Origin of the sequence: Mesorhizobium sp. B2-5-13 (genome assembly GCF_006440535.1) — a bacterium.
GTDB lineage: Bacteria > Pseudomonadota > Alphaproteobacteria > Rhizobiales > Rhizobiaceae > Mesorhizobium > Mesorhizobium salmacidum.
In genome coordinates this window covers 1-57671 of record NZ_VFUI01000003.1, presented here as the reverse complement: position 1 = coordinate 57671, position 57671 = coordinate 1, and the positions used below count along the sequence as shown (strand labels likewise).

The window sequence follows — 57671 nt, the reverse complement described above, 5'->3', positions numbered from 1 at the left end:
CGACAGCGCCCAGGATTTCGTCGACAAGGCTGCCGTCGGCGGCAAGTTCGAGGTCGACTCGAGCCAGATTGCCCTGGACAAGGTTCAGGACCAACGCATCAAGGATTTTGCCCAGATGATGATCCGGGACCACGGCGCCGCCAACGCCAAGCTGGAAGCGATCGCGGGCGAACAGAAACTGAAAGTACCGCCGGCGCTCGATGCCCAGCACCAGGGCGATCTGGACAAGCTCAAGAATGCGCAGGGGCCGATCGATCCGGCTTACGTTGACCTGCAGCGCAACGCGCATGACGACGCCGTCAAGCTGTTTGAAAATTATGCCAGCGGCGGTGACAACGCCGCACTCAAGACTTTTGCCCAGCAAACGGTCGGTACGTTGAAGATGCACCAGCAGACGATCGAGAAGATCGCCGCCAGGCAAGACGCCATCACGGGAGCGACAACGCCGGCGGTGAAGACCGACAATATTCCCAACGCCGCCGCTCTCGTCCCCGGCGCAAACAGCTTCACCGAAGCCCAGGCCAAGAGCCGGATCGAGAATGCGGGATATTCGAACGTATCGAAGCTTACCAAGGACGACCAGGGCATCTGGCGCGGCCAGGCGGCCAAAGGAGGCGAAAACCTCAACGTAGGGGTCGACTACCAGGGCAACGTCGTTGCCTCGAGCAAGTGAGCATGGATCAGGAGAAATCACATGAAGACGGTAACCGGACTGTTCGACAATTATGACGACGCGGCCGATGCGGTCGGCGAGCTCGAGGCGACGGGCGTCCCACATTCCAATATCAGCATCGTCGCCAACAACTCGGATGACTGGTATGAGGCAAACCGTTCCGAGGCCGCCGAAGACGCTGGCAGCGGCGCGGGAATCGGAGCTGTGATCGGCGGTGCCGGGGGCCTGCTCACGGGGCTGGGCGTCATGGCCATCCCGGGTGTCGGCCCTGTGGTCGCCGCCGGATGGCTCGCCGCCACCGCCGCGGGGGCGGTTGCCGGCGCCGTGGCTGGTGGAGCGGCCGGCGGCATTATCGGTGCTCTGACAGAGTCGGGCGTGCCCGAGCGCGATGCGCACATCTATGCGGAAGGTGTACGCCGCGGCGGCACCTTGGTGACGGCCAAGGTGGACGACGAACTCGTGCCGAATGCCGAGGAGATTTTGGGTCAGTCTCGATCGGTCGACCTGGCTGAACGCCGTAGGATGTACGAGGCAGACGGCTGGACCGGCTTCGACGTCAATGCAGGCGAATACGCACCCAAGGACGTCGATCGCGACGGCGGCCGCGCAATCAATCGACCCTGAAAGCGGATCCCGGCCCTGGCTGCGACCAGGCCAATGGGCGCAGTGCGGCCGGGTGGAACCATTTCTTCTCGATATGCCTCTAAGGGTGTAGCGGCGCGGCTCGCGCCTGGTCGTCAACGACAAACACGGCGCTCGCTTCACTGACGATGGACACGTGTTCCATGGCGGCCTTGCCCGCAGCTGGGCCATCGCCACGCAGGATCGCGGTGACGATGGCGTCGTGCTCCTGCCAGGATTTCGCCAGGCGTCCGGCCAGCCTGAACTGGGCCCGGCGAAAGGGGGCCAGCCGGCTGCGCGTCATCGCGGTCAACTCGTAGATGTGCGTGCTGTGGGCACCGCGATAGAGCCGGCGGTGGAACTCGGTGTTGAAGTACTCATAGTCTTCCTCGGCACCCAGCCGTACCAGCCGCGCCGAGGCCTGATGCTCGGTCTCGAGCGCGCGGCGCTCGCTGTCGGCCATGCGCTCGGCGCAGAAGCGCGCGCATATGCCTTCCAGCTCGGCCATGCTCTCGAACATCGAGGCGAGGCGCTCCTGAAGTTCTTCGGCGACGCCCCGATGCAGGCCGGCTTCGAGGCAGCACTTGGCCTTCTGGAAACGCTTGGCTGCCGGCTGGTCGAAATTCCGTTCAGCGATTTCTACGCCACCGCCAATCTTCTCTACGAGGGCGCCTGGGTCGCCGAGCGCTACGCGGCGATCAGCGACTTCATGGACGCCAACGAGGCCGCCATGCATCCGGTGACGCGCAAGATCATCGGCGGCGCCAGAAGCCTTTCGGCGGCCGACGCCTTTCGCGGCCTCTTGGCCTTGCAGGCCTACAAGGCGAAGCTCGCCCCGGTCGTCGCCTCGGTCGACCTGTTCTGCGTGCCGACCGCGCCTACGCATTACACCACAGCCGCGGTGCTTGCCGATCCGGTCGCCACCAACAGCCGGCTTGGCACCTACACCAACTTCGTCAACTTGCTCGATATGTGCGGCGTCGCCGTGCCGACAGGCAAACGCGGCGACGGCCTGCCGATGAACGTCACCTTGCTGGCGCCGGCCGGCCGCGATGCGCTGACGGCGATGCTCGCCCGCGACCTGCATGCGCAGAGCGGCCTGCCGCTCGGCGCAACGGGTTGGCCGCAGCCCGGCCCGCGGCCGGCCGCCGTGCCGCCATGCGACGGCATGATCGACCTGGTGGTGGTCGGCGCGCATCTGTCGGGCATGCCGCTCAACGGCCAGCTCAACCAGCTCGGCGCGCACTTCCTGCGCGCGACCAGGACGGCCGCCGCTTACAAGCTCTATGCGTTGGTCGGCCAGTCCGTGCCCAAGCCCGGTCTGATCCGCGTTGCCGATGGCGGCATGCGGATCGACGTCGAGGTCTGGCGGCTTGGGCCTGAGGCTTTCGGCCGTTTCGTCGCCGCTATTCCGGCTCCGCTCGGCATCGGCACGGTCGAACTCGACGACGGCACCCCCGCCAAGGGTTTTCTGGTCGAAGGCGCGGGCTTGGACGGTGCCTCCGACATCTCCTCATTCGGCGGCTGGCGCCGCTTTATCGCACGTGGCAATAGTTGAATGGATTTTGGTAGCGGGAGAGCGCTAACGCCTTTCCCCCACTCTGAAACCCTGCGATATTTTCTACGGTGTTGAGCGTGATGGACGTGTGGCGGTGCGGCAAAGATTGGGCGGGGAGCGGAAAGTCTGACCCGAAGTCGACGTACGTTGTCCACGACGCGAACGGCGGCTTCGCGCCTCATGTCAGCCGTTCCAACGAGCAGTTGGTTATCCCAAAAAGCAGCCGTCAATGCAGCGGTTGATTCGGACACAATGACAGGGCAACTCACGAAGCAGTCCGCCGTGTCTCCAAGGAATATCTGATTGATGTAGTGCCCGGTCGCCTCGGCATGCGAACGCGCCAGCCGGAGCAGATCCGTCACCGCGCGCTCGACTTCCTCGAGCCGGTGGGGTTCTCCGATTCCGGAGGATCGATCCGGACGACGTCCTGCTTGTAGGCCTATCCAAGGGCGTTGTGAGGCTGTGCCTTCGCCGCTGCATGAAAAATCATCGGCGCCTTGCGCAGTCCCCTGCAGACCCAGCGCAGGAGCCCTGCATTTCGGGCGCCTTGGTCGAGTCCAAGACCTTGGTCTCCGTGCCGACGGACAAAACGCGGATGTTCTCCCATCGATGGGTGGAGGCGACACCGGCGATCGGCTGAACTTAGCCGAGACGTTGCTCGCCGACATCGCCTTGACGATCGCGGGGTTGCTCATCAGTGCGGCTTCTCGAGCCAAAGCCACTCAATGTGCGTGCCTGACAGCGTGAAGTCACCGAGCGCATTCCGAGGCTGCTTTCGTGCCTATTATACAAGTTGTCGCTAATGCAATGAAGGGATTAACTACCGCTTAGGTCTTCCTCGTTGTTTTTGTAACGGCGCCGCATTTTCCTGAAATACTAAATGTGGGAATCATGGCTTCTTGAGGCGATTGAAAGCTTGAGGGGTTTCATGCTACCAGCGCATTGGTGGGCGCGATCATCGCACTTGTGCTTGAGCCGAAGGTGCCGCGGAGAATGGGGGACCTTGCCTCATACCGAGGATCGCCGAACGGCAGCCGCGCGGACAAGGCGCCGCTGTCTAGCACACCCGTCCATTTCCGAATTGAAATTGCATGCGCGCGCCAGATCGCGACCGGTGGTCGGGAGACCCGTCAGGCTGGCGCCAAGGGGAAAGAATGAGCGGAACCCAGGACAATTCAGCTGAAACCCTAGAGCGCGGGACGCGCTTGGCTGAAGCCGGGTCTCGGGCCTTTGGCTCATGGCCGATGCGCGGGGGCCGGATGACCAAACGGAAGGGTCACGTGGCAAGCTTTGCGCCACATTTGGCCCAATTGGCGACCGCCACGACAAAAGCGTCGGCCCTGACGTTGCTTCTATCGGCCACGGCACTTACATCGGCAGGCGCGCAGACCCTGAGTTTCGGCCCGACCGGCGCCGGCGGCTCTGGCACTTGGGACACCAGCACCAGCAATTGGTTCGATGGCTCGACTGCGGTGCCGTGGGCGGGTGGAGACACCGCCATATTTGGCGGGACCGCAGGCACCGTGACCGTGAGTGGTACGGTTTCGACGGCAGGCGCGACCTTCAACACCACCGGCTATACGGTCACCGGCGGTACGCTGGCCCTAAGCGGGGCCACGCCCACGATCACGACGGATGCCGGGGTGTCGGCGGCGATCAGTTCGGCGATCTCCGGCTCCGCCACCTTGGTGAAATCGGGGGTGGGGACGCTCACTTTTTCCGGCACCCAGACTTACACGGGGGCGACCATCGTTGATGCCGGAAAGTTAGTTCTGAGCAACGTAACCGGCTTTGTTTCCGCGACCACGGTCAATTCCGCTGCTACACTGACTTTCACCGGCACCACATCCGTAACAGCCGTCGCCCCCGTCACCCTCAACGATGGCGCGATGTTGGAAAACATCAATCCATCGGGCACCGTCGTGTTGAGCGGAGCCGTGACCACCACCGGCAACACGTCGATCAACGTCAATACTCCCGGCACGGGCCGGGGGCTTTACCTGGACGGCGGCTTGAAGGGCAGCGGGACGGTCACCATCAACGCGGCCAATGCGGGCAACTCCGTGGCACTGCGCAACAACAACAGCACCTTCAGCGGCACGCTGGTCATCAACGGCATCGCGAATGGCGCCGCCGGCGCCGGCAGCGGTCTGGCCCTTGGGGGACCAGCCACCAGCAATGCCCTGATCAATACGAGTGTCGTGCTCAATGGCACCATCGAATTGGCCGATCAGGGCATAGGTTCGGGATTTCTCACGAGCGCCTTCAATTTGGGCGCGCTGTCCGGAAGCGGCATCATTGTCGCTAATCGCCAGCCCAGCGGCAATTTTGGCTCGACCATCATACTGGGAAATACCAACGCCGACGGACTGTTCAGCGGCCGCATCATCCGCGGCAGCGGCAAGACCAACGTGGTCGGTGTCACCAAGGTGGGCACCGGCACCCAAATCCTTTCCGGCGCCAGCACTTATGTCGGCGCGACCAGAATCTCCCGCGGTGTTCTGAGCACCCCGCTGCTTGCCAACGGCGGCGCCGCCAGCGGCATCGGAGCCTCCGCCAGCGCCGCCGCCAATCTGATTCTGGACGGCGGCACGCTGCAATATACGGGGAGCGGCGTGAGCACGAACCGTCAATTCACCCTGACGACGAATGGCGGCGCCATCGACGCGTCCGGCAGCGGAGCCTTGACCTTCAGCGACACCGGTTCAGTCGCTCTCAGCGGCGCGGGCGCACGTACCCTGACCCTGACCGGTAGCAACACAGGCGCAAATGCGCTGTCTTCCGTTCTTGGCGACACCGGCGGTCCGACAACCCTAGTCAAGTCGGGTCTCGGCACGTGGGTCCTGACCGGCAGCAACAGCTACACCGGAAGCACCCTCGTCACTGCCGGCACGCTGCTTGTCGACGGCGATCAGTCCGGTGCGACCGGAACCACCACCGTCGGCTCGAACGCGACACTCGGCGGCACCGGCACCGTCGGCGGCAACGTCACGATTGCGAACGGCGGCACGCTCAGCCCCGGCGAGGACGGCAACGCACCAGGCACGCTCACCATCAATGGCGGGCTGACCCTCAACAACACCTCGGCTGTCAATTTCAATTTCGGCCAGGCGAACGTGCCGGGCGGGCCGCTGAACGATCTCGTCAACATCGGCGGCAACCTGACCCTCGACGGCACGCTCAATGTCACGCAGACGACGGGCGGGATCTTCGGCCCCGGCGTCTATCGCGTCTTCAACTATGGCGGCTCGCTAACCGACAACGGGCTCGATGTCACGTCGCCCGACTATTTCGTGCAGACCTCGGTCGCCAACCAAGTCAACCTCGTCAATTCGGCGGGGCTGCAGCTCAGCTACTGGGACGGCGACGCCGGTCCGCACTCCAACGGCATCGTCAACGGCGGCAACGGCACCTGGCGGGCCGCCGGCGACCAGAACTGGACCGATGCCAGCGGCACCTTCGCCGCGCCCTTCGCCAACGCCAGCTTCGCCATTTTCCAGGGTGCGGCGGGAACCGTCACTGTCGACAACACCAACGGCCAGGTGCAGGCGACGGGCATGCAGTTCGCCAGCGATGGCTATCTGGTCCAGGGCGCAGATATCGAGCTGGTGAGCGGCTCGAGCATCATCCGCGTCGGCGACGGCAGTGCGGCCAGCGCCGGCTTTACAACCACCATCGGCGCCAACCTCATCGGCGCCAGCCAGTTGGTGAAGACCGATCTCGGCACGCTGGTGCTGTCCGGCACCAACAGCTACAGCGGCGGCACGGCGATCAACAGCGGCACGCTGCAGATCGCGTCGGACGCCAATCTCGGCAATGCGGCGGGCGGCCTGGCCTTCGGCGGCGGCACGCTCCACACCACCGCCGATATCACCAGCGCGCGTGCGGTCGCGCTCGCCGGCGCCGGCACCTTCCTGACCGATGGCGGCACCACCACCACATTGACCGGCAGCGTTACCGGCGCGGGTGCGCTGACCAAGGAGGGCGTCGGCACACTGGTGCTGGCGAGCGATGCCACCCATAGCGGCGGCACGACCATTGCCGCGGGCACGCTGCAGGTCGGCAATGGCGGCACCTCCGGCGGCCTCGCCGGCAATGTCACCAACAACGGCACGCTGGCCTTCGACCGCTCCGATAGCTTGTTGTTCGGCGGCGTTATCTCCGGCATGGGTAACCTGAACCAGATCGGCACCGGCACCACGATCCTGACCGCCGCCAGCACCTACAGCGGTGGCACGACGATCTCCGCCGGCACGCTGCAGCTCGGCAATGGCGCCGCCTCGGGCTCGATCCTTGGCGACGTCGTCGATAACGCCACCCTGGCCTTCGACCGATCGGACGATATCACTTTCGGCGGCACCATCAGCGGCAGCGGCGGCATCAGGCAGTTCGGCAGCGGCTCGACGACGCTCACCGCCAACAACAGCTATGCGGGCCCGACGGTCGTCGATGGCGGCACGCTCTTCGTCAACGGCGACCAGTCGGCGGCCGTCGGCCCGACCTCGGTCAGTGTCGGCGGCACGCTCGGCGGCACCGGCACGATCGGCGGCGACGTCAGCGTGGCCGATGGTGGGTCGATGAACCCCGGCGTTGCCGGTGCGGCCGGCACGCTCACCATCAACGGCGCGCTTGGGCTGAGTGGCGGATCGAGCCTCAATTACGATTTCGGCCAAGCTAATGTCGCCGGTGGCGCGTTCAACGACCTGACGGCGGTCGCAGGCAACCTGACGCTCGACGGCACGATCAATGTTGCCGTCGCGCCCGGCGACACCTTCAGCCCCGGCATCTACCGGGTGATCAGCTATGGCGGCACGCTGACCGACAACGGCCTCGACGTCGGCACGATCCCGTCGCCGGACTTCTTTGTCCAAACTTCGATCGCCAGCCAGGTCAATCTGGTCAACACCGCCGGCCTGCTGCTCAACTTCTGGGACGGCGACGCCGGTCCGAAGAACAACAGCGCCGTCAACGGCGGCAATGGCATCTGGCAGAACTCGAACGGCAACGACAACTGGACGGAAGGCACAGGTGCGATCAACGCGCCTTATGCAGATGGCGCCTTCGCCATCTTCGCCGGCACGGCCGGCACCGTCACCGTCGACAATTTGCCGGGACAGGTCAGCGCTGCAGGCATGCAGTTCGCCACCGACGGCTACCTGATCCAGGGCGGCGACATCACCTTGGTCGGACCGCAGTCGACCATCCGCGTGGGCGATGGCACCGCGGCCAGCGCCACGTATGTGGCGACCATTGCCTCCAACCTCACCGGCAACACCCAGCTGGTCAAGGATGACCTCGGCACGCTGGTGCTGTCCGGCACCAACAGCTACACCGGCGGCACCGCGATCAACGGCGGCACGCTGCAGATCGCGTCGGACGCCAATCTCGATGACGCGGCGGGCGGCTTGTCCTTCAACGGCGGCACGCTCAACACCACCGCCGACATCACGACCGGCCGCGCGGTCACGCTCGCCGGCGCCGGCACCTTCCTGACCGATGCAGCCACGACGACGACATTGACCGGCGGCATCGCCGGCGCCGGCGCGCTGACCAAGGACGGCACCGGCACGCTGGTGCTGGCAAGCGATGCCACGCACACGGGCGGCACGACCATTGCGGCAGGCATTCTGCAGGTCGGCAATGGCGGCGCTCTCGGCAGCCTCGCCGGCAATGTCGTTGACAACGGCACGCTGGCCTTCGATCGTTCGAACGCCATCACCTTCGGCGGCGTCATCTCCGGTGCGGGCGGCCTGAACCAGATCGGCGCGGGCACCACGATCCTGACCGCCGCCAACACCTATGGCGGGCCGACCAACGTCAACAGCGGCACCTTGCTCGTCAACGGCAACCAGTCCGGCGCCATTGGCCTGACCTCGGTGGCAGGCGGGGCGACGCTCGGCGGCACCGGCATCATTGGCGGCGATGTCACCATGGCGGATGGCAGCACGCTCAGCCCCGGCGGCAGCGGCAACGCCGCCGGCGCGCTGACGATCAACGGCAACCTTATACTCAGCGGCGGCACCAGTCTTGCGTATAATTTCGGGCAGGCCAACGCGCCCGGCGGCGCGCTGAACGACGTCGTCAATGTCGGCGGCAATCTGACGCTCGACGGCACCCTCAACATCACGCCGACTGCCGGCGGCAGCTTCGGCCCAGGCGTCTATCGCGTGTTCAACTACAACGGCTCGCTGACAGACAATGGGCTCGCCCTGACGTCGCCCGACTACTCGGTCCAGACATCGATCGCCAACCAGGTCAACCTTATCAACACGGCCGGGCAGCTGCTGACCTTCTGGGACGGCGATGCCGGCCCCAAGAACAACAGCGTGGTCAATGGCGGCAACGGCACCTGGCAGGTCGCCGGCACAGGCGACAACTGGACGACCCCCGGCGGCGAGGTCAACGCGCCGTGGAGCAACGGCCAGTTCGCCGTATTCCAGGGCACGCCCGGAACCGTGGCCGTCGACAACGGCAACGGGCCGGTCACCGTCAACGGCATGCAGTTCGCCGCCGACCGCTACCGCATCCAGGGCGACGCCATCACCCTGACCGGCGGACCGGCGATCATCAATGTCGGCGACGGCACCAGCGGCAGCGCCAGCTACAAGGCGACCATCGCGTCCGACCTTGTTGGCAACTCCGGGCTGACCAAGGTCGACTTCGGCACTCTGATCCTCGCCGGCAACAGCACCTATGTCGGGCCGACGACTGTGCAGGACGGAACCCTGGCGGCGGGCAAGGTCGGCGCCTTCAACGCGACGTCCGCCTTCATCGTCGCCTCCGGCGGCACGCTTGACCTTGCCGGCTTCGACCAGACGGTCGCCTCGCTCAACAACAGCGGCGCCGTGCGGCTTGGTGCTGCGGCACCCGGTACGGTGCTCACGGTGAGCGGGGACTATGTCGGCAATGGCGGCACGGTCCTCATCAATGCCGCGCTCGGCGGCGATGCGTCTGCGACCGACAAGCTGGTCGTGCATGGCAACACCTCCGGCTCCGGCATCCTTGCGGTCACCAATGTCAGCGGCGGGAGCGCGCAAACCAGCGAAGGCATCAAGATCGTCGATATCGACGGCAGCTCGGCCGGCACCTTCACGCTTGCCGGCGACTACGTCTTCGAAGGAGACCAGGCGGTGGTCGGCGGTGCTTACGCCTATAGGCTCTACAGGAACGGCGTCAGCACGCCGGCTGACGGTGACTGGTACCTGCGCTCCAGCCTAGTCAACCAGACCGGACCGCTCTATGCGCCAAGCACGCCGCTCTACGAGGCCTATGCCGGCGTGCTGCAGAGCTTCAACGAACTGGGTACGCTGCAGCAGCGCATCGGCAACCGGACATGGGGCGAGGGCGCGACGCCGCAAGGCGCCGACCTGCCGGGCCAGGGTCCGGTCGACGGCAACGCCATCTGGGCCCGCATCGATGCCGCGCATGGCAAGTTCGAGCCCAAGACCTCGACCACCGGCACCGACTATGACGTGACGACCTGGAAGCTCAACGCCGGCGTCGACGGCCAGCTGCATGAGAGCGAGGCCGGCATCCTTTTGGGCGGCATCACGGTCCATTACGGCACCGTCTCGTCGGACGTGTCGTCGACCTTCGGCACGGGCTCGATCTCGGCTACCGGCTACGGCGTTGGCGGCACGCTGACCTGGTTCGGCAACAGCGGCGTCTATGTCGACACCCAGGCCCAGGCGACCTGGTATGACAGCGACATCAACTCGGCCGTATTGGGCAAGCTTGCCGACGGCAATAACGGCTTCGGCTATGCGCTCAGCATCGAGAGCGGACAGAAGATTGCGCTGCACAACAACTGGTCGCTGACCCCGCAGGCGCAGCTTTCCTACTCGGCGGTCGACTTCGACAAGTTCACCGATCCGTTCGGCGCGATCGTGTCGCCCGGCAGCGGCGACAACCTGATCGGCCGCCTCGGCATCTCCGCCGATTATGAGAACCAGTGGGCCGACAGTGCAGGTCAGGTAAGCCGCGCGCATGTCTACGGCATCGCCAATCTCTACTACGACTTCCTCGACGGGACTGACGTCGACGTCTCTGGCGTGAAGCTTTCCAGCCAGAACCAGACGTTCTGGGGCGGCGTCGGCCTCGGCGGCTCGCTCGACTTTGGCGACGGCAAGTACTCGGTCTACGGCGAAGCGCTCGCCAAGACCAGCCTGGCAAGCTTCGGCGACAGCAATGTCATAAGCGGCAAGCTCGGCTTCAGCGTGCACTGGTAGCAGCGCCGACGAGGCATCTGGCACAGCCCGGTCGAGCAATCAGAATGCGCGCGCAGATGTGCGCATTCTCTGCCGTTCGCATCCTGGGCGGACCGAATTTTTGATAGATGGAAACAAGATGAAACGAAACAGACGAGTTGGATATGCCACGCTGATCGCCGCGAGCCTGCTCTCCCTTGCGGCCTCATTCGCTCAAGACACGGCAGTCCTCCCTGGCGGGGCGACCTCGCTCAGGGAAGGGCATGGCGACTGGACCGTCTCCTGCAATCTCGCCACCCAGAACAACGCCAGCGTCAAGGTCTGCGCTCTGTCGCAGGAGCAGACGGATAGTCAGTCGCGCCAACGCGTTCTGGCGATGGAACTGCGCCCGGCAGGCGAGACGGTCCAGGGAACGCTGGTGCTGCCGTTCGGCCTGGCGCTGGAAAAGGGCGTGACGCTGCAGATCGATGACGGTCTCGTGCTGCCGCCGCTCCGCTTCCGCACCTGCCTTCCGGGCGGCTGCATCGTGGATTTGGCTTTTGATGCCGAGACGTTGGCAACCCTGCGCAACGGCAAAAGCCTCAAGGTCAAGGTGGTCGCGGACGGCGGCAAGGAGACCAACCTTGCGCTCTCGCTGAACGGCTTCCCCAGCGCCGTCGACAGAACGGTGGCACTGCTGAAGTGATATCACTGACCGGTTCATGATGAGCCGGTTTGCCGAGATACTCATGGGCTCAAATTAGGCCGAGTGTCTCAATCAACACCTCGCTTCCGGCCGCCGAATGCAAGGTCCGCTTTTTGCCCAATTATCCCGAGAGTCGACGTTCCGCCTTCGGCCCCAAAGGCGACATCAGAACATCTGCTCTGCAAAGACCGCTTCGGGCGCATTTGCGACGTTCGTTGGCACCACAAGGTAGCAAGGCTCGGCCCTGAAATCATTGAAGATTTTTCGGACAGGGCGCTACCAAACTCATGTTTTTATTGTGATTTCAATAGCTTATAAGTAGGTTGGTAGCGGGAGACCGCTACATCGCCAGACCCACTATTGAGGGGGCGTATTTTTCCTATCGCAGACATGCCGCGTGATTGTCGGCAGCAGCGTCGAGTTCGCCTGGGTTCCTGATAGTTTTCGAACGTTTGGGTCGTTTCTCAGTCCGACTACGCGCGCTTGCTTTAGGTAATTTTGACAACCCATCGCGGCTGGAATTGTCGGCATCGGCCAAGAAGGTCCACGTGCGAATTCCTGACGTGGACTTAAACGGTGATATGAGGTCTGTCCGATTGGCTGGTGGGACGTTATCCGCACAATAGAATTCTGCACATGGTTTCCGTACGTGAAACTATCCTCGGATCGCTATCCGGGCACCACTTACGGCGATGTACGGAAATCGGTCGTTTTCTGGACACGCGACCGTCGCATCCTGCTTTGCAGGGTGCCCCAACCTCCGAGCTCCCAGGCATGAACGTCGCGGGGGCGGAGACGGTTTGGCCTAGGGAGGGAGGTCCAGAAGTCTCCCGGGTCGGCTCAAAATACCTGTTTCTAGGCCTTTTTTATCGTGAAACCGGCCGTCCGTCGAGAAAATGGTGCGCTGTGCCGGGCTTATGTAGCGCCCTTCGGCCTTTCAGCTTGGCGTGCCTGCCATGTCGAGACGAGGAATGTGGCCATGGTTCCCGAAAGATTCACCGCCAGCTCGGCATGACGGGGCAGGGGGCGTGACCGCTTTGGCCCCGGACTATGAGCGTCACCCAACTTGCTGCGCAGCGAGCCCAGCAGCTCCACGATCTGCTGACAGCTGCCGAGCAGCTGCCGGAATGTCTGCTCGGTATAGTCGTCGGGCGCAAGCTTCAGCGTCTTGGCAAGTTTGCGGTAGAGAACCGGCAGGTCGTCCTTATCCAGATAGGTTTCGCCGGCCTCATCGATAATCCATTTGCAGACATCCTCGAGGAGCGTCCGGGCCAGGGTAATCGCCCCTTGCGGGTCGTCCTGGCGGCGATCGACGGCGGCTGTCCAGCGAGCATGTACATCGTCGGGATTGAACGCGACCAGGGCGGCAGAGATGCCTTCGTCGCCCGGGCTGCCGAGCCGGGCCTTCTGTACTGCATACACGGGGGTCCCCGACACCTTTCCGGTTACTGCAAGCCGATAACCGTCATGCCGCAAGACCCCATTTAGTGCGGCCGCGAGCTCTGCCTGGACGTCCGGCGCCTGTGAAACGGGACCCATGACCTCCGTAAGGAATTTGAACAGGCGACCCTTCGAACAGGTCAGGAGTCCCAGAGCCGTAAGCAGTTCGGCTGTATCCCAGTCGTTGTTGCGGACCGTGTGCTGGAAGATGTCGTCTTCCAGGGGACCCTCAGAGGGGTCATATATCGAGTCCATTTCGGCGATCGGCCAGACCCGTTGAATGAATTCGATCTCGGGAAGTTGGGTGGTCAACGGCCTTGCCTGGAATAGGGCCAACAGCCTGCGGCGGGTTATTTCCGTGATAGGGGGTTCATCGCGCTCATCAATCTTGGCAACGAGTTCGGTGAGCGCAAAGTTTGCATCTTCTTCCAAGATCGCTCGAGCGACCTCGAGCACTCGACTGACCCCTAGCGTATCAAGTCGCCGCTCGGCGTACTTATATTTGCTTTTCATCGCTTCGTCGCTTTCGCCGGGCGCTAAGCCTAAGCGTTGGCAATAGCGGGTCACCTGATAGGCTGAAACATTGGAAATCAGCATACAGACACGATGCCGAAGTTCTTTAACAGTGGCTGGCGGAATGGCTGTCGGCATGGCGCAATTAGAGTCCGATCCGTTTCATCATCGGACTTTCACGCAATAGCCTCCAACCCGTGGAGCAAAGCCAAATAGCTATCCGGCAGCCGATGGTGCCTGGCGCCGTCGCGAAGATGCTGCAGGTAGGCCGCACTCGGCAAGAATTTTCCGGATTGCGGTTCGGCAAAGTATGTCTGCATCTCAGTTGCCACGCCGTTCATCGTAACCGTCACCGGGAGACGTGTGTAGCTGTTGAGATGCCGATCTCGGCCGGACTGATAACCTTCGTTCCGGTCGAGTAGAGCCAGGTCGGCGGCCGTCAAACGATATACCACGCCCCAGACTTCCCCTCCAGCAAAGGGCTCCACCGATGACACTGCGCATTTGCGTTTCATCGACATTCTGGGAAAGCACAGTGCATAGCCCGGCAGATGACCTGAACCAACGATTTCGGCGTCCGGGCAGCGCTCCTTCATTTTGCTGAATGTCCATGTTTGAGCCGTAGGCGAAATAGAGGAATGTTTCGTGCGCTGGCACACCTGTCGCCCCAGCCGCTTGAAATCGGACACGGCCAGTGCGCCACGTTCGTTGCGGGAGATGGAGCCTGGCTCCGCCAAACGCGCGACCACTGCGGGGAAGGGGGCCTCCCAGATCTCGACAGGGTCCAAGGTGGCGTTATGCAGCAACACCAGCATCACGGTATCGCAGGGGCCTGACGGTTTAATCTGGCCTATGCGCTGGCTGCGGTTCCCGGCCGGGTCATAGGCGCGGCCTTTGATCTGGATTCGCTCCGGCCCGGCTGGCGTATGCCGGACCGCGTCATATCCGGTTGTGCGGGGAGGGGCCAGTTCAAGTCCCATGACGGTCGATGCCACGTATTCGGTTACCTCACCGGTCACGCCAAGCGGCTTGCCCGCCACCTGATAATATTCGGCAGCCAGCGGCTTCACGGCTGCAAGAATGCCCTTGATCCGCTCTGCCAGTGTGGCGCTCGCACCGATCGCGGACATCATATCCGGTCCACGTCCAGGCCCGCGTCGATGAGCCTGCCAGCGATCTTTCGCATCTTGGCAAACTCAGTTCCAAACGCAGGTGTCAGTCCGACCGCCTCGCAGAACTCCCTGCCTGTCACACCCTCCAGGACATTGGCGTACTTGATCACCTGGACATGAAGCTCGGCGATATAACCGTTCCGCGGCGATGTTTCGATCGCAACCTTGATCTTCTTCAGGGCTTCGGCAGGCGTCATGATCAGATCCTCTATCGTAGGCTCCGAGGTTACTCATATATCAGTTTAAAGCTAATAGCAATAAGCTAAAAGCTTAATGCTATTACGCCGTGACGTTTAAACTTATTGAGGCCCTAAGAACGAGGGCTGCGCGCAGCCACCGGCGCGTCAATCCCCCCAAACCCACGAGACGTAGGGCGTTGCGCGTCGTTGTAGTCAAGGAGACATTGCCATGCGTCGTGGCGACCTGGACAAGATCAAAGTGCCGCGCGGCATAGAACAAACTGACGACGGGATCGATCCCGGGATCGAAGTCGATCAGCAGTGGGGTCGCCATCGTCATTCTCCGCAAAATGTCCCGCTCGATCGGCCATTTGGGCCAGAACTGAAATAGGTGTGTCAACACGGGGGGGCAGGGCGCTGCAGAGAGGTATCGCCTTCTGATCTTCTACATATGTTTTTGGCCCTGTCGCGATCGCGCTGCAGGGCCGGGAGTTGCAGCGATAATCAATGCTGCTTAGGCGGAGGCGGCGGGGCTGCGGTCGAAGGGACGCCGGGGTAGCCGCCGGACACCGGATTCAGTCCCGGTTTGCCGCCAAGCGTGTCAACTTGCACGGTGTTGCAGCTGTTGCTGTCCTGGCAGGGCGAAATGTAGGGCCCATTTGTCGGCGGATTGTCGGTGTAGTTCTGCGCCATGACGGGAATGACGGGGAACCCCACGATGAGGCCGACGGCGAGCATGAAAGTGCGCATTTGTGTTCTCCTGAGCGTTAAAAGAGGATCGGATTGCTACTGGCTCGCGCTAACCGCGAGCCAGTAGCGTGCCCTTACAGGTGGCTAAAGAAGTGATGGACAGCGTTGCCAACCTGTTTGGCGACGGATTTGTCGCTCCGGCCGATTGGATATTTGAGGACATTGGGGTCGACCGGGATCGTGACGCCGGCGGAGCCCTTGTCGTCGTGGCAAATCTTGACACCCCCATTGTCAGTCATCGTGTCAACGGGGCAGGTCACCTTCGGGGGCGGCGACTGTTCTTCGGCGGAACTCGCGTGGCTGACCATGACCAGGCCGGCCACAGCGAGGGCGAATACGAGAGGAAGTTTGAACATGGCGAAACCCTAAGGCTCCCTTGATCACGGCCTTGACCGAGCCGGGCGGTGTGCTCTTATGAGCTGCCCGGATCATCGCCGCTGCCAACGGCTCTGCCCATTCTCACGGCTGTCAGGGAAATGTCAGAGTGTGTCAGATGGCCGGAAGGGAACGAACGACCATGCTTGCGGAAATGGCTACAGAAGAAGAGAGAAAAGAAGCCAGGCAGCAGGTAAAAGCTCTAATCGATGAATTTTCAAAAGAGCATCGAGGTGAGATTGAATCAATCCTCGGGAATGCTGGCCTTCCATATAGGACTTGGCGGCGCGCTGGCCAAGGCCTCTCCATTTCCGATGTGGAGTTCAATAAAATTGTGAGGTTCCTTTCAAAAAACTCATTAGTTTATTCAAAAAGGGAGACAGGGACTTACTCAAAGAAAGTGTTCGACGGCCACTACGGGTTCTATAATATGTATCGACCAAATTCTGTCGACTCTAACCGGATAGAGATCTTCAGAGCTGGCTTTGAGTGGGACGACTCACTTAAAGTGGCCAAAGTAGTCATGCAAAACTATGGCCGAAATAGAGTTCAGTTTATCGTGTACAAACCGGAGGGGAAATTCCTTTTCCTGCGAGGCGCGGTCGACGGATGGAGCAGCCTCTATGCCCTGGATGAGTTGGGGCGGTGTCGGATTCGGGGCAAAGAAACAAAAATCATGACCGGCGTTTGTGTGGCGATGGATTACACCGATAGTTATGAACGATCGCTCTACCCTGTTCTGTTCCCAGTCGTTTTGGAGAAAATGCATGACGTAGGCTTTGCCGACTACAAAGAGGAGGTCGCACCGAGCGTAGAATATGAGAGGCTCCGAGAGTTGCTAGAGATTGCCGTTCGTGGTAACAAATCTGCCGTTGACGTTTGGTTGAGGTTTGCGATGCCTGGCAATGCAAATGGTGGCCCATTGAATCCCTGACCGGGGCAATCAGGCCGGTCTCTGAGCTGCACCGACCCAAAGGCGCGGTGGGCGAGTGCGAGGCTGTGCACCCAGGCTTAAGTTCCATAATCTTGATTTGGTAGCGACGACGCAATTCCAGTGTGTTGGCGGCATCAAAAGCTGCCCAGTCGTAAGAGCTGTGACTCTTCCGCCGTCCGCATGCGCGTGACCCGCGCTCGGGGCAACAGCACAGGGAACCAGGTCCACGCAAGAGGACATCAGACAGTCGCCCTGCGATGCAGGGATCGCGACTGGATAAGGCGCGGGACCTGTAGCGCCTTACCGGTCCCGCGATCCGCCTGCAGGCCTGGAAGGAAGGAGACACGCGGGTGTGTGTTGGTGGCTCGTGCTTACCTGCGAAGCTCGAATTGATTGCCAATTGGGGGACGGCACACCATCTTGGCGGACATTTTCGGGTCGATCGGAGAACTTCGATCTTGGAGCACGATGCGGGGTCTACCCATCAGGTGGGGCTGCCGGCAGGTTATAGTGCCCCCAGCAAGGCCGGCATGGGAAGTCCCATCCCCGACTCTCCGGGACATCGTCATTTAACATAATGAATATTGTGAGAAGTTAAGTAATTGATATTAATATACAAAAGACAGTTCCATAACAAAACTTCTGCCGTTTTCAGCGTATCGACTGGGGTTAGCTTTTCGAACTTTCTGCGTTGAGCCTGCAGCTGAATTTTGCGCGCTGATGAAAAATTGGCGGTCTGGATCCGCAGTATTCTACTTTGATCGAAGCTCGTATCTGGGCGCACCTTCTGCTATCGGCGACGCTCTGCGTAGCGCGCAACGTCGCCGAAGATTGCTCGAAATTAGGTGGCATAGCCCACGGTCTCGATAGGCTAACTGCCCCTCAAGGCGTGCCCGAGGTTTGAAACAGCGACAGCCAGCCTTTACTAAGCCCTAGGCTTTCGTTTGGCAGGCACCTTTCGGGTCGGGGTAGGTTGCGGTTTGCGTCCGAGCCCTGCCGCCTTCGCGAGCGTAGATCTTTGGGCCGCGTAGTTCGGCGCAACCATCGGGTAGTCTGGCTTCAATTCCCACTTTTCGCGGTATTCGTTTGGCGTGAGCCCGTAGTGAACCGCGAGATGACGTTTCAGCGATTTGAATTTCTTCCCATCTTCCAGGCAGATGATGTAGTCCGGCGTTACCGACTTTTTCGGATTGACGGCTGGTTCCTGTTGAGACTGCTCGTCCACATTCGGCTGACCAAGGCCTGTAAGCGACGAATGGATCGACGCGATGAGGTCTGGCAACCCTGCAACGGGCAGGGGATTTTGGCTGACATAGGCAGAGACAATGTCGGCTGTCAGTTCGACCAAATCGGCCGTCACGACTTCGTTTTGATCGCTCAAGTATCCGCTCCTGGTATAGCTCAAAGCCCGCTTTGCCCTTCTGTCGTATATCGTAATTTTGAACGATTCCGAGTTAAATCTCGGCCATTTCATTCCCCATCAGGCCAAAGCACAACTCAATGCTCGTTAGAGCGTGGCTTTCGTAGAGCGTCCAAGTTCGCCGTCAAACTGAGCTTAGGCGGTCACCGCCTTCGCACTGCGCTTGCCGGTTCAGCGTGTTTGCAATCCGGAAACTGATTGCACCCACGAAACATCGACCCGTCTTTGTTACGCCGCTCCACCATTTGGCCGACCAGGCAAGCTGGGCATTGGCTCAATTCAGCTCCCTCGATCGTCTCGAAGCGGACTTCCTCAACGGCGATCTGGCAAAGCTCATGGATATAGCGAGACGGCTGACGACGATTGGTGATCATGTAGACGCCTCGGCTAGCACGAGTGAGCGCCACGTAGAACAGGCGTCGTTCTTCGGCGTAGGCGAAGGTCTCGGGGCGGGGAATGACCAAGTTTAGCAGCTCATCGTCTTCGATGCGGCTTGGTACGCCATAATTGCCCTCGCTGACATCGAGCAGGATCGTGTAGTCGGCTTCAAGGCCTTTGGCGCGGTGAAAAGAAAGCCCGGTCACCTCGATGTTGTCAAAGGACGGTGACCGCCCTTCGAATGGATCAAGGACGTTATAGCGCCACAAAACCAGAACCTTGAGCTTGTCCCTGTTTTCGTCGCGCCACCGGTCGGCGATGCCACCCAGAGCGGCATCAAGCCGTTCGAGCAGGCGCTTACAGGCCGCTGCGAAGTCCGGCTTGTCGCGTTTATCGTCGATGGGAATGACGCGGATCGATCGCGAGATGGCCGGCAGGGTCGAGCGGACGGACTTCTTGATCTGTTCAGGATTGCGCTGGACGAACTTAGCGGCCGTTTCGGCAATGAGCTGGTTACAGCGATACGTCTGCTCCAGGCGCCCCTGCCAACTGGTCCCGAAATTCGCTTCGAACCGTGTAAAGATCGTGATGTCCGATCCGGCAAAGCGATAGATCGACTGCCAGTCGTCTCCGACCGCGAACACCTTGCTGAACGCTTTTTGTTGTTTGAGCGCCTTGATGAGGTTGGCGCGAGGTTCGGAAATGTCCTGAAACTCGTCCACGAGAATGAGGGAATAGAGGCTTCGATATCGGCCAGTCTCGACCAGTTGGACCGCATCCGCGATCATCGAATCGAAGTCGATCCGCCTGGTTTCCTCGAGCTTTCGGGAATACCCTTGAGTGATCAGCCAGACCACGCGCGCGAATAGCTTCGCGCGCTCCTTGTCGTGCAAGGTCCTGGCACGTTCGAGCAGCATTTCGAGTGTGAGGTGGCTGGCGCGTATATGCCTCAAGCAGGTGGATATCAGTTGGTGATAGTGCTTGATAATCACCGGATCGAGCGCCTTGGTGATTTCGGCGTAGCCCTTGCGCTCGAAAGGTATGGAGCGGCGCGCCAGTTCGGACTCGAGGGTGCCAAGCAGCGTCTCGTTGCTGGCCTGAGCCGAAGTCGTCTCGAAGAAATCGATCTCGTTCCGGCTATATGCCAGCCGTTTGTTCTCGGCGTGCTGGGCATAGTCCGCAAAGGGTGAGCTTCCGTCCGCATTGAGTGCGAAATGCTCGTGCACGGTTGCGGTCTGCGGATAGTAGAAATCAGGATGCAGATGGCGGACCGCGTCACCATCTTCCGCTACTGCGATCTGCCGTTCGTATTCGAAGGTGACGGAATGCAACCAAAGCCAATTAGCGATCTTCTGTTCCTGCAACGACTTTACGATCACGCCGGACAGGGAACCGATCGTGGCGCTACCCTTTCGAAGGCTGTCCGACACGTAGCGCCGATAGTCGGCCTGCCCGTCAAACACCTCGATCGGGATGTCGGCCTTGGGATGCACAACGAGAAGCTCGGCCCACATCCGGGCGAATTCCGGGTCGCTCTCGCCAAGGCTCTGGATGATCGCCTCGATGACCTTGGTTTCGCCAGCGGGATGATCCACCCAGTTGGCGAGCTGGGGCGGTCGGCCCTCGACCTCCTCGATGATTCCGCGCCCAAGCGCATGAAATGTCGTGACGCGACACTCTAAGGCGTCCTCCGCGACCTGCAGCTGGGCGGCGATCCTCGTCCTGAGTTCATCGGCTGCGTTTCTGTTGAAGGCCAGGAGCAGGATCTCTTCAGGCCGATAGAGCTGTTTTGCCAGAACGTAAGCGACTTTGCCGACCATCGTCGCGGATTTGCCAGACCCTGCCGAGGCGACGAGCAGGTTGTTGTCCTCCAGGCGGATGCAGGCCTCGCGCTGCTGGTCGGAAAACGAACGCCGGTCGAGATCGTCGAAGAACGACTGGAACTTGATCAATTCCGAGCTGACGAAAGCCTCGTTGTAGGCATGGCGGACGCCCGGGTCCGTTATCATGGAGAACGAGGCCGGGAGGGAGGCCTTGAGCGCTCGCGGCATCAGGTCTGGGTCCAGAAGCGGGTGAGAGAGGGCAGCCGCCGCAGCGCCAGAGACGCCGGCAACGGCCCTGCCCAGATCGGCCTGTGCAAGATACTGCCTGTTGCCTTCGGTAATCTCGCGAAGCCTTTGGTCGACATCGAGCAGGCGATCCTTCTCGGTGGCGATCAGCCCAAAGAGGTGCGTGTTAATGAAGGCATGAAGGTCCGCGGCCAGCTGTGTGGCCGCGTCACCCGACAGCGCTGACAGCAAAACTGTTCTGCCACGAGCGCGGATCTCCACAGTGTGCCACAAGAGGGCCTTGCTGGTCGAAATCGACACGACATCAAGGCAGCTAAGCTCGACTTCGTTATCTTGAGCTAGCCGGAAATGTCCCGACAATTTGGGGTCCAGGGTCAGCTTCCATTTTCCCGCCGGAAACAAGCGCGCAAAGAAGCCAGGGCGGTAGGTGCGGGAGCGGCCAGATAGCAATTTAGTCAAAGCCACGTCTCGTGCGCCCAGTAAGCAAATGGTGCCGAGGAGCCGACTATCATGAACAGATTGAGATGTTCCAAATTATCCCGGCACTCATGCTGAATAGTGCCTGGGTATTTCTCAGCGGTCGCTGAAGCGTGACCCGTTGCTACGAGCGCGCATTTGTCATGTCCGTCGGATTCGGCGCTTACAAGCATGTTATCGAGTTGGCGATGGATTCGGATAGGGGGCTGCTGGATTCTGGCCTTGAAGCTCGTCGGTAGCCGGGTGTGATTGCTTCGGCTTTCTCGGCGCAAGCGTGGTCAATGCAGTGACCTTTGTCGCTACCTCATCAAGGGTAGCTGTGAGACGGTTTATCTGCGAGGCCGTTGCTGCGAGTTCCGGTCCGTAGCGGGTGACGAGATATTCTCGGTTCTGGCTGAGGGACTGGAGGTGCTTTGCCGTTTTGACGCGAAGGCTCAGCCCGGCCGCTAAGGCGTGTTCCGTCCTCGCTGAAAGGTCGTGCTGCATCTTGCGGATCTGATTGGGATTGAGCCCAAAGTCGAGCAGAAGCGCAGTCAGATAGAGTTCGATCGCATGGATTGCCGCCATTCTGAACGGTGCTCGGGTAAGCGGCTTACCGGGTCGGCCGAGCTGAAGAAGAAGGCTTGCTGCTCTGCGGTATTCCTCGGCTAGGGCGTGAATCTGCTGTGGGGATGCAAGCTCACCAGGATATTTGCGGTTATCGAGCGTCATTAGCGCAATGTAAGGGCACTATGGGGAAGATTTCGTAAATAGAAGAGTGTTGTTCGGCGCGCTCGCAATTGCCGGGCTGTCGCTAAGTCGCATAGACTTTGTTGATGCTGAGAATCGGCCCCGACCTACAGTTGAGCGCCTCCGACCTGGTCGGGTATTTGAATTGCGGCCATCTGACGGCGCTTGACCTTCAGGTTGCGGACGGCGCGCTCGAAAAGCCGAAGATCTGGGACCCACTGCTTGAAATCCTGCAGCAGCGCGGCGCCACGCACGAGGCTGCCTATGTCGATCACCTGCGCGCGTCCGGCTTTACGGTCGCGGTCATCGACGGCAAGGGCATCGATGATCGCTCAGTGGCCGCCACGATTAAGGCGATGCGCGCCGGCGCGCAGATCATTGTGCAGGCCGCGCTACGCGCGCCGCCCTTCACGGGCCGGGCCGACATCCTCCGGCGCGTCGAGACGCCAAGCGATCTTGGCGCCTGGTCCTATGAAGTCGTCGACACCAAGCTCGCCCGCGAAACCAAGGGCGGGACGGTGCTGCAGCTCTGCCTCTATTCTGACCTCGTCGGGCAGGTGCAGGGCCTGGTGCCAGAATACGCCTACGTTGTCGCGCCGCTTACCGGCTTCGAGCCGGAGGCGTTTAGGGTCAGCGATTATGCCGCCTACTACCGCAATGTCCGCGAACGCTTCGTCGCGTCCTTGAACGGAAACGGCGGCACCTATCCGGAGCCGGTCGCTCATTGCGATATCTGCCGCTGGCGTGGCCGATGCGACGACCAGCGCCACCAGGACGATCACCTCTCCCTTGTGGCCGGGATCACGGCCGTGCAGCGCGGCGAGCTCGCCGGCCACGACGTCGCCACCATGACCGCGCTGGCCGAGCTCACCCTGCCGCTGCCGTGGAAGCCGGAGCGCGGCGCCGTTTCGTCCTACAATCGCATCCGGGAGCAGGCCCGGATACAGGTCGCGGGGCGCGCGGCCGGGCAGTTGCTCCATGAAGCGCTGCCTATTGAACCGGGCTTTGGTCTGTGCCGTCTACCGGAGCCAGATGACGGCGACATCTTCTTCGATCTCGAAGGCGACCCCTTCGTTGGCGATGGCGGCCTCGAATATCTCTTCGGCTATGCCTTCAAGGACGCAGAAGGCGTGCTCACCTACGTCGCCGACTGGTGTCTCACGCCGGCCGATGAAAAGGCAGCCTTTGAGCGCTTCGTCGATTTCGTGATCGAGCGGCGAGCGCACCATCCCGGCATGCACATTTATCATTACGCGGCCTATGAGGTGGGCGCGCTCAAACGCCTAATGGGGCGCTACGCCACGCGCGAGGAAGAGATCGACACCCTGCTGCGCGGGCAGGTCCTGGTCGATCTCTATGCGGTGGTCCGCCACGCCATCCGCGCCAGCGTCGAGAGCTATTCCATCAAGAGGCTGGAGCCGCTCTACGAATTCGTACGCGCGGTGTCGCTGCCCGATGCCAATTATGCCTTGAGCAAGGTCCAGGCCCGCCTGGAGCTCGAGGATGCAGGCGGCATCAATGCGGAAGATCGGGCCGTCGTGACAGGCTACAACCAAGATGACTGTGTCTCGACGGAGCGGCTTCGGGACTGGCTGGAGCGTCTGCGGACTGACGCGGTCGCCTCAGGCGTGAAGATTCCCCGGCCGGCTCCGCCTGGAGAGGGCGCTCCGCCGGATATTACGGCCTGGCAGGCGCGGATCCATGCAGTCGTTGCCAAGTTGACCGATGGCATTCCGGTGGACCCCGCGGGGCGTAGCGGCGAGCAGCAGGCGCTCTACGTGCTGGCGAACGTGCTCGACTGGCATCGCCGGGAGGAGAAGGCGATCTGGTGGGAATATTTCCGGCTGGCGGCACTGTCTGCGGACGAGTTGGAGGACGAGCGGGCAGGCATTTCGGGTCTCGAATACGTGGATGCGGTGGGCGGAACCGTCAAGGCCCCTATCCACCGCTATCGATTTCCCCAGCAGGACGCCGAGTTTCGGGGCGGGGAGGATTTGCGCAGTGTCGGCGGCGAGCGATTTGGCAAAGTCGAGGCCGTCGACCTGGAACATCGCTTCATCGATGTCAAGAAGAGGGGCGACACTGCCGGTTTTCATCCCGAAGCGGTCTTTGCCCATACTTACATTGACACAAGCGTTCTGGCCGAGTCCCTGGTGCAGATCGGCGAGTACGTGGCCGATCATGGCATCGGCGGTCTCGGCGCCTACAAGGCGGCGCGCGATCTGCTGCTGCGCCTTCCACCCGATGCCGGCTGCGCGGTGCTGCGCCAGCCGGGCGAGAGCGCGGTCGATGCGGCCTGTCGCCTCGTTCCGGCCTTGCAGGGGGTGCTCGCCATCCAAGGACCGCCTGGCACGGGCAAGACCCATACCGGCGCCTACGCGATCCTTGCGCTGGTCAGGGCCGGCCTTCGCGTCGGGGTGACCGCCAACAGCCACAAGGTCATTCGCAATCTGCTCGCGAAGGCCGCCGAAGAAGCAGCCAAGGAAGACTTCGACCTGCAGTGCCTGCACAAGGTCACGGATGTGGAAGACAATGTCCCGCACCTCACATTCACCGCGAAGAACCCCGAGGCCCTCGGCGCCTTTGCAAGCGGCTACCACGTCCTCGGCGGCACGGGGTTCCTGTGGGCCAGGCCCGATGCGGCTGGCCTCGTCGACGTGCTGTTCGTGGATGAGGCCGCGCAGATGTCGCTCGCCAACGTGCTTGCCCTATCGCCGGCCGCAGCCAGCCTTGTTCTGCTCGGCGATCCGCAGCAGCTTGAGCAGCCGATGCAGGGCTCGCACCCCGAGGGTACGGAGGTCTCGGCCCTCGACCACCTTCTCGGCGGACGGCAAACCATCGCCGAGGACGAGGGCCTGTTCCTCGACCAGACCTGGCGCCTCCACCCCGACATCTGCCAGTTCACCTCCGAGTTGTTCTACGAAAGCCGCCTCCTTCCCCGTCCCGGTCTTGAGAACCAGGCCATCCTGATGGACGGCCTGCTTGGCGGGAGTGGCCTGCGCTACATCGAGATGCAGCACAGGGGGAACCAGAATTCCAGCCCGGAGGAGGCCGATCGCATTCGCGATGTTGTCAGCGGGATCCTCGCTTCGGGCGCACGCTGGCGCGACCGTGAGGGCAACGAGGCGTCGCTGACCCTGAACGACATTCTGGTCATCGCGCCCTACAACGCGCAGGTCTTTGAAATCCAGGCGCGCCTCCCCGGCGCGAAAGTCGGGACGGTTGACAAGTTCCAGGGACAAGAAGCGCCAATCGTGATCTATTCCGTCACAACCTCCAGTCATGCCGACGCGCCACGTGGCATGGAGTTCCTCTACAGCGCGAACCGGCTCAATGTGGCCACCTCTCGCGCCAAGGCCTTGTGTATTCTCGTGGCCAATCCGGACGTGTTCGAGCCGGAATGCCGGACGCCGCGCCAGATGCAGCTCGCCAATGGCTTCTGCCGGTATCTCGAAATGGCCGATGCGATCGACCCATAGGTCCGCAGCGTGGCCCATCCGATAGCATGCGTGGGAGGATCAGCTCTGATGGATGGGACGATACTTAAGTAAGATCAGATAGTTACGCGATGTCATGGGTTCGCATGGGACACTAACTACTCGCCAGTTTTAACCGATAGAGCGTTGCCCTCCGAAGGCAGAGGTCACAAGTTCGAATCTTGTCGGGTTCGCCAATTTAATCGTAAATATCAGATAGTTAGGCGAAGCCGATTTTGGCAAGTGTCCTCGCTATTTTTGCGCGGAATCACTACGGAAGCACAAGAGACCGTACCAATTTCGCTAACCCTCCTGTGGAAAATGCCATCGAAGTCTGCTCGATGATGACGCGTTGACCGAAGGCCGCCTATTTCGGGGGGATAGCATGCATCGGCTCGTGTGGTTGATTATGGTAGCGCTAGAGCGCTACCGCCTTTCCCCCCCACTCAACAACTTGCCATTTCAGAATTCGTTGCTGCGGTTGAGCGGAGCCCATCTGCGGGTAATCAATCGCGGGTCGGCAGTCGAATCCCTTCGCGCGCACCAGACGTCTAAACCAATCGAAATCCAGCGCCTTGGCCTAGTGTTGAAAGGCAGCTTTGCGCCGCATCCGCGACATTTGAAGTCCCGGATGACGATCCCGTAAGCTGCCGTTCGCTTCGCATGCCTTCCATATCGGTCGAGATACTGCGGATACACTGCTTGTGGAGTGCCCGCCATCCGACAGGTAGAGGAGGAAAAATGACTCGTGGTCAAGCTTCAGGCGGATTTCGGAGCATGCGAGACGCCGGCAGTCCACGACGGGATCAACGGCTCCGCCAGGTCATTTCGAAAATCCGAGTGGCACGTTTTCCACGGCACGTCGTCGTGACCCATCTCATAGCCTTTTGCAAATAGCGCCCGCATGAAGTTGTTCTCAACGGGGTTTTTGGTTCCTCACTGAAGCCGACCGGAACGTCAATGAAGTTGAAGGGATGCCGTCGCGCTTGGAGACGGCGTATCTGAAAGGTCGCCGATCCCTTGCGTCTTGATAAGGGAGGACACTGCCTTTTCTGCGATGTCTGGCAGTGTGGCGTCGACGGTCCCCGCACCCGCGTCGTCCGGCCATTGCGGATGATATAAAGGCGTGCTTTGAGCCGCGCGTGGAATGTCCGAGCAAGCTCAAGCCCGCGGGCCTTAGAAAGACCTGGTCCTGGTGCCGCCGTCGACGTGCATTTCGTGGTAGGCTTTGCCGGAGGCGAGCACTTTCGGTTCGACCGGCCGGAATATCGTGGGAACGGCGGTGGAGGCGAGGATAACTTGCTTGAAGAGCTTCAGCCGGTCCGGCCGATGGCTCGCCGCAATGGCGTCCATGTCCCAGATCACAGGCCGATCCCCATTAAAATTGGTCGTGCCAATTTCCAGGCGTCATCTCAGCCGGGCAAGTTCTGCACGGCACGAGTCTGCGAACATGCGCAGTATGTCGTGCGCCGCGAGTTGACTGCGCGCCTGCGGAGCGGGGGAGGGCGATTCATAGGTCTCCACGATCCCTTCCAGAACCGCCTCTGCCGCGGCGATCGTACCCGGTGTTGCGAACAGGCGAAGCTTGTTGACGGTCGCATACATTGGGACAAGCTTGGCCGGATCATCCAAGCCTTCCCGAAAAACGCCGTCCGCGTAGGTTTTCGAGGCCTGATCAATGAATTCGCCAAAGAGCCGCTCGCGATGCGCGCCTTCCTGTTTCACCCGTTCCAAACGATCTTCGTGGTTTTGCGTGAGCCAAGTCGTACCCACAGATGCGAGGGCACCGATGAAAGAGCCGGCTTTCTTTGCCTAATCCCCGGAATCACCGGCAGCGAAACCAGCTGCTGCTGGCAAAGCCGCGCAGCACCGGGGCGCGCCTTTGATCGCTGCGAGCATATTTTTTAAAAATGGGCGACGTCCGACGATTTAGGAGAAATCCGCCATCCAACCATGCGGCTCTGCCCTCGGACAAACCGCTCAATATTCGTTCGTTGTTAGCCACTCGACGTAGCGGGCGAGGCCGTCCTCGAGGGTGTGTTGCGGGGCGTAGCCGAGTTCGCGGATCGCGGCGGACTGGTGCCAAGGGCCTTGCTGGTCAAGATGGCAATAGCCTGGGCCGATCGAAATCGCGGCGTTTGGCAGGAGCTTTCGCAGCAGATCCGCCGACTGCGCAAGTGTCCAGGCTCGGTCACCGAAGATGTTGAACACCGAGCCCCTTTCATGGTCTCGGCCGTCGCGGCCAGGATTGCGGCACGCGCGACATCCTCGATGTGGATGAAGTGGAACAGGTGATCGGAGCCATTCTCCATGAACAACCGTTCGCCGCGTAGCACCGTCTTGACGATATCGCGCAGGATCTGCGGCATGCGGTTGCCCGGCCCGTAGACCTCGGTGAAGCGCAGTGACACCGTCTGCAAGCCATAGATCTCGTTGTAGACGCGTCCAAAATGATCGATGGCCAGCTTAGTGACGCAATGGCCTGCAAGCGTTCGATGCCGTTGATGTGGTCGGAATGGAGGTGGGATACGAACAGACTGTCTGTGCGTCCGTTACTGCTTAGTCGGTGCGCGTTTAATTGGCTTTTTAACGCCTCGCTCTGCTCGGAGCCGCAATCATAAACATAGCGGAAGCGTTCAATCTCTGTTTCGGCCGCCGCTTCGGCTCCTGTTCTGGGCGGCTCGAAGATTTGAATGTGGCCCGTGTGAAATCCACCGGGCCCACGTCATGTTGCAAACGACTGACGCAAGCCCCCAGCACGATTTCGCTCCCCCTAAGAATGATTCCTCCCGTCAACCTATATCAGGATCGGTCGTCTTTTCGTGCTGCGTTTCGCAAAGCTTGGCTAGACTATAACGAAGCTTGACGCACAAGTTATAGAGTCATAAACGCGCAGCCACAGCCGCGCCCTCAATTTTTGGCCAGCAACCGACCTCGAGCTGAGCGTCACTTTAGCCTGCGGGACCCCTGAGATCTAACCTGGTATAGCGCTACAATTAAAACACGTGCTTCGCTACAACTTTCTCGACAAGGCTGCCAAAGCAGAAAAGCGGGCTGGAACGCCGGGAACCGCTGGCAAAAGGAACGCCTTTTAAATATAATATTTGAAGCTGCTAATTTGCCGCATAACCGCATCGGGCTTAGGGGTTTTGGGCGTCTTTCCGATGATCGATTCAGATGTATTCGATTTTGTCGAGCGCTGCCGGAGGCACACGGAAACCGGCGCACTTTTAAGCGACCTCCTTTCCACTGTAAAAAATCTCGGATTCGAGCACCTTATCCTGAGCGGCGTCCCTCTCGGGGGCCAGAAGCTGGCGCCGATGGTTGAACTGAATGGCTGGCCCAAGGGCTGGTTCGAACGTTACGTCGAAGCGGAGCATGCCGCGGTGGACGGCGTGTGCATTTACTCGGCAAAAACTCTGAAGCCATTCCTCTGGGCCGAAGTGCCGGCAAAATGGTCAGACACAGAGGCTTCACGGCGCGTGGCAGGTGAGGCGACGGAGTTTGGCATCTGTAGCGGCTTCGCCGTGCCGATGCTTAGCGTGCATCATTGGCAGTCTGTCCTGTCCTTCGCCTCCTCGCAAAAGGCCTGCGTTCTGTCCCCACGGCAGCAAGTACAGTTGGTGACGATGGCGGTCTATGCTGGCATGTCAATCCAAGCTTTGTCGGACGTCGCGGACGACGCTGACAGTGTCCTGACAGATCGCGAAAAAGAGGTGCTGCTTTGGGCGGCCGCCGGCAAAACTTCGTCTGAGACATCCCAGATCCTCGGCCTGACCGAACGCACGGTCAAATGGCATGCAACCCGAGCCCGCGAGGCGTTTGGCGTAGGGACGACCACGCAAGCTGTAGTCGAAGCTGTGCGCCGTCGATTGATCCACCCCTGATTACGTCAACTGTCCGATCGGACAGGTGACGTACTTTAGCGTGGCTGCAACTATCACTCAGGAATTTAGGGGGCGCGCGATGATTGCTGCATATGTCATCAATGCGCTGAACAAGCACCTCTACGATGACGTTTCTGCGCCGCCGCCGGCACAATCTATTCGTGCATCAGAATCCTCAAGGGACGCGGCGATCTACCGCTGGGGTCTCGAAGGCGGTCGCGTGGTGACCCCGACAGGTGAGTGCCTGTGCCATCCGGCCCAGTCACGACACCTGGGCAAACCCGAACTCACACGTCTGGGGAAGGGTCCGGAACCGGCAACTAAATTCAATGTCAGCTATCGAAGCTCGCCCCTATTCGGGGCTGTCTTCGCGTTTGCCATTGGAAGAAATACGACGAAAAACCTGGGAGGCTACAATGAGGGACTATTCGCGAAGGACCGTCCTGAGGGGCACTGCGGCGGCTGGCATACTTGCGCTCCTTGATTCCTTGCCGGCGTACGCGTCCGACGTTCCAAAGACCCGATACTCTGCCTTCTCTAAAGAAGGCAAAACGTCACTAGGACTGTACGCCAAGGCAGTCAAAGAGATGCAAGAACTGTCAAAGAAGGACCCTACCGACCCGCTGGGATGGCTGTATCAATACAAAATGCATTGGTTTCCGGATGATGGTAATTCTAAACTGGCCGCTGGGGGATTCCCTGCGCTCTTGAAAGCGCAGCAGGCGGAGCTTGACCTGTATTTCGGTGTGGCTAGCGATAAAAATACGAAACGAAAGGACGCAGAGGCGACCTGGGGGAAATGCCCCCACACACTGCCAGGCTTTCCAACCAATATGGATTTCTTGTCTTGGCACCGGCCGTACCTGTTCTTTTTCGAACGCATAGTTCGGAAGCTTTCCGGCGACGATAGTTTCGCTCTGCCATATTGGGGATACATGGATGGCGCCGGCAGCCAGATTTTGCCTGAAGAGTTCAGACAAGATGCCGGCAGTCCACTGTTTCATGATCGATCGCCCGCCAGTAATGGTGGCGATCATATGAATAAAAATAACTTTGTTGGGAATTTTTGGAAAACAGAGAAAGACAAGTACGAGCTTTTAACCCGGGCAATTGAGGGAACCCCTCACGGCGGGGTCCATAATGAAACGGGAGTTGGCGGGAAAGATATGTCGAGCCTGTTTACGTCACCGAGGGACCCCATCTTCTGGCTGCATCACTGCGAGATCGATCGCATCTGGGAAGGTACAATGAAGGCAAACTTCAAAACGCCAACCGATAGCTGGCTTGATCGCGAGTTTAGCTTTTTTGACGAAAACCGCGCGCTGGTCAAAGTTGCCACAAGGGACGTGTTGAAACCGGAGCAGATCGCCAAATGGCCTGGATACAGTTATCATGAGGTTCCACAACCTCCATCGGCGCCAGTGGTGATCTTAGCCATGCAACCCACTAGCAGACGTGTTATTGCGACCAGTACCAACGTGATAGTTAAAGCTGGCTTGCGATCTGAGACAATTGCTGAAACGAGTGAGATATCCAACATGTCTCCGCTCGTCGAAGGGGGTGCCAAGAGCAGTAAAATAGAAATATCCGAGATCTCTATCGATAAGCAGGTTGAAGCGAACGTTGACTTATATCTAAACGTTCCGAACGAGGGCGATTCTAACAAGATCGATGAGTTCCTCATAGGAACAATATCGACGTTTTCGCTTTTACCAATACCCGCAGGTGGGGGACACGATGGGCATGCGATGGAGGGTCCGCCAAACATACTGTCTTTCGACGTCACATCGCTCGTAGCAAAACTTCAGAAAGAAGGATTGTGGGATGGACGGCTCAATCTGACCACCAAAGAATCGGTAGGTACTTTGAATGGTGCCTCGCTCACTTTGGGCAAGGTCGAGCTTGTCGAAGTTAGTGCGGGGTTGCCGCAGCAGTAGGACCGCAAAAGCGCTCCCGGCGGTGCGGACAGCCCGTGGTTGGCAGTCCGTACCGTACTTCGGCTTTCCAGAAACCTGCGCCCTTTCGGCCCCGGCGAGTTGCCTGTAGGAGGCGCTCTCCTGGATTGACGCCAGCCGCCAACACTCGGGCAAGGCTTGCACAGTCTTCCGTTACGGATAATACGGCAGTTTGAACCGACAACAGGCCGCCTCGCCGCGCTCGGCCGCAACCTTCAACCTGTCGGATATTCCTCCATGACGCAGATCGCGCTGGCAAGTATCGTTTGCATGCACGATTGGACGACAATGATATGGTAGTCGCGATTGCGCCGATGTGAGCTTTGCTGCGCCCTGGAAACAGCAGCCAATCCACAGCGCCGCGGCTTGGGAAGTCTGATCAAATAGATCGCTATCCGGTCATCCCACGCAAATTCGTCTATTGTCCCCGACTGAGCGCACCTTTGGATGGTTTCCATATGAGCTCTGCGGAGGTATTTTGCCGGCACGGTGGCCCAAGCTGTCGTTGACGATGCGCACAGGCGTTTGACTGCAAGTGCGTCAACTGTCCGATCGGACAGGTGACGTACTTTAGCGCGACTGCAACTATCCTTTCTCGGAATGATGGGGGTCGCGCGATGATAACTGCCCATGTCGTCAATGCGCACAACATGCATCTCTACGAAAACGAATTCGATGAGTTTTTGCGCCGCCGGCACGATTTCTTCGTGCATCAGAAGCGCTGGCGCCCTCCAAGCCCAGATGGTCGTGAGCGAGACCAGTTCGATACGGACGCGGCGACCTATCTGCTGGGTCTCGAAGACGGTCGCGTGGTGACCTCGGCGCGATTGATCCCAACGAGCGAGCCGCACATGGTCTCGGAGGTCTTTTCTCACATGTGCGAAAGGTCAGGTGTTCCGAGACGTCCCGACTGGGCCGAATGGACACGCACCTTCGTGGTGCCCGAGAAACGCTCGATCGGCTTGCGGGGTACGCTGACGCAGCTGTGCTGCGCGGTGATGGAATACGCGCTTGATGAGGGCTTCAGCGCGGTGGGCGGCGTCCAGGAAACCTATTTCATGCCCCACCATGGTGCGCTGAAGTGGCGGGCCGAGCCCCTTGGTATGGCGCGCGAGGAAAACGGCGAATGGTACATCGTCGCCTATATCGAGGTGAACGAAGCAGCGCTCAAGAGTGTCCGCAAGATCCTTGGAATCGATCATTCCCTGCTGGTACGGCGCGGGATACAGCGGCGCTTTCTTGAAGGACCTAAAAACACGGTCCAGGCGGCTGAATAAGTTTGGGGAGTATATAAGTGCGAGTGTCAGGACCCTCTATCTGTCTAACGTACTTCGTTGTGGTGCTTGGCTTGAGCGTGGGTCCAATCGCCCACAGCTTCGCTCAGGCAACAGAGCAAACAGTGCAGGACAGCAGCGTGCTATCCGGTAAATGGACATATCGAAGTTTTCACAACAATCCTGCTCTGGTTACCGCCGACCCCAAAACCGCATTATCTTTATTTTTTGCAGAGGCGGTTTTTTCATTTGATGTCAAACCGGACAATTCGCTCACAGGAGCGATTGACTGGGGCGGCGGCGGATTAGATCTACAAGGAACCGTCCAGCCTCCAACATCGGCGGCGCCATTGACGGTTCAAATCGTTGGCCATGGTCGGGTGGGCACACAGACCGAGAACTGGGAATACGACTATTCCGGCTATCTGGCTCCATCATGGTCGAACGGTGTTGGACAGGTTCCAGCACTCGTTGGCAGTGTTCTGAGAGCAAAACCGCACGATGGTGCGCCCGCAGGGTACGTCGCTTCATTTGTAGCCGTCAAACAATGACCCCGCCGCGAATCATACGCGTTGGCGAATCCCGAGCACGGCTGGACGGGCGATTTCCTGTGCACAGACGAGTGCAGTGAAATTGTTTCTGCCGTGGAAAACGAATGTTGGCGGAGTGAAGACTACGTCCAATAACAAGGAGGATACTGCAATGAGATATTCGAAGCTGTCGATCGTCACCAGCCTCGTAGCATCGCTTGCGTCAACAGCCACGTTTGCTGCAGACAGTATCGGACTGGTTCCGGGTTCGTTCGCCGCGACCTATGTTCCTACGAGTGCGGGCTGCTCTTCGCTGCTGGTAACTGGCCAATTCCTCGCGCCGACGCCTGGGTATAAATTGAGCGTTACCAAGGCCGGAACTCAGGATAACCCGCTCGTTCTCCAATTAGAGCTGGCAGCAGCGCCGCCAGCGGGCCAAGTGACGCAGGTTTTGACCCTTTCACCGGTTCAATACGCTGATCCAAATTACCACGATTGTCACTACGGCGTGGCCGTAAGCTACGGCAAGCAGCGAATAGTAGTCGGTCTAAGTCCAGCCGGCACTCAAGATCGGTAGGGCAGCTTCGGCAGCGAAATCCGGCCTATTCGTATCGAAAGGGTCCAAGCCCACAAACCTTGCAGAACGGAATGATGCCTTGAAACGTCTTTTGGTCCTTGCACTTGGTGTTGGCATGGTCCTCTGGCCGGCGATGGCCGCAGAACTTGTCCAACCTCCGATCTGCTCCGTGGCAACGGCAGGCGCGTCTTCTCTTGGCGACAAGTGTACCGTTTCAACTCAAGCCGACGGCCGCCACCAGGTGAAGGTCAATCTGACGGCCGAGACGCATGAAATCGAGGTCGGAGGCTACAAAGTCACCACTGAAAATTACAACGGAAGTTATTTGACGCCAGTTATCGAGATAGCGCCAGGTGACACGGTCGCTGCTCACCTCGAAAATCTCTTGGCACCTCGTTTGCATGACGGCATGTCCCACGGCGACGGGGACGAAAACCCGACCAATCTTCACTACTTTCATGGGGGGATTGTATCGCCCAACAATGCGAGACCTAAGCGCGCCGAGCTAGGAAACGGGGACAACGTTTACGTGCATTTGAAGGCTGGCCGCGACGCAGAGGGAAACCCCAGCAGTTTCGACCTCAATGTCCCAATACCCGGCGACGGGATGCTCGATGCCCGGGTCTTGGAAGGCAAAGGAGGCTACATCCCTCACCCATCTGGGCTCGACTGGTATCACTCTCATATGCACGGAATTTCATCCGACCAGGTTATGGGCGGCATGTCCGGCCTACTGTCGGTCGGCGACGCGGCCGCTAACGTCAAAGCAGGTTGCCGGCAGGATCCGCTTGACCCTTCCAAATGCATCAATGACGTTGCCAAGGACACGGCCGACCTGAGGCGTGAAACGAATGTCCGATACGCCCTCCTTCGGGACATTCCACTCCAGAACATCAGCAAGCTTCCAGAAGAAGCCGATGGCAACGCGACGGCCGAATGGGAGCCCGTTGCGCGCGATTTTCCACCGGAAAGCGCACCAGGCGCCAAGTGCGGAGTTTGGAAAAAGGACAAACTGGACACGGATGACTTGTCACTTCGAGCCGGCTTCTGCCAACTCGACCAAAGCTCGGCTTGGCTATTCACCCTGAACGGGCAACGTTTTCCGACGGTTAAGATAGAGGGCGGGAAAAACCTTCTACTTCGATTGGGTAATCTCAGCGCGAATGTGGGCTACTGGCTTGAACTGCGCAACAAGGCCGACGGAACGGTTCTGCCACTGACAATACTGGGTCTCGACGGCGTAGTCCCAGCACGACCTGTCCTGCCTGAGCAGGAAGGGAAACCTGTTGAGGCAAACAACTATGATAGCCTATTGTTGATGCCGGCTTCGCGCGCCGAGATCTACATTCGTAATGACGAGAAATCGCATGATAAGCCCCAAGAATACATTCTTAGTACCCGGGGGCTCGATGCGGGAACAGACAAGTGGCCCGCGGTTGAGCTTGCAACGATTGTGTTAGAGCCGAACACCGCTGCAAGCCCGATTCGAGTTGCATTGAACGCTTCCGTCGAGGCTTTCCCAAATCTCATTCAGGTTCAGCCACCTGTTGCTGAACGAGCGCAGTTACCTGATGGCTGCGTCAGGGATTTGGATCCGGCTTTCCACGAATACCGCCGGGTGACTTTCATTCCCGGGGGGGAAACATCCACCGGCATGAAATCGGATTGGAGCATTCTAACGCAAATCGTGCGCCCCAAGGTCGGATCAGGTTTGCAGGATGAGGCGAACTACGAACCCGACGATCCCAGCAAAACGAGCGTAGGATATGATGTGCGGCAGCAAGCTGAAATAGCTGTTCCGTTTGAAGATTATGTTCAAGCGGATGGAACGGTTGACTGGACAAAGAGGCATGTCTGCATCTTCATAGATCATGGAGACCATGATGGGAGCCACAAACAGTTGTGGGTGCTTAATAACGCAACAGCAGCCTTACACAATTTCCACATCCACCAGATTAAATTTCGATTGGCAACGCGCAGAGAACTTGTAAACATTTATAACATTGAGCCACCGAAGCCATCGGATACGTGTGGGGAAAAAACGCCTGAAGAATGTATGCAACCCAATGTTAAATTCTATGAGGAAAATGCGACTGATCCGGCCGATCCCGGCGCGACACCTCTCTGGCATGATACCATTCCACTGCCGCCCCTCAGCACGGTTTTTATCGTGATGAGCTTCGATGCTAAGCAGCAGATCGGACGGTTTGTTTTTCACTGCCATATCCTCAAGCATGAGGACGGCGGGCTGATGGCTCCCATTGAAGTGTGGGAGCCAACGGTGGGAGCAATGGCGCAATAGGAAAGCTTCGAACAAGGGAGGAAATGAAATGAGAACGTTTTTGGCAAGTTCTTCGGTTCTTGGACTGGCACTTGGCGCGATCGTCGTAGCTGGGGGTGCAAGCTTTGCAGCTGATACCCATGCTGTTGCAACCAAGAATGTTGCGTGGACCTATAACGGAAAGGCTTCGACGAAGACCACACCACTCATCGTCGATGATCTCAAGATAGGAGACATCGTCGAAATCCAGATTGACGGGGCAATCCCCCACGGATTCGTCACAATAAGAACTAAGGACGGAACTTCCACCGAGGCTAAGGACCTTGTCTGGGCCTGCGGTCAAGACAAAGGACCAAACGTGGTCCTCCGTGAAACAGATTGCGGGGCTGCGAGTCAATTCGGCGTTCAATTCAAGGGGAAAATGCGACTGGAAGTACTGGACACCTTTAAGGACCCAGTCGATTTTTGGTGCGTGATACACCTTGGTGGTATGCGGGGAACGCTCAAGCTCAAGCCGTGAACTAACAGCTGATGTCTTCGTTCATATGGTCAGCCGTTTGCCCATCGTTGCCCCTCTTCATGAAGCATACCAAGCAAAGGCACGACGGCTCGTTCGGCGGGCTGAAAAGCACCATCGTTGTATGGGGCGCAGGTCGCCGTTTGAAGGAAATGTTCATGCCAAAATACATTCGCGCCCTGATACTTGCTACTCTGATCGGAGGCATGTTTGCTGATGAGGCATTCGCACATGCGCGCCTTACGTCCGCAATCCCTGCTGAAGGCAGCATAGTGGCAATTCCGCCGAACGAACTCGACCTGACCTTTTCTGAGGACGTGGACCTAAAGTTTACTGGGGTATTGCTTGTCGGGGCCGACAAAAGGGCGGTGGCGACGGGCCCCGCCTCTTTTGGTGGCGGCAACGCTGCAAGCCTAGTCGTTCCAATTTCTCGGGCGCTTGACGCGGGTACGTATACCGTCGATTGGCATGCCCTGTCGGCAGATGGCCACAAAGCCAAAGGCCGCTACAGTTTCATCGTGAAGCCCTGATGAGCGCTGGCTTTGCCCTGGCTGTATGCACGTTCCTACGGGATACGTTTGCGATGCTGCTTTGGGGAACCTTCGCATATCTGTCAATTGTTGTTCCGAGTAAACTGGCGCGCGACATTCAACAGCGCCTGCAACTTTTCCGGATCATCGCCACCGGGGTAGTTGCGACATCGACGATCGCCGCGCTCCCCTTGGAGGCCGGATCAATCGGTGACGGCTGGACAGATGTATTCGATCGATCGATGATCTGGGCCGTATTGTCCCAAAGCACCGTAGGCCACACTTGGCTGGTGCAGGCCGTTACTGTTCTATCGTTGGTCGCGGCGCTCGTCATACCGTCAACATACCGTCAGACGTGGACAGCGCTAGCAGCCAGTCTCGTTCTTGCGGGTTTCACGCTGACGGGCCATGCCGCCATGCAGCAAGGCTGGATTGGTTTTGGGCATCGACTAAACGATGCCATCCACGTTCTGTCGTGTGGCGCATGGCTGGGCTCTCTCGTGCCACTTCTATTGATTCTTTTAGCCTTGAACGATCCGAAGAAGCGAATATCCGCTGGTTTGGCGCTGCGACGTTTTTCCAAGGTGGGACATGTGGTGGTTGCGCTGGTGCTTGCCACGGGCGTGATCAATACCTTCTTGACACTTGGAGAGTGGCCGACCAACTGGTCCTCGCCCTATCAGGCGATGCTGGCCACCAAGATGGTATTGGTCCTCTTAATGGTCAGTTTTGCAATGCTCAACCGATACAAATTCGTTCCACAGATCGCATTTCAAAGGTCTAAAAGCTTGCGCGCCATTCGCATTGGAACTATGACCGAAATTACTCTGTCGGTTTGCGTCATAGCTCTTGTCTCGATATTTGGAATGCTGGAACCGATTTAGTCGATTGCGCGCCCGAGTGGCATTGATGCTGACGATGTCAACGTCTGCTGCGCCATTGGCGGAGCCACCTGGTGGAGGGGATGGTAATCTGGCGCAGGGTACAACCTTTCCGGACATATCGAAGTCTCCGTACAATGTATTCCACCGCCTTGATACCGTGGTAAAGGGGACAACCAGATACTGCACCGCTCAATTTGTTGGGCGTGGTGACATACTGCTTACCGCTGCCCATTGCGTTCGAGACAATGGAGACGGCACTTGGGTCGGAGATTTTCAGCTCCGCAATCTCGGAAATTCGGAAAATGAAGCTCCGCTGACCAATCCAAAATGTATCGCAACTCCTAGGGGATGGGTTAAGCCCTTGCCCGAGGGTTTTGGGGGGCGCTTCTTTTGGCCAGATGATTACGCCCTCGTTGTTTTGCGTTCAGTGATATCCGACAATTTTCTTCAGTTGGGAGATGAAATTGCGTCGCCCGCGGACGTATCTGCTTATGGATTACCCGTCGGTCTGGGTCATCATCGAAAGCTCGTTGAAATTACCGGGCGGGCAGATCGCGACAAAGATTTCGCGACCTTGGGGGTGATGACTAATAAGCAACCCGACGCCAGGCTGGGCATGAGCGGTGGCGCATGGGTGACTCGCCTGAGCCCCGTCTCAGACAGTGCCTCGGATTTTGTTGTCGGTCTGTCTTCGACTGCGTCGGAAGAAAACGGCACGTTCTTGCTGGCCGGACCATACTTCGATCATTGTGCGGTAGAGATGATGAAGTTTATTCAACAAGAATGTCGCTAGGAAGGTAGATCGAACTGACGCCGGGGTTGACGCCTCCATGGGCCCCTTGTCAGATCACAGGGTCAGGATGTTTTGGGAATAAGGGAACGCAAATCACTACCCCTGAACGACAACCAGGCCGACGCGCCGCAGACGCGCCATGGCTACGCCGCAAGTGCCTCTGAACCAGCCGTGACCTCGGAAAACAACCGTGAGAGCGCGGCTTGTCGTGCCACACGATCGAGCGCGTACGATGTTCGCGTAAAGCGCATTCCATCCAGAAGCCCATGGATGTATCCCACGAAGTGAATCAGCATCGATTCCGCTGTCGCGAGCCGGTGGCGAATATGGTCTGATCGGCTCATGGCGATGACGGCTGACCAGCTTCCCGATGATCCGGATGCGCTGAAGGCGATGGTCCTGGCGCGCGACGTCGAGAATGTCCGGCTGATCCAGATCATCAAGGAATTGCAGCGCCATCGCTTCGGCCGTCGCGCCGAGACGCTCCCCGAGGATCAGCTACTGCTGGGGCTCGAAGAGGCCGAGCAGATCGAGGCGGCCGGCGAGGAAGAGAACGAGCAGGCTGCTGCCACGGAACGTCTGGCAAGGACTACCAAGCGTCGGGCCAACCGTGGCTCGCTGCCGGCACACCTTCCTCGCGTGGAGAAGGTCGTCGACATCGAGGACCATGCCTGCCCGTGCTGCCGCAGTGGCCTGCATCGGATCGGCGAAGACGTGAGCGAGCGGCTCGATATCGTGCCGGCGCAGCTGCGTGTGATCGTGGTGCGTCGGCCCAAATATGCCTGTCGCGCTTGTGAGGACGTTGTCGTTCAGGCTCCGGCGCCCGCCCGGCTGATCGAAGGCGGGCTGCCGACCGAGGCGACGGTCGCCCAGGTGCTGGTCTCCAAATATGCCGATCATCTGCCGCTCTATCGTCAGGCGCAGATCTACGCCCGGCAGGGCATCAATCTCGATCGCTCGACACTCGCCGACTGGGTCGGCCGTGCCGCCTGGCATCTGCGTCCGGTGCACGAGCGGCTGCTTGGAAAGCTGAGGTCCTCACCAAAACTCTTCGCCGATGAGACGACAGCGCCGGTGCTCGACCCCGGCCGCGGCAAGACGAAGACGGGGCAACTCTGGGCCTATGCCCGCGATGACCGACCGTGGGAGGGGAGCGACCCGCCAGGCGTGGCCTATGTCTATGCGCCGGACCGGAAGGCCGAGCGTCCGATCGCGCATCTCGCAGGCTTCACCGGAATCCTTCAGGTCGACGGCTATGGTGGCTATCGCGTGCTGGCCGAAAAGAGCGGCGTGACGCTCGCCTTTTGCTGGGCGCATGTCCGTCGGCGCTTTTATGAACTGGCAGCTGCCGGTCCCGCGCCGATCGCCAGCGAGGCGCTAAGACGGATCGCCGAGCTCTACAAGATCGAAGACGCCATCCGCGGCCTATCGGCCGACAAGCGCCGTGCGATGCGTCAGGATCGGAGCGCTTCACTTATTGCCGACCTCGAACCATGGTTGCGCGAAAAGCTCGGCCTGATCAGCCAGAAGACAAAGCTCGCCGAGGCGATCCGCTACACGCTCTCGCGCTGGGAAGGCCTCTCGCGCTTCCTCGACGACGGACGCATCGAGATCGACAGCAACACGGTCGAACGTTCAATCCGTCCGATCGCGCTCAACCGCAAGAACGCGCTCTTCGCCGGCTCGGATGGCGGCGCCGAGCATTGGGCCGTCATCGCCTCGCTGATCGAAACCTGCAAGCTCAACGACGTCGAGCCCCTCGGCTACCTCGCCGACATCCTCACCAGGATCGTCAACGGCCACCCAAACAGCCAGATCGACGATCTCCTGCCTTGGGCTTACATCCCCGCCTCTGAACTCAGGGCCGTGGCCTGAGAACATCGGTTACGGTCGGCCTACCACACAAGCAAACAGTGGGTGTCAGTCAGCGAGATAGGGGGCGAGAGCGGCCGTTTCGCGTTCCCTGGCGGCCGAACCGCCCGCCTCATCGGTCCCGCCATTCCGGCCGCATCTTAGACGGCGTGGAATATGCCGCCATTTCCAAGTGGCGGGAGAAGCGCTGCAACCGACATTCATTGCCGCATAAGATCGATAACTTGGTCGAAAGCCCTATCGGTCTTGAAAGCCGCCCTTAAGGGAATGATCAAGACGCTAAGAAAGAAAAACAATAAAGGGAGAAGGACTGTGAGCTGCTGCGTAATCTTGCCGCTCTCAAACTTGGTGGGATTGAGGCGGCGTTCATTCTTTGTGAGTGATGTTGCATTACCAACGAACCGTAGCTTGCCATGATCAGTGCTAATACCGCGGAATGCGCCAATAGCCCGGAACTGATCGGTAGGCCTTACATTTTGAGCCGTTCCGTCCACATCGATGGACAAGTTACCTTTTGCTTCCAAAAGCGTAGCCACTCCCCCCGGGATACCGTCCATCGCTTGGCGATCGATGTCGTCCATGGTGATCCACCCACTTTCGCCAGAGACGTTCAGTTCACTATCCTGCCTCGACAGCAATCCATTCGGCCGTGCAGTGACAGTCACTCTCACACCTACGGAAATACCCGAGCTAGGCATCTTAAACGTGCCACTCTGAAACGCCTTGCGCGCTGCTGCTATGGTGCATGCGGCTTTGTCGCCCGGCATCGGCGTCGCAGGGATGAAAGTGATAAAACACGGTTTGCCGTCGATCTCAACGACTAGCTTGCGAGGAATCAGGTTTATGGTGTTAGCTTTGTCATCCAGCGCGTCCAAGAAAACTATTCCCGCATAAAAAGATAGTACATCTGCACTGTTTTCATAGATAAGATGGGATGGACTTCCGATAAATTGCCACAAGTCCTTCGTATTTGCTTTCTTACCAACCTCCAAGCCAAATGGAGCCACTGGATCTGCTTCCAGTGAAATTTTCCCAGCACCCTTATCCGTATCGAAAATCCAAAAATCGGAGGCGCCGCCTTCGAATGAGACTGACAAACGCTTGATGTCACTCACGCGGTGGCTCGGCCTGTCAGCGCCGATTCCCGAGATCCAGTCGGTATCCAGACAACCTGACAGAATCTCGATTTGGAGATCGAATTTGGTTTGAGGATTGGTAACGTGCCAAGCAGCGCTTATTCCTCCATTAGGATTGCGCCACTTTACAACGGGAACGTCGAAATCCGTTGGAAACAGCTGGAACGGAGGATTGTCTTTGTCGATGTAGGACGGATTGGTGGCGAAAGAGCCATTCAGCGGCGCGTCGAGGTAAGCGTCAATTTGAACAGGTAAAGGTCGATAGAAGAAATCCGCAGCATAAAAAGCGACCGCGTTTAAGAAAATCCCTAACGCGCAAATCTCAAGTGCTACAGCAGCACGTCGCAAAGGTCTGCTTGGCTGAAGGTGCTCGATAGTCCATTCGGCGATCTGCGTTATAGATACAATCGCGCATGAAATTAAGAATGCTCCGCACAAATTTGCGAACAGCGATTCGGTGAATGAAGACTGCTCGAAAGTTCCACTCCATTGGTAAATTGCGAAATCGTTGATGGACAGGGCACACAATCCGGCAGCCGTTCCGCGCCATAGCATTTGTGCCGGAGAGCCCGTTCTAAGTGTAGCTGCAGCCATGACAAATGCTATTGCGAGCAAGTTCGGCTGATAGGCTTCCATTAGCCATTCAGCCAAGCTAACAAAGGGCACCACATCGGTGCCATGGGCCGCTTCGTAAATCGACGCGGAGTCCCCGTTGAGTATGCCCATCAAAAAGATTTGCAACTGCGGACCAGGCGCCAAAAGCAGGGTGATCGCTATACAGTATGCCAGTATGACGAAAGCGCCCCGCAACGGCCCAGATATGCGGAGGAAACACGCAAAATAGGCGTTCGTCATAAAAAGCTCAATTTTGAATCGGGGCGCAATGGAGCAATCATGACTTTTTCACAAGGTGCCGTCAAGAATACCTAGGTCGTGAACGCAGGGATGATCTGGCGCTCCATGGCTCGTTCAGCGCCTACGACGACCCTCGGCAGAAGCTGCTCGATCGGGGCTTTCAGCTGAGGGGTCACATTGAAGGCCTTGACGTAGTTCATATCACCACCCGGCGCAGCGCGCCAATTACCCTCTATAATATGCTATAGCCGTCAAGCGTACGCCCTCGCTTCTGTTAGAGGCTGGCCCGAGTGCAGAAATGGCGTCGTTCGGCGGTGGAGAAGTTCGAATCGCTTTCGTTCCATTTGTCGAAGTGCAGGAGGAAGCCAAGAAAACCTCCGGTATTCGCCGAAAACGCCGCTCAGCGCCCGGTTTGACCCCCGGTGGGGAGCTAAGTAGCGACAAGTTCGGCGATTTTGGCTGCAACTTCCGCCATCGACTCCTCGGCAGTGCTCAGGCCGGCTCGGGAGGCTAGCAGGAGGCTGACCTGCTCAAGTTCTTCATAGGTCGTTCCGTGAATAACCGGGACGAGCCGCTCACGTCGGAGGAGCGCTGAAAGCTCTTTGTCTGCAATGCCTTCTGCCGGGAGGCGTCGCAACATGGCCGGAGTCACCAACACGATACCGACGCGCGAGTTTACCAAGCCCTTGTCAATCGCCCGCATCATCGGCACCCCGAGGCCAAGGTCCTTCTCGCTGAACCACACGCGGACACCACGCGCTTCGAGCAGATCATGCAGTTCTCTGGCGGAGCCCTGCCTGTCATCCCATGCGTGACAGAGAAACACATCTCGAAGGTCAGGCTGCGAGGCCGTTAGGTTCTCCACGTTTTCTCGAACCGGCGTGAGCGCCTGCACTTGTTCAGGCGTGTACCACACAGCCGAACCTGCTCCCGACCAGCGCGGCTTTGCGGTGCGGCGCCCCGCTCCGCCGCTGCTCCGACCGCTGCTGCTAGCTGAGGAGGAGTATGAAGGGGACGAGTATGATCCGCCGCTTCTGTAGCCGCCATCATAGCCGCCGTAACCACCGAAGCGGCTATAGCGACTCCCGCATGCTGGACAGTCGGCGGCGGCGGCCGATGAGCGATGGCCCCTTACTGGTGCTGTGCATCTAGACATGCCTTTTCATCTCCTTCATCACTCGGCTAGCTCGCGAATCCTATTGATGCGCTTTGTGGCCCATTCAAATTGACTGATGAATTGCATCGCGTAGGTCGAAGACGAGCAATGCCTCACGCCTTACGCCTTCAATATCTCGGACCGACGGATGGCAGAGATGATCTTTGAAACCACATCCAATCCTGTAATCGCGACCAATCTTGGAAACGCTGACCACAGTCTCACTTCCGTCGGACGTTTTTCCTCGTAGATAACCAATTCGCTTCTCTTTCGAACGAGCCAAGTAATTTCTCCTATACGAGCCGCTAGACGCGCGGCGTGATGCGCGCAGCCGTCCGAATGTCAGCGATCTGTGCGCCAATCGCCTGAAGGCTTTGGCGCATGTCGTTGAAGACCGGCCTTTCTGCCTCTGGATCGCTGATCGTTAGAATGGCTGTGAAGGGGACGCCGCCCTCGGGCATCACTTCTCCAGCGCGGGTCAGATACTCGACAAATAGTCGCCAGTTCGACGAAGGCCCAACTCCCTGCGGGAAGATCTTGGCGTGGACCTTTACCGGACTCCATTTCAGGTCATGTTCGACTAGTTCCGCCTCGACCGCCGACGATTCTCGCGAAGACGGAAGGTAAAGCGGATCAAGTCGACCCTTCCATTTGCCTTCATCCTGCTCCTGTTGCAGGACAGCATTCACGTTTACCCGGACGAACTCGGCACCAAACCGGGCGTCCAGCGGCGGCGTAGATACGAGCGTGAGCTTTGCCCGCCCTCGACATTTGCCGCCAGGTCCGACCAAGGATGCCGGCCATGGGAACCGGAAATTGATCTGCTGGCCGTGCTGGATACGTGAGGCGAAGACCAGGGTAATTGAATGATCGCCTGTCTCTAGAATACGTTCAGCAGATGGTGGCATTCCAAAGCCGACAAGGTGCCGTGCCACCGGTGCTAGCATTTTCAGGCGCAACGGTTCTGGAATCTCAGCGTGGTGGACCAGCAAACCGATGAGGGTTTCACGAGAGACCTCGCCCTCGATGGCATGATCGAGGACCGCTGCCGTCTTGGCAACCAAAGGCGAGGCGTAGCTGGTGCCGCAACCATCGACTACTGTTCCATCCGGAAGGATAGAGAAAAGGCCGTGCCCCAGCGCCGCATGCTGCGTACCCGCTCCTCCGATATGGGCAAGGTCGGGTTTCCCGCCGGACCTAAGCCCAGGCCCTCGACGGCTGAAACGGGCTGGGGCGAAAGGCACGCAACCGCTGTGCCCTGGTGGATTCAGTGCCGAAACAGCAACATTTCTTGCGCTCTCCGCTGGCGTCAGGAGCCCGTCGTTTCGCGCAAGTGCAAGATTAGAAAGGGCCTTTGCCGCATCGACCGGCCACTCCGGGCGGAGGTCTTGAGGCTGGATGTTACCGGCGGAAATGAACACGACGGCATTGTTTTCTTCGGCAATCTGGTCAAGCCGGACCGCATGTGGGCTGTAGCGATCGGGTGCGGCGGGCTGAAGAATGTTCAGACTCATATTGAAGACACGCACGCCATGACGTGCCCGCGCATCAGCGACAGCCGCATCCATTTCATCGAAGAACTGAGGGACGCCGCCAGAATAGTAAGATGCGAAGGCACCAGCCTTCTGCTCATTTGGGAAGACAGCTACGTCAACCAGTTCCGCGCCGTCGGGTTCGGGGCAAGTCCCCGCACCATTGATACCGGCTCCAGCGACCGCAAGCCCGCCAATGAAGGTGCCATGGGATAGATCCATGTCTTCGTCAGCCAGCACGTCCCATCGATCAATGACCCAGTCAGACAAGGCCGGGCTTATGCCGCCATCGATGATGCCCAGCCTCGGATGGGTCCTGCGGCTATCGCGAACGGGCATAACCGCGTGATCTGGTCGAGCGCGGCTCGGCGTTGCCGGGCGAGCAGAACGCACCACGATGCCGGGCAACTCGATCCGCCGGACCAAGGGATGCTTGTCTAAGAACGCCAGCAAACGGCTGTGATGCTGAACATTCGGGTCGAACGGCGAAAGCTCACGGCGCTCCTTCGATGATACGCTCGTCAGCCGTAGGACGGCGCCATCTCCGGCTCGGTCCAGACGCACGGAAAGCATCGGGAGCCGCTGTCGCCAACTAGGCAGATGCTCCACTGACAGACTTTGTTCAAGGGCGTTGAAGCCGGCAACGAAGGACTCGACCAGACGTCTGTGCGCGGGGTCGAGGCGATCCCACTCGGCACGCGGTGGCAGGACATCGAACAACTCGACCTGATATCCACTACCCGTCATCGGATTGGCGAGCCAGGCAACAGCCTCTTCGACCGAAAAGTTGCGCTTGTCGGAAGCGCCATAGAGTTCGATCCGGTCGATTGCACCCGTCTCGCTCTTTTGCGCTGTAGGGTTCGGCACCTCTTTCCCTTTTTTCTCGTCATAACGCATTCTTGTAAGCGTTTCGGCTTTGGCGATTTCGGCTTTCACCTGCGCCAAAGCCGATGGTCGGCCTTCGACAATCATCACGCCGAGATCTCCACCTCCGACTACGGGTATCCGATCACTACGAAAGAGTGCCCCAACGGGTCGATGGCTTTTCGCCCAGGCATCTCGTTTAAGGATGACCTTGACGTAGCCGATCGGCCCCTGCGTTTGCGCCGAAAGAACCTCGGAAATAGTGTCGATCTGCTCGATCAGAGCTGCCTTATGGGCGCCAAATTCCCGATCGCGGTGCGCGAAGAAGTCCTTGCGGCCGCCTCCGCCGCCTGCCTCTCGGGCTTCCTCATAATTGTCCGGATTGAGGACGATCTGGATCGGACTAGCCATGATTCACACCCCCATCGACTTTACCGGCTTGTCGCCCGAGTTGACGGCTTACGGTCGATTTGTCCCGCCCTGCGATTTCGCCGATGTCGGCCATTGAAAATGCGAGAATGGGGTCGTCACGCATGGCCCGGAACAGAGTGGCGGGATCATCGAACAACAGCGTTCGACGTTCACTCTGAATGCGGGCCGCGTTGAGAGTGGCAAATTGGCGGAGCGTATCCAGTAACCCTCGGCGATCGTCCTCGCGAACCGTGGTGGCCTTCTTGTATGTCCGCACCAGCGCCTCGATCTCCGCTCCGGTTGAACCTTCAGTGAACCACGCAATAAGACGTAGATGGCTGTCGGGAGCCGCTACAGGCGGCATAAACATGGCGGCGATCGCCTTCCGTACCTCAAAATTGGGCTTGGGGATCTCAAGTTGCACCTCGAAACGGCGCCAGACCGCCGGATCAAGCAGCTTCGAATGATTGGTGATGCCGATCGTCAATCCTATGTTTTGTCTAGCATCCAGATTTTGGAGAAGGGCATTCACAACGCGCTTGATCTCGCCGACCTCCTGGGGATCGTCGCGGACTTTTGCAATCGCGTCGAATTCATCAAGTAGAAGCACGCAGCGATAGCGATTGGCGAATGCGAAGAGATTTCCAATATTGCGTGCCGTCGTTCCAAGAAATGAGGAAACAAGGCCATCCAGTTTTACGAGAACAACGGGCAAGTCCAGCTTGCGAGCAATCCAGAGGGCCAGTCGAGTTTTCCCCGTGCCCGGCGCTCCGTAGATCAAACACGTCTTTGAGGGCGCGATGTCGACGGTCGCGAGCGCCTCGAAATCGGTCCATTCATCGACGATCGTCTCAACTGCCTGCGTCACAGTCGAATTGAAAAGCGGGGCCGCTCCCTCGACTTCAGACGGAAAGATGATCTCTGCCAAGGCGGCGGCCGTTTCACGATCGACAGGAACCGGCGTATTGCGGCCGAGCGTCTCGCCGGCCAGGTTCGCTCGCGAGCGTTCGATTCGGCTCGGGGCCATCTCCATTAGGCGCTCCGCCGTAGCAAGAATCCCCGCGAGCGACGCTGCTTGCTTTTCCTCACCATCTTTGGCGAGAGCATCCTTTAACCGTTCGACTTGTTTGCGCAACGCCGGCGTTGGTGCGCCCATCGCCGTTCGGCAGAGAGCCTGAATGATTGAGAAATGCTCCATGCGCTAACCCTACGATCTGATGCACGACTAATAACTTATGATGCATGTATATGATCGATTGTTGCATGTCAACGATGATTGTTGCGCCTTGTCTCGGATTTGATGCGTTCCTGATAGCGAGTATGCGAGATTGGTTCTGTTTGTTGCAGCCAAGCCCCATTGCGGCTCCGAACGCAGTGCCTGGTGATGCAGCCCAGGCTGGTCAGGAATCGAGCAGGGACGGGATTTCCATTGAGGGCAAAATCAAACCCGTGCTCGTTAGGCCGCTTCAAGAGGTATGAGTTTTTGCTTCTTGCAAAAGGAGGGCGTTAGAGGCCTATGGCGTAGACATAGTTCTCATCATCAACCGGCGCGGCGCGCCAATATCACCTTGAATTCGCTGTCGATTCTCTAGTTGAGCTCGAATTCGCCCTCATCCCATTTCGCTCCGGTAAACGAATTGAGCATCACACCTACGCGTCCCGGTTCGGTCACGAGGAGATAACGCCAAGTTCCGTGCTGACCGAGCTGCGTCACGCCCCGAGTCCACCGCTCCGCAGCCTTAGCCTTGGCGTCGGCGTTATCGGTCACCTGCCCTTTGATTTCGACTATAACGTTCTGATCCGTATCGGTGACAGCGATAAAGTCGGGAATGTAGCGCGCCGGCAACCCGTTCCGGCGATAGGGAATGAAGAAGCCAAGTCGCTCGTTCTTCACCCACTTCCTCACGCCGGGATGCGTGTCAAGAAGAAGGGCCGCGATCTGCTCCCACTTCTGTGTGTCGGCGACCATCGCGTTGAGGTGACAGTGGGTAGCTGCCTGGATCGGCTTCGTTGTGTGGAAATCGACATACAGCGTGCTGCCACGCCCTGATGCGCCCTGTGGGATGACTGCGACCTCGGCGTCGGACGTTGACGCCCCCTTTTTGATCGCGTCGAACAAGGCGTCGATGGACGCCTGCATGTATTGACCGACCAGCAGCACATCGCAGGGTTGGCTGTCGCCCTTGCATTCCAGCTTTTCAGCTAGGAAGCGTTTTGCTGCGAAAGCGACGCGCGGGAAAAGCTGCTGCGCCGGCACGGCGGTAGCTCCGTTGTCGGCTTGCCAGCGGATGCAGATTTCGCGGGCAAGTCGGAAGGCGACCTGCTGATCACGGAACAAGGCGCGCCAATCTTTCAGCGACAGTACCGGCTTCGCGCCTGGGCCGTAACTGGCTAGTGAGCCGTCCGGCGTCGTCAACGGCGTCAGTTCTACGACATGCGGAATGCGCGACGGGTCGATAGTGACTTTTGATACTCGCTCCCAATCGACGGAAACATCAAAGCTCCCCGACTGATGATAGCCGGTCACGATGGGGAACCTGATCTCGTATTCCGCCTTTTCCGGCACCGAATAGATGTGATTGGGCTCCGGCTGCGGCGGCTGCGGTCCGGCCGGCGCGACCTTGAACGGGATCAACTCGAACGGCACGCCGAAGACCTTTGCGGTTTCCTCTGTGAACATCTGCGTGTCTTCGTTGATTGCATAGCTCTTGCGACGCAGCGCCCGGCCCACAACCTGCTCGCAAAGAAGCTGCGAGCCGAAGGGCCGCAGGCCGACGATGTGAGTTACGGTGTTGGCGTCCCACCCTTCGGCGAGCATGGCGACCGATACGATGCAGCGCACATCCCGTCCTGGCGGAATACGCTCATCAATCCATTTCAGGGAGCCGTCGTCGTCGCTCGCGACCCTCTCATTGTGTTTGCGCACAAGCTCCGACCAGTCCTCCGGCATTTTGCCGCCGAGCCATTCGGACTTGCCGATGGTGTCGAGGATAAAACGCAAGCGGCGTGTCTCGTCCTTCGTACCGCCGGCTTCGATATCTTCCATCACCTTGGAGTCAATACGAACGGTCACTTCATGGCCAGGCGTGTTGCGGAACCACGGCGGCGAAACGCCATAGCCGTCATTGCCGTTGGCAAGCCAGGAGTGAACCTCGCGCGCGACCGCCGTATCGCGGCAGACAACGATGAAGACCGGCGGGACTGGATGTTTCTGTTGCTGCTTCGAGTACTGATCCCACTCAAGGAACCGCTGGTGCCATTCAGCCGCGAGCAGATTGATTGGGGCGCTGGCGTAGTTCATGACGATTTGTGGCGTCATGCTATCGCCGTATCCATCCTCCTTTGCCTTTGCCTGCACCCATCGCCAGATGTTGAAATAGGCCGCTTCCTCCGCCCCAGTTACGTCGCGGGCGGGGAGTTGCGGAATCTTCACGAGACCGGACTCGATGGCGTCGAGAAGACCGAAATCAGAGACAACCCACGGGAACGGCTTTCCGACTTCGTTGCCGGAGCCTTGTATATAAAAGGGCGTTGCCGAAAGATCGACACAGAGGTGGATGCCGCGCCGCCGGCTGCCCCCGGCCAGCTTGTTGATGCGGTCGAGCCCTTCGATCCAAATCGTCGCCTCGCGGGCGTTCTTGCTGGCGAGGTCTTTGTCCTCATCAAGGGATTGTTCGTCCGTCGCAGTGTCGCCGCGCCGATAAGCGTGATGTGCCTCGTCGTTGAAAATGAGCCAGTGCAAGCTTCGCCCCTTGCCGCTGCCAAGTTCACGCCGGATACGCTTGAACCATGCTGCGTCGGACTCGAAGTACTTCGTTTCGACGACTTCGTTCGCCTTGCCAGCGTTCTTCACAACCACAACCGGCTCACCGGTCTTTACGACCTTGGCAGACTCGCCGTTGACGCTGTTGGTTTCCTTCTTGGCAAGGCGATGCCAGTTGGCAATCATTACCTCGCCGCGCCGCAAATCCTCCATGCGGTGAACGGGAACAAGCTGCCGCGTTCTGTAAAGACTTAGATCGCCACGTCCCGGGTCCAATTCCTGCAAGCGTTCACGAATGGTGACATTCGGGCAGACAATAAGAATTGTATCGGAAAAGCGGTCGTCCCGGGGCGACGCTACGCTGTTGAGAATTGACCAGCCCGCGAGCATTCCCATGACGGTGGTCTTGCCGGAGCCGGTCGCCATCTTGCAGGCGTGGCGGACAAAAGCCCGCACACCGGAAAGTTTGGATTCGAGCCCGGGGTCGTCCTTCGGGATTTCCGGAATTCCCTTACGATAAATGTCGGCAGCTTCTGCTAGAAATATGACGGTCTCGGCGGCCTCCACTTGAGCAAAGAAGAGCCGCTGCATCCGATCCCCGCTGCGCCAGAGTTCAAGAAGCTCCTTCGTGATAGGCGACGCGCCATCGTAGGCCAGGCCGCTTGATCGTGTTCCTTCGCGCCATTCCTTCACCCGCTCGCGGATAAGGTTGACGATTTCAAGCTCGACCTCCTCGCCCTTCGTGTCCGCGAACAGTTCGGCTTGCCTTCCCTTACGGCCGCTTCCGGCATGCTCGGGCACACGGTAGAAATAGCTCGCTCGCCTGCGGCCCTCGGCCTTTACAGGCGGTGTACTGCGCTCGATCTGCCAGTGATATTTCGGCTCACGGAACGGCGAGTTGATGATCGGCGAGTCAACTTCGGCGACGGTCACCGGCGTCTGTTGCTGCTGGGGGGCGGCGGACATTAGAGGCCTCCATCTGCCAACTTGACCACCATCAGCTCATTGCCGCGCTCGTCGATGGCCTTCACGGCAATGCGCTTCTTGTCGCCCATAACAAAAGGTTCGCTGACCGTACCGGCAAGGTGTTCCCACACGGCGTCGTTGAATTGACTTTTCAAGGACTTTTGCAGATTTTCCCAAGCGCCGGTCTTAGGGAAGAAAACCTGCGTCGCCATGAAAACCATGCCATTGTAATTGCTGTCGAGCATCCAGCACGGCAGGTTCTCGGCTTTGATCTCGTCCGTCTCCATCGTGTCGGGCCTGAAAATGTCCAGGCCTTTGATGACGACGCGATAGAGCGGCGTTCCGTCCTTCTCCTTGCCTGCTTGCTCCACTGACACGTCGGGCAAGCCCGTAATAGAGAAGATTTGACTGCTCTTCGTTGTCTTAAGCAGGTCCGACATGACGACATCGGGAGTGACGGACACGTAGGTTGTGGGGATTTTCAGCTTGTCCAGCATTTCGCGGGCTTTTGCCTGGATGGCGAAGCCGAAGAGGAACAGTTGCTGATAACCGCGTTGCAACGCCTCCGTATGGGCGCTGAACACGTATTCGGAGCCTATGGCACCGTCCTCGGGGCCGAATACGAATGCGATACGATTAGCGGTGCCGTTGCTTGTAACACCTTCCGCATGTAAGTATTCGCGGTCGACCAGCGGGCTGATCCTTTCGAGTTCGAGCGTGACGTTGCCGGGCAGGCGCAACGTCTTGCTCTGACGCAACACCTCGATCATTCGGTCGAGGTAAGCGCGGGGACTGCTGAACGCCGGTGGGGGCGATGAAGTAGGGGTGTCCTCGTCAAAGCTCATGGCAGCGTTAATCGTAGCCTCCACTGTGAAGGGACCGGTTACACGGGTAACGCCGCTTGCTATTTCCGGTCGATCCACGACCGTAACCAACTCCGGCTCCTCGTTATTCGTGATCGAGCCAAGCGTCACATGCGGCACAAGTCCGCCGACGTCCTCCCCCTTGCGATTTTTCTTTCTCTCGTAGACGAAACCTGCGGCCGGTCCCTGAGCAGGAGTCTTAAGCTTATACCAAGGGAAAGTACTGGTCAGCAGCCGCTGCCGAGCCAAGGAAATAGGGACTCGTGACGTATCTACGGTGATCCAGCGTCGGCCCCACTGTTCGGCGACATATGCCGTCGTCCCAGATCCGCAGGTTATATCGAGAACGAGATCGCCTGGGTCGGAACTCATCAGCATACACCGAGCGACAACCTTCGAATCTGTCTGGACTACGTACACCTTTCCGGAAACGCCCACGCTATCGGTCCAGATATTTGTGAGCGATTGGACCGGGTAGTCATCAAAATACAGTTTGTATCGCAACGCGTTTTTCGTAGCGTAGAGCCGGTTCTCCTGAGCCAACTTTCTCATGCCTTGCCGGTTGGTTTTCCAGCTCTTTCCGGCAGTCGGTGAATAACTTTTTCCCTTCCATTCAAAGTCAAAAACGCAGGACTCCGTTCGACCCGATGATGCCAAGTCCAAGCTTGTGAAAACCCTTGCCCCGTCAGGAAGATCAGCGCCCTTCCGCTCAGACTCTTCTAAGGTTCTGATGGCTCCATCATTCAATTCGACAAGACTAAACTGTTGAGAATCCTCCAGCGTTTGCTCGACGAAAAGGCGATTGAATTTCATCGAACCTGACTCGAAGTTCTTTCCATACCAAAGTATGTAATCGCAAACACCTGGAAGGTAGCTATTCCTTAGGGGAATTTTTGTCTGGAAGGTTATTTGCGACACGAAGTTTTTACCGCCGAATATCTCATCCAGCAATTCGCGCGTGTGGTGCAGATTCTCGTCTGAAATCTGGACAAAGAGGGAACCGGAATCCGTCAAAAGTTCCCGCGCAAGCGTCAGGCGGTCACGGAGATACGTCAGGTAGGAGTGAAGCCCCAACTCCCATGTATCCCGATAGGCTTTCACCATTTCGGGCTCGCGGCTCATGTGGTCATCCGGTCCGTGCTTCACGTCGCGTTTCCGAACGAATGGTTGGAAGTTCGACCCGAATTTCACACCATAGGGCGGATCGAAGTAGATCATCTGTACCTGGCCGCCCATGCCCTCGTATTCGGTCAAAGAATTCATGACGTGCAACGAGTCGCCAAGGATGAGACGGTTGGTCCACGGCCCCTTGTGTTCGTAGGCGTCCAACTTGTCGGCTACGTCGAGGTTGGTATCGCCGAACAGGTCGAGGTTAGTACCGAGCGCCTTGTGAGACTTCAGCGTTTCCAGGATCGCCTGCGTTGAATGTCGCTCGTGAACGAACAGCGGCAGCGTCGGCACGGTAATCTGCTGCCGCTCGGCCTTGCCAGCCCAGTTCAGAAACGGCTTGGTTAAGCTTCGTAGCCGCGCGGCGCACTGCGACAGAGTGGAGAAGTTCTCACCATTGCCCTGCCAAACCTGCGGCGAGGCGAACACTTCGCTCTCTCCCTTCTCAGCCGCATTCGTGACCAACGCCAGCAGCCATTCGGCAAAGGCGCGGTCGGCGCTTTCATCCCACGACAACTCGGGCGCGAGACTGGAATCGTACCGATAGGTCTTCGGCGCTTTCTTGTTCGAGAATTGCGCCTCGACTCCGGCATCGGGCCTTTGCACGGATTCCTGGCCGTGCTTGTAGACCGATGCGGCTGAACCCTTTTCTTCGGCCATGCCGTTCCCCGCCCTTTCGAATCGCTGTCTGTGGGTCTAGAGATAGCCCCTGGGGGAGGTATCGGCCAGTATTAAGAGGGGGCCGATGGCCTGTCAGCTTTCGAATCGAAGCACTGGGTCTGGATAGCGTTTGTCATTGTCACGAATTGAACCAAACGGTTTTCGGAAGATCAGGCGCGCAGTGCGCCATGTCATGGGAGGAAAATATGGGGCTAAAAAGCAGAGAGTGGTTTTTTGGGGAATGTTACAAGCGATTCAAAAACAATTCGCCACTTAAGAATCTTGCCGACAGCGCTCTTGAACTTGGATTTAAGAGGGAGATGACTGGTGGTCACATTCTTCAAGCATGCGGCGCGGCACAAGCGTTTCTTGCAAAGTACCCCCATCATAAGCAGGCTATCCAAAAAGCTCCTCCCGGGACGCGCTATAGGCTAACCGGGCAAATTCTTAAAGACTGGTTGAAGTTTTTCGCGTCGAAGCAAGCTCAGGCGACATATGGCCGGAAAGAATTCCAGTATAACTGGAGTTCACTTCGCACCTATCTGACACCAAAATACGGCGGAATTCACATAGGCGGCGGGGGCGGTAACGACAAGCTCGAACGCGTTTTGAGGCTAGTAGCTGCTTTTTAGCTCACTTAACGCAAGACTCGGCGCAGCGGACTAGTAATTCGCTTGAAATTGCGCCGAAGCGCCTCAGCATTGGAATCGTCATATACGAGAAACGGGCTGCAACGGCACCGATTATGCGGACTTATGGCTAACTAGGACGTCGAGCTAACCGAAAAACGAAAACCTGGTATTGGCCTCTCGTGGAGGTATTCTCGCTGGGGAATTTGCATGCGCACGTGCGATTTGTGTGGGGGAGAAATCCATTTTCGCATTGTCGCTGGACGGGCAACGCCAATCCATCTGAGTGGCCGCTGGTGCGCTGGATACAGTGCTCGCTCGGCATCCGTGGTCGTCAAACCGTTCCAATCGATTGTCTCTTATGTCAACCCGAACGCACGTTGCCCGGTATGCGGAGAACGCGTGTATTTTTACCAGAGCCCGCACGGCGGCAGAGTTTTCTTTAACGATCTCGGCTGGCCATGGGAGAAACATGGCTGCACCGACAAGCCCAAGGGGCAATCTGGGATTGTGCAGACCGTTGCTCTGAGCGCCAATACCTCATTCCGGAATAGGGAAGGGCAGGCGCTCGACCTGTATGAGTTGTCGTCGCTCGCGGAGAAGGACAACATCCTCCACATGCGGTTCAGCCGTTTAGGTGAGAACCGCAGTTTCAGGGCCTCGGTTTCACTCCGTGAACTACGTGGCTGGAAAGTGACGGTCGCTGATCTCAGAGATGCTCCGTCATTCGTCGTCAGATCAAGTGGAGAGTTCCGAACACTCGAGTTCATTTCTGACCGCAAGTAGGCGATTGACCGGATCGTGGTCCGGAAGCCTAAGCTTCCACCACTCGTTTGACCGGATCAGCTTCTGTACGTCGGCGGGGTTCCAACTTCGCTTCCTCAGCCGGCTTCTCCTCCATTCGCTCTCGCCTAGTCCGAGATTACATATGCAACCTAAGTCAGGATCGTGAACGCCAAAGATGGGCCGTAAGCAGAATGGCAGCTTTGTGTCCCAAAAAGGGGACAGCGAACTTCGACTCGGTTTCTTGATAGATTGCCTTTCCTCGCACATTGCCTCCATCGCAGAGCTAATCAACAACATGGAATGTATCCCGGTGCACAACTTAGAACGCCACGGGGACGCAGAGCAGGTTCAGCTGCCGCCCACGTTTGCGGCTGGCGCGGTGCGCATCGCATGATGATATCCTACGAAAAGTTTCGGAACGTCCGACCCGATGCCTCAGCAACACCTCAACTGCTAGACGGCTTTGGGCACATCCAGCTTGGCTGCTGGGCGGCATCTGATGGTAACCGGCATGGAGTGCAAATTGGAAAACTTTCGACTAGTCGATTCGGGATGGGCCGAGGAAATCGACCGCGAGATGAGATTGCGGCCGGCTGCTCTGCGGATCATTTGTCCGTTTATCAAACTGGCCACTGCAAAGCGCTTTCTGAACCTGGCTGCGCCCAAGACCATTCAGGTAATCACTCGTTTCGATCTTAACAGCTTCAACGCGGGCGTAAGCGATCTCGAAGCGCTTGAAACACTTTTTCTGGCTGGCGCGAGGATTCGAGGAATCAAGGGACTTCACTCGAAAATGTATCTGTTCGGCAGTTCGTCTGCGATTGTAACCAGCGCCAATCTTACGGAGGCGGCGATGTTCCGCAACAAAGAGTTCGGCTTCTGCGCAGGTGAGCCTGGTATCGTGTCGCACTGCAATGACTACTTCACTGTTTTGTGGAGCAAGACGAAGAAGGACCTAGCTCTCGATCAAATTGGAGATTGGGCCAAGGAGCTCGCCAGCGTTCGCACGACCCCGGTGCTTCCTACGGTTGGTTTGCCGGACTACGGAGAATTGGTGGAGCTCGAATCGCCGTTTGTGTCAGGCCAGGCCACCAGCGGCCCTCTCCAGTCATTCGTCAAGTTCTTCGGTCGCGCGGACAACCGAGCGGAGCTGAGCATGGAAATTGGACAAGAGGTTACCCGGTCCGGCTCGCATTGGGCGTGCACTTACCCAACCGGGAAGCGACCGAGACAGGTCCAAGACGGTGCAGTCATGTTCATGGCTCGGATGATGCTCGATCGTAGTGACTATCGCATCTACGGAAGGGCCATAGGGCGAAAGCACAAACCGGGCATTGACGACGCTACTCCAGGTGACATCGCCGCTCGCACATGGAAGACTGATTGGTCTCACTACGTTCGGGTTCACACTCCAGTCTTCATCGATGGACGGCTTTCGGCTGGAGTATCGATGGTCGACATGATGCAGGAATTGGGATCGGCGGCCTTCGCTCCGACCCTGCGAAATCAGTTGACCGGGAGAGGGAACACAAATCCCCGCCGAGCCATAATGCGCAAGCCAGCGATGGAATTGACACCACAAGCCTACTCCTGGATCTCATCCCGCCTCGATGACGCGTTCCTAAAGCACGGCACGTTGGACATCTCCGCACCCAGGTTCGATGGGCCGCATCCTTAGCATGGCGGATTATGGGCGCAGACAAGGCTCCAACAGGCACAACTGTCGCGTGAGGCGTTTGCCTCACCGCCAACCTAAAGATTCTTGAAAACCTAACATTGACGGCGGCCAACGGGTGTATCGTATAGGAGGCCTCGCAAATTTTGGAGGCTTTCCGCATGACATCCCTCGCAAACACGATCGAATTCATCGCCGCGCGCCGCGCCGGTCTATCTGACTGTGAGCTCGCGGAAGCAATTTACGGGAAACGCAAGCAGCAGCTCGTCAATGGCGAATGCCGGTATTTGGAGCGAGCAAGCGGGCTGGAGCGCCGTCCTCGCGCTGACGGCATCATCGGCAACTACCTGCCGTCATATAATTAGACCTCGGCCTAGCTAGCGCAAAATCATGCCGGAAAAACTCGACGTTCACAAGTTCTCCAACATCGCATCACTTGGGCGGGCGGGGTG

40 protein-coding genes and 2 pseudogenes (1 of these 42 running past the window's edge) are annotated in these 57671 nt (G+C 58.8%); 23 read left to right on the top strand and 19 right to left on the bottom strand.

Going from position 1 to position 57671, the window contains the following annotated elements; all coding sequences use genetic code 11:
- Both FJ434_RS06415 and FJ434_RS06410 read left to right on the top strand, forming a co-directional pair.
- Positions 1-673: the 3' portion of a DUF4142 domain-containing protein gene (locus FJ434_RS06415; RefSeq protein WP_140745560.1), read on the top strand. 71 nt of this gene lie to the left of the window's left edge; only the last 673 of its 744 coding nucleotides appear in the window; its start codon lies beyond the left edge, outside the window; it ends in the stop codon at positions 671-673.
- A 21-nt stretch (positions 674-694) separates the two neighbouring features.
- A complete protein-coding gene (locus FJ434_RS06410; RefSeq protein WP_140745562.1) occupies positions 695-1297 on the top strand; it encodes a general stress protein in 603 nt (200 codons plus the stop codon).
- Between the two features lie 79 nt (positions 1298-1376).
- On the opposite strand, the pseudogene FJ434_RS06405 reads toward FJ434_RS06410, so the two are convergent.
- Positions 1377-1823, bottom strand: a pseudogene (locus tag FJ434_RS06405) (FCD domain-containing protein); the annotation flags it as partial.
- 6 nt (positions 1824-1829) lie between these two features.
- Here FJ434_RS06405 and FJ434_RS06400 point away from each other — a divergent pair.
- The 3 genes and pseudogenes from FJ434_RS06400 to FJ434_RS06385 all read left to right on the top strand — a co-directional run.
- Positions 1830-2852 (top strand): annotated as a pseudogene (locus FJ434_RS06400) (amidase family protein); the annotation flags it as partial.
- Between the two features lie 1259 nt (positions 2853-4111).
- Positions 4112-11080 (top strand): autotransporter outer membrane beta-barrel domain-containing protein, encoded by a 6969-nt coding sequence (locus FJ434_RS06390; protein WP_181165823.1) that lies wholly within the window; start codon positions 4112-4114, stop codon positions 11078-11080.
- 118 nt (positions 11081-11198) lie between these two features.
- The gene (locus tag FJ434_RS06385) at positions 11199-11744 is read left to right on the top strand and encodes an invasion associated locus B family protein (protein ID WP_140745566.1); all 546 of its coding nucleotides are present in this window, start codon (positions 11199-11201) and stop codon (positions 11742-11744) included.
- A 915-nt stretch (positions 11745-12659) separates the two neighbouring features.
- Here FJ434_RS06385 and FJ434_RS06380 read toward each other — a convergent pair.
- From FJ434_RS06380 to FJ434_RS06370, 3 genes are read right to left on the bottom strand one after another with little or no spacing between them, the layout of a single operon-like run.
- Entirely contained in the window at positions 12660-13835 is a 1176-nt protein-coding gene (locus FJ434_RS06380; protein WP_140745568.1) for an abortive infection family protein, read from the bottom strand.
- Positions 13836-13873: 38 nt separating this feature from the next.
- Positions 13874-14830, bottom strand: coding sequence for a gamma-glutamylcyclotransferase family protein (locus FJ434_RS06375; protein ID WP_140745570.1), 957 nt, complete (start codon positions 14828-14830; stop codon positions 13874-13876).
- Positions 14827-15066, bottom strand: coding sequence for a transcription factor (locus FJ434_RS06370; protein WP_140503455.1), 240 nt, complete (start codon positions 15064-15066; stop codon positions 14827-14829). Before FJ434_RS06370 ends, FJ434_RS06375 begins: the two co-directional genes overlap by 4 nt.
- A 211-nt stretch (positions 15067-15277) precedes the next feature.
- Between FJ434_RS06370 and FJ434_RS30080 the strand changes: the two genes are divergently transcribed.
- Entirely contained in the window at positions 15278-15439 is a 162-nt protein-coding gene (locus FJ434_RS30080; RefSeq protein ID WP_246678247.1) for a hypothetical protein, read from the top strand.
- Positions 15440-15552: 113 nt separating this feature from the next.
- On the opposite strand, the gene FJ434_RS06360 is transcribed toward FJ434_RS30080, so the two are convergent.
- Positions 15553-15798, bottom strand: a complete 246-nt coding sequence (locus FJ434_RS06360; protein ID WP_140502899.1) for a hypothetical protein — start codon at positions 15796-15798, stop codon at positions 15553-15555.
- Between the two features lie 74 nt (positions 15799-15872).
- On the bottom strand, positions 15873-16154 hold the full coding sequence (locus FJ434_RS06355) for a hypothetical protein (protein WP_140502897.1): 282 nt from the start codon (positions 16152-16154) through the stop codon (positions 15873-15875).
- Positions 16155-16291: 137 nt separating this feature from the next.
- Here FJ434_RS06355 and FJ434_RS06350 point away from each other — a divergent pair, with 137 nt between their 5' ends.
- Positions 16292-17107, top strand: a complete 816-nt coding sequence (locus FJ434_RS06350; RefSeq protein WP_140796808.1) for a hypothetical protein — start codon at positions 16292-16294, stop codon at positions 17105-17107.
- A 925-nt stretch (positions 17108-18032) separates the two neighbouring features.
- On the opposite strand, the gene FJ434_RS06345 is transcribed toward FJ434_RS06350, so the two are convergent.
- From FJ434_RS06345 to FJ434_RS06335, 3 genes are all read right to left on the bottom strand, one after another.
- A complete protein-coding gene (locus tag FJ434_RS06345; RefSeq protein WP_140745576.1) occupies positions 18033-18488 on the bottom strand; it encodes a MucR family transcriptional regulator in 456 nt (151 codons plus the stop codon).
- Between the two features lie 182 nt (positions 18489-18670).
- Positions 18671-21433, bottom strand: coding sequence for a UvrD-helicase domain-containing protein (locus tag FJ434_RS06340; protein ID WP_246679051.1), 2763 nt, complete (start codon positions 21431-21433; stop codon positions 18671-18673).
- Between the two features lie 192 nt (positions 21434-21625).
- The gene (locus FJ434_RS06335) at positions 21626-22162 is read right to left on the bottom strand and encodes a HEPN domain-containing protein (RefSeq protein WP_246673673.1); all 537 of its coding nucleotides are present in this window, start codon (positions 22160-22162) and stop codon (positions 21626-21628) included.
- Positions 22163-22266: 104 nt separating this feature from the next.
- On the opposite strand from FJ434_RS06335, the gene FJ434_RS06330 reads away from it, so the two are divergent.
- Positions 22267-25659, top strand: a complete 3393-nt coding sequence (locus tag FJ434_RS06330; protein WP_140745578.1) for a TM0106 family RecB-like putative nuclease — start codon at positions 22267-22269, stop codon at positions 25657-25659.
- 1173 nt (positions 25660-26832) lie between these two features.
- On the opposite strand, the gene FJ434_RS06325 is transcribed toward FJ434_RS06330, so the two are convergent.
- From FJ434_RS06325 to FJ434_RS30075, 3 genes are all read right to left on the bottom strand, one after another.
- Complete coding sequence (locus tag FJ434_RS06325) at positions 26833-27021, bottom strand: hypothetical protein (protein ID WP_140745581.1); 189 nt, start codon at positions 27019-27021, stop codon at positions 26833-26835.
- Positions 27022-27063: 42 nt separating this feature from the next.
- Entirely contained in the window at positions 27064-27390 is a 327-nt protein-coding gene (locus FJ434_RS06320) for a hypothetical protein (protein ID WP_246678249.1), read from the bottom strand.
- Between the two features lie 246 nt (positions 27391-27636).
- Positions 27637-27867, bottom strand: coding sequence for a hypothetical protein (locus FJ434_RS30075; RefSeq protein ID WP_246673672.1), 231 nt, complete (start codon positions 27865-27867; stop codon positions 27637-27639).
- Between the two features lie 953 nt (positions 27868-28820).
- Between FJ434_RS30075 and FJ434_RS06310 the strand changes: the two genes are divergently transcribed.
- From FJ434_RS06310 to FJ434_RS06255, 11 genes are all read left to right on the top strand, one after another.
- On the top strand, positions 28821-29543 hold the full coding sequence (locus FJ434_RS06310) for a LuxR family transcriptional regulator (protein ID WP_140502892.1): 723 nt from the start codon (positions 28821-28823) through the stop codon (positions 29541-29543).
- A gap of 416 nt (positions 29544-29959) precedes the next feature.
- The gene (locus FJ434_RS06305) at positions 29960-31480 is read left to right on the top strand and encodes a tyrosinase family protein (RefSeq protein ID WP_181165825.1); all 1521 of its coding nucleotides are present in this window, start codon (positions 29960-29962) and stop codon (positions 31478-31480) included.
- A gap of 635 nt (positions 31481-32115) precedes the next feature.
- On the top strand, positions 32116-32775 hold the full coding sequence (locus FJ434_RS06300) for an acyl-homoserine-lactone synthase (RefSeq protein ID WP_140502889.1): 660 nt from the start codon (positions 32116-32118) through the stop codon (positions 32773-32775).
- A 77-nt stretch (positions 32776-32852) separates the two neighbouring features.
- Positions 32853-33323, top strand: a complete 471-nt coding sequence (locus tag FJ434_RS06295) for a hypothetical protein (RefSeq protein WP_246673684.1) — start codon at positions 32853-32855, stop codon at positions 33321-33323.
- Between the two features lie 151 nt (positions 33324-33474).
- Positions 33475-33879, top strand: a complete 405-nt coding sequence (locus FJ434_RS06290; protein ID WP_140745588.1) for a hypothetical protein — start codon at positions 33475-33477, stop codon at positions 33877-33879.
- Positions 33880-33958: 79 nt separating this feature from the next.
- A complete protein-coding gene (locus FJ434_RS06285) occupies positions 33959-36181 on the top strand; it encodes a multicopper oxidase domain-containing protein (RefSeq protein WP_140745590.1) in 2223 nt (740 codons plus the stop codon).
- Positions 36182-36209: 28 nt separating this feature from the next.
- The gene (locus FJ434_RS06280) at positions 36210-36680 is read left to right on the top strand and encodes a hypothetical protein (protein ID WP_140745592.1); all 471 of its coding nucleotides are present in this window, start codon (positions 36210-36212) and stop codon (positions 36678-36680) included.
- A gap of 59 nt (positions 36681-36739) precedes the next feature.
- Positions 36740-37207, top strand: coding sequence for a copper homeostasis periplasmic binding protein CopC (copC, locus tag FJ434_RS06275; protein WP_246673671.1), 468 nt, complete (start codon positions 36740-36742; stop codon positions 37205-37207).
- Positions 37207-38091 (top strand): copper homeostasis membrane protein CopD, encoded by an 885-nt coding sequence (gene copD / locus FJ434_RS06270; RefSeq protein WP_140502882.1) that lies wholly within the window; start codon positions 37207-37209, stop codon positions 38089-38091. Before copC ends, copD begins: the two co-directional genes overlap by 1 nt.
- 25 nt (positions 38092-38116) lie before the next feature.
- Positions 38117-38884: a hypothetical protein gene (locus FJ434_RS06265; protein ID WP_140502881.1), complete on the top strand. Its 768-nt coding sequence runs from the start codon at positions 38117-38119 to the stop codon at positions 38882-38884.
- Positions 38885-39226: 342 nt separating this feature from the next.
- Positions 39227-40759 (top strand): IS66 family transposase, encoded by a 1533-nt coding sequence (locus FJ434_RS06255; RefSeq protein WP_140745597.1) that lies wholly within the window; start codon positions 39227-39229, stop codon positions 40757-40759.
- 197 nt (positions 40760-40956) lie between these two features.
- Here the strand turns inward: FJ434_RS06255 and FJ434_RS06250 are convergent, their stop codons facing one another.
- From FJ434_RS06250 to FJ434_RS06225, 7 genes are all read right to left on the bottom strand, one after another.
- Positions 40957-42747, bottom strand: a complete 1791-nt coding sequence (locus FJ434_RS06250) for a hypothetical protein (RefSeq protein ID WP_140745599.1) — start codon at positions 42745-42747, stop codon at positions 40957-40959.
- A gap of 71 nt (positions 42748-42818) precedes the next feature.
- Positions 42819-42947, bottom strand: a complete 129-nt coding sequence (locus FJ434_RS30440) for a hypothetical protein (protein WP_281405558.1) — start codon at positions 42945-42947, stop codon at positions 42819-42821.
- A gap of 230 nt (positions 42948-43177) precedes the next feature.
- Complete coding sequence (locus FJ434_RS06245) at positions 43178-43663, bottom strand: toll/interleukin-1 receptor domain-containing protein (protein WP_348640735.1); 486 nt, start codon at positions 43661-43663, stop codon at positions 43178-43180.
- 545 nt (positions 43664-44208) lie between these two features.
- Positions 44209-46710, bottom strand: coding sequence for a S8 family peptidase (locus tag FJ434_RS06240; RefSeq protein WP_140796807.1), 2502 nt, complete (start codon positions 46708-46710; stop codon positions 44209-44211).
- Positions 46703-47908: an ATP-binding protein gene (locus FJ434_RS06235; protein WP_140502814.1), complete on the bottom strand. Its 1206-nt coding sequence runs from the start codon at positions 47906-47908 to the stop codon at positions 46703-46705. The genes FJ434_RS06240 and FJ434_RS06235 overlap by 8 nt, the downstream gene beginning before the upstream one ends.
- Before the next feature lie 390 nt (positions 47909-48298).
- The gene (locus tag FJ434_RS06230) at positions 48299-51439 is read right to left on the bottom strand and encodes a DEAD/DEAH box helicase family protein (protein ID WP_140502812.1); all 3141 of its coding nucleotides are present in this window, start codon (positions 51437-51439) and stop codon (positions 48299-48301) included.
- Positions 51439-54129 (bottom strand): site-specific DNA-methyltransferase, encoded by a 2691-nt coding sequence (locus tag FJ434_RS06225; protein ID WP_140753095.1) that lies wholly within the window; start codon positions 54127-54129, stop codon positions 51439-51441. Before FJ434_RS06225 ends, FJ434_RS06230 begins: the two co-directional genes overlap by 1 nt.
- Positions 54130-54317: 188 nt before the next feature.
- On the opposite strand from FJ434_RS06225, the gene FJ434_RS06220 reads away from it, so the two are divergent.
- The 4 genes from FJ434_RS06220 (at position 54318) to FJ434_RS06205 (ending at position 57584) form a co-directional block, all read left to right on the top strand.
- A complete protein-coding gene (locus tag FJ434_RS06220; protein WP_140502808.1) occupies positions 54318-54761 on the top strand; it encodes a hypothetical protein in 444 nt (147 codons plus the stop codon).
- A gap of 399 nt (positions 54762-55160) precedes the next feature.
- A complete protein-coding gene (locus tag FJ434_RS06215; protein ID WP_140502806.1) occupies positions 55161-55544 on the top strand; it encodes a hypothetical protein in 384 nt (127 codons plus the stop codon).
- 523 nt (positions 55545-56067) lie between these two features.
- On the top strand, positions 56068-57222 hold the full coding sequence (locus tag FJ434_RS06210; RefSeq protein ID WP_246678433.1) for a phospholipase D family protein: 1155 nt from the start codon (positions 56068-56070) through the stop codon (positions 57220-57222).
- 158 nt (positions 57223-57380) lie between these two features.
- Positions 57381-57584, top strand: coding sequence for a hypothetical protein (locus FJ434_RS06205; RefSeq protein ID WP_140753093.1), 204 nt, complete (start codon positions 57381-57383; stop codon positions 57582-57584).
- Positions 57585-57671 lie beyond the last annotated feature (87 nt).

Bases quoted from the DNA above. Each gene is read 5' to 3' on its own strand.
- FJ434_RS06410 (WP_140745562.1), top strand. From the start codon at position 695: ATGAAGACGGTAACCGGACTGTTCGACAATTATGACGACGCGGCCGAT.
- FJ434_RS06390 (WP_181165823.1), top strand. From the start codon at position 4,112: ATGACCAAACGGAAGGGTCACGTGGCAAGCTTTGCGCCACATTTGGCC.
- FJ434_RS06385 (WP_140745566.1), top strand. From the start codon at position 11,199: ATGAAACGAAACAGACGAGTTGGATATGCCACGCTGATCGCCGCGAGC.
- FJ434_RS06380 (WP_140745568.1), bottom strand. From the start codon at position 13,835: ATGCCGACAGCCATTCCGCCAGCCACTGTTAAAGAACTTCGGCATCGT.
- FJ434_RS06375 (WP_140745570.1), bottom strand. From the start codon at position 14,830: ATGATGTCCGCGATCGGTGCGAGCGCCACACTGGCAGAGCGGATCAAG.
- FJ434_RS06370 (WP_140503455.1), bottom strand. From the start codon at position 15,066: ATGACGCCTGCCGAAGCCCTGAAGAAGATCAAGGTTGCGATCGAAACA.
- FJ434_RS30080 (WP_246678247.1), top strand. From the start codon at position 15,278: ATGCGTCGTGGCGACCTGGACAAGATCAAAGTGCCGCGCGGCATAGAA.
- FJ434_RS06360 (WP_140502899.1), bottom strand. From the start codon at position 15,798: ATGCGCACTTTCATGCTCGCCGTCGGCCTCATCGTGGGGTTCCCCGTC.
- FJ434_RS06355 (WP_140502897.1), bottom strand. From the start codon at position 16,154: ATGTTCAAACTTCCTCTCGTATTCGCCCTCGCTGTGGCCGGCCTGGTC.
- FJ434_RS06350 (WP_140796808.1), top strand. From the start codon at position 16,292: ATGGCCGGAAGGGAACGAACGACCATGCTTGCGGAAATGGCTACAGAA.
- FJ434_RS06335 (WP_246673673.1), bottom strand. From the start codon at position 22,162: ATGACGCTCGATAACCGCAAATATCCTGGTGAGCTTGCATCCCCACAG.
- FJ434_RS06330 (WP_140745578.1), top strand. From the start codon at position 22,267: ATGCTGAGAATCGGCCCCGACCTACAGTTGAGCGCCTCCGACCTGGTC.
- FJ434_RS06310 (WP_140502892.1), top strand. From the start codon at position 28,821: ATGATCGATTCAGATGTATTCGATTTTGTCGAGCGCTGCCGGAGGCAC.
- FJ434_RS06305 (WP_181165825.1), top strand. From the start codon at position 29,960: ATGAGGGACTATTCGCGAAGGACCGTCCTGAGGGGCACTGCGGCGGCT.
- FJ434_RS06300 (WP_140502889.1), top strand. From the start codon at position 32,116: ATGATAACTGCCCATGTCGTCAATGCGCACAACATGCATCTCTACGAA.
- FJ434_RS06290 (WP_140745588.1), top strand. From the start codon at position 33,475: ATGAGATATTCGAAGCTGTCGATCGTCACCAGCCTCGTAGCATCGCTT.
- FJ434_RS06280 (WP_140745592.1), top strand. From the start codon at position 36,210: ATGAGAACGTTTTTGGCAAGTTCTTCGGTTCTTGGACTGGCACTTGGC.
- copC (WP_246673671.1), top strand. From the start codon at position 36,740: ATGAAGCATACCAAGCAAAGGCACGACGGCTCGTTCGGCGGGCTGAAA.
- copD (WP_140502882.1), top strand. From the start codon at position 37,207: ATGAGCGCTGGCTTTGCCCTGGCTGTATGCACGTTCCTACGGGATACG.
- FJ434_RS06265 (WP_140502881.1), top strand. From the start codon at position 38,117: ATGCTGACGATGTCAACGTCTGCTGCGCCATTGGCGGAGCCACCTGGT.
- FJ434_RS06255 (WP_140745597.1), top strand. From the start codon at position 39,227: ATGGCGATGACGGCTGACCAGCTTCCCGATGATCCGGATGCGCTGAAG.
- FJ434_RS06250 (WP_140745599.1), bottom strand. From the start codon at position 42,747: ATGACGAACGCCTATTTTGCGTGTTTCCTCCGCATATCTGGGCCGTTG.
- FJ434_RS30440 (WP_281405558.1), bottom strand. From the start codon at position 42,947: ATGAACTACGTCAAGGCCTTCAATGTGACCCCTCAGCTGAAAGCCCCG.
- FJ434_RS06240 (WP_140796807.1), bottom strand. From the start codon at position 46,710: ATGGCTAGTCCGATCCAGATCGTCCTCAATCCGGACAATTATGAGGAA.
- FJ434_RS06235 (WP_140502814.1), bottom strand. From the start codon at position 47,908: ATGGAGCATTTCTCAATCATTCAGGCTCTCTGCCGAACGGCGATGGGC.
- FJ434_RS06230 (WP_140502812.1), bottom strand. From the start codon at position 51,439: ATGTCCGCCGCCCCCCAGCAGCAACAGACGCCGGTGACCGTCGCCGAA.
- FJ434_RS06225 (WP_140753095.1), bottom strand. From the start codon at position 54,129: ATGGCCGAAGAAAAGGGTTCAGCCGCATCGGTCTACAAGCACGGCCAG.
- FJ434_RS06220 (WP_140502808.1), top strand. From the start codon at position 54,318: ATGTCATGGGAGGAAAATATGGGGCTAAAAAGCAGAGAGTGGTTTTTT.
- FJ434_RS06205 (WP_140753093.1), top strand. From the start codon at position 57,381: ATGACATCCCTCGCAAACACGATCGAATTCATCGCCGCGCGCCGCGCC.